The following is a 57671-nucleotide window of genomic DNA, read 5'->3' on the forward strand; positions in this document are numbered from 1 at the left end:
CGTGGACGAGCTCGACCGCACGCCCGATCTCGAAGAGGCGGTCTTCCGCATCTTCCTCGCGATGCAGCGCCCCACCGACACCGTCAAGGTGATCACCACCGTGCTGCGCAAGTGGCTGACCGAACCCGCCCCGGCGTCGGCCGACGGCAACGTCGAATCGGCCGGCCGTGCCCTCGAACGTCTCGTCGACGCCACGCAGGCGCGGTTCCCCGCCGTCGCCGACCTGGCACGCGGCGTCCTGTTCACCTGGTACGGACAGCCGCGTCTGCTTCGCGACCGCGAGAACGTGTACGCGAAGGTTCGCGCCGACCTTGCACATCTCGACGCGAATCCGGCCGCATCCGACCGGGCAGAGCGCATCTCGGAGATGGTCCGCAGCACCGTTCCGCTGGTCAGCATCCTGTCCGAGCGTCTGGAGCACGACGACCTCGACGACACGGTGATGCTGGAGGTCCTCACGCGGCGCTACTACGGCAACAAGGGCCTCACCGACGTGCGTTCGCACCGTGACGGAGGTTGCACCTTCGTCGTCGCCGAACGTGACGGATCGGCGCTCGCATCGATCGCGACGAGCTTCGAGAACCTGCCGACCGCACTCGCGGGCCTCGCCGACCTGTCGGCGCAGACTCCGTCGGTGGACGCCGACGTGTACGTCCGCTGGGAGAACCAGCCCGACGACTTCGACGGTCTCGCGACCGCGCTGTACGAGGTCATCAGCGCGCAGTTGCTGCCCGAGCGGGTTCGCCGCATCACCGCGACTGTCGCAGGCTCAGGCGGCGACACCATGCACCATCACTTCACGTTCCGCCCGGCGGCGACCGGCCTCGCCGAGGACCGCCTCATCCGCGGCCTCCACCCCCACATCGCACGGCGCATGCAGATGGAACGTCTCCGCAAGTTCGATCTGACCCGCATGTCGTCGTCGGACGACGAAGAGGTGTACCTGTTCCGCGCTGTGGCCAAGGCCAACCCGGCCGACGACCGGCTCATCGCGTTCGCTCAGATCCGCGACCTGACCGCGGTGACCGACGACGACGGACTGCTGACCCTGCCGACTGCGGAGACCACCTTCGCCACGTGTGTGGACACCATCCGCTCGGCGCAGGCCCAGCGTCCGCGCGGCAAGCGGTTCAACACCAACCGCATCGTCATGTACATCTGGCCGCCGTTGGACGTGTCGCGCGAGCAAGTCCGAAAGATCGTCGCGCACACCGTCCGCACGCAGTCCGTGGACGGTGCAGGCCTGGAAGAGGTGCTGCTGATCGCCCGGCAGCGCGATCGAGACACGCGTGAGCTGACGAAGGTCGCAATCCACGTGACGTTCGACGACAACGGCCGCCCGCTGGTCACCGTCGGCGACCCGAGCAACGATCCCGTCGAACCGATCGATGCGTACCGCCAGAAGGTCCTCAAGGCCACCAGCCGCGGCACCGCCTACCCGTACGAGCTCGTCGAACAGCTCGGCGACTTCACCGAGTACGACCTGAACGACGACGGTGCACTCGAGCCGGTCGATCGCGCGAAGGGCCGCAACACCGCGGCAGTCGTCGTCGGAACAGTCAGCACGCCGACGACGAAGTACCCGGAAGGGGTTCGTCGTGTCGTCATGCTCGGCGATCCGACGAAGGCGCTCGGCGCCCTCACCGAACCGGAGTGCCGCCGCTACATCGCAGCCCTCGATCTCGCCGAGGAGCAGCAGCTTCCCGTCGAGTGGTACGCGATCTCCTCCGGCGCCGCAGTCAAGATGGACTCGGGCACGGAGAATCTCGACTGGGTGGCGGCCGCACTCAAGCGGATCGTCGAGTTCACGCAGGACGGCGGCGAGATCAACATCGTCGTCAGCGGCATCAACGTCGGCGGTCAGGCCTACTGGAACGCCGAAGCGACGATGCTCATGCACACCAAGGGCATCCTGGTGATGACACCCGACTCGTCGATGGTGTTGACCGGCAAGCAGGCACTCGACTTCTCCGGCGGCGTGTCGGCGGAGGACAACTTCGGACTCGGCGGATACGACCGCATCATGGGGCCGAACGGCGAAGCCCAGTACTGGGCGCCCAACACGGCCGCTGCCATCGAGATCGTCATGAGCCACTACGACCACACCTACGTCGCGCCAGGTGAGGCCGGACCGCGCGGTGCGACGAGCTCAGACCCGATCGACCGGGACATCTCCGACTTCCCGCACGAGCTCGAGGGCAGCGACTTCGCGACGGTCGGCGAGATCTTCTCCGCGACCGCGAACCCGGACCGTAAGAAGCCGTTCGACATCCGATCCGTCATGCGCGCGGTCGTCGACCAGGACATGCCGGCGCTCGAACGGTGGGCGGGCATGGCCGACGCCGAGACCGTCGTTGTGCAGGACACTCATCTGGGCGGTCACGCGGTGACACTGATCGGCATCGAGTCGACGCCGATCAACCGCAGGGGTTTCCTCCCGACCGACGGCCCGGACACGTTCAGCGCAGGCACCCTGTTCCCGCAGTCGTCGAAGAAGGCCGCACGGGCCATCAACGCGGCGAGCGGCAACCGTCCGGTGGTCGTCCTGGCGAACCTGTCGGGCTTCGACGGCTCGCCCGAGTCGCTGCGCAAGCTCCAGCTCGAGTACGGCGCCGAGATCGGCCGCGCGATCATCAACTTCGACGGCCCGATCGCCTTCTGCGTGATCTCGCGCTATCACGGCGGTGCGTTCGTCGTGTTCTCCAAGGCGCTGAACCCGAACATGACTGTTCTGGCCGTCGACGGTTCGTTCGCGTCGGTGCTCGGCGGCGCGCCCGCTGCGGCGGTCGTGTTCTCCGGAGAGGTGGGTGTACGCACCGCGAACGATCCTCGCGTCGAGGCCCTCGCAGAACGTGTCACCGAGGCGACGGGCGCCGACCGCGCGACCCTGGCCGCCGAACTCGACGAGCTCCGCACCTCGGTGCGGGCCGAGAAGATCTCCGAGCTGGCGGCGGAGTTCGACGCCGTCCACGACATCAACCGCGCAGTCCGGGTCGGTTCAGTCGACGAGGTGATCGCTGCAGCGGAGTTGCGTCCGAAGCTGATCGGCGCAATCACGAAGTAGTCCGGAGCACTGCAGACCCGAGCGGCCCTCCACTGACCGGTGGAGGGCCGCTCGCCGCCTGTCAGGCCTGTGCGGACGCCCCTGGTGCGCCCCACGGCTGCAACGGGAGTCGTATCCCCTCGGTGTCGAATGCGCGCAGGATCCTGCTGCGCAGATGACGCTGCACCGACCACTGCGCTCCGGGTTCGGTCTTGACGGTGAGCCGCAGCTCGGCGTGGGACGGGGTGACCTCCTGAACGCCGAGCATCTCCGGCTCCCCGCGGACGTTCTTCACGACCGCCCCTTCGGCCGCGGCGTCGACGGCCGCCGCAAGCGCCACGTCTTGTGCACGATCGAGGTCGACGTCGGTCGCGACCGGCACCTCCACACGGGCGACGGCGAAGTCCTGGCTCATGTTTCCGACACGTTCGATCTCACCGTTGCGGATGTACCAGAGGGTTCCATCCATGTCCCGGACGGTGGTGATCCGCAACCCGACCGATTCGATCTCACCGACGACGTCGCCGAAGTCCGCGATGTCGCCCACCCCGTACTGATCCTCCATCATCATGAACACTCCCGACACGAAGTCGGCGACGAGGTGCTGGGCGCCGAAACCGATGGCGAGTCCGATGATCCCCGCCGACGCGATGAACGGGGCGATGTTCACATCGAGCTCCGACAGGATCGAGAGCGCCAACCACACCACCACGACCACCGAGACCGTCGACTTCAGCACCGACCCGATCGTCTTGGCGCGCTGCGCCCGTCGGGTGACCACTCTGGGCGCGGTTCTGTTGGTCTTGTCCCGCAGGGCCTTGATCATCCCCGAACGCTCGTCAGGCGTGGTGCGCGATCTGGGCCGTGTGGCTCGATCGATCACCCGGAAGAGCAGCCACCTGATCACCAGCGCGGCGACGACGTAGCAGGCGATCCGGACCGGCGTCTCGATCAACCCTGCGCGGTTCGCCTCTGTCCATTCGAATGCGATCACGTGAGTAGACATGGTCCCGACCGTACGGACGATGTCGCATCTCGACATCCTCCCTGGGTACGAGGAGCACAGCGGCGACGCTCCGTGTGATAGTAATGATTGTCATTTTCATTATAGAGGAGGAACCATGAAGGTCCGATCATCGCTGCGGTCACTGAAGAACCAACCCGGCGCACAGGTGGTGAAGCGACACGGACGCGTGTACGTCATCAACAAGCTGAATCCCAGGTTCAAGGCACGCCAAGGATGACCTTTCGTCCATGACGCCAGGGTTAAACCCACGTCATCCTTCGATGATGGATTCGCGATTGCACGTCGATAGACTGTGGCCGCAATCGGTTCGCTCGGCAGCGCTCACCATGGAGCCCCTGTGTCGCCGTCGAGCGTCGACGTGGTGCCGCCCCGGCGTCGTCACGAAGAGGGAATCCGGTGAGAAACCGGAGCTGTCCCGCAGCGGTATGTCGGAACGACCGCCGTCACACGCACTGGACCCGTGAACATCCGGGTCTGGGAAGCGACGGCCAGTAGGTGCGCCCACGCGCCCGCCGACGAGCCCGAAGACCTGCCGGTTGTACTGGGCGCGCCGCGCCCGGTGGCTGTCCGCCTCGTGGATTGGGCGATGACACCGAGTGCACGGTCGTCGTTCGACGGACCGTCCATTCGTGACATCTCCCGCAGGGCGACGGCCGTCCGCACCGCATGCAGGAGATACAACAGTCATGTCCCTCGACACGACACATCCGACAACATCACCCTTCACCGCGACCGTGCCGGGCACGGCCCGGATCGGCGCGAATCGCGAGCTCAAGCGCGCAATCGAAGCCTACTGGGCCGGTCGATCCGACCGTGCCGCCCTCGAATCGGTCGCCGCCGTACTCCGCCGCGACGGATGGCGCCAACTCTTGACCGCCGGACTCGACTCGATCCCGGTCAACACGTTCTCGTACTACGACCAGATCCTCGACACCGCTGTACTCCTCGGAGCGCTTCCGACACGTGTCACATCGATCGACGACCCGCTCGAGGCGTACTTCGCGGCCGCGCGCGGTTCAGACGGCGCCGGGAGCGAAGCGAGCGGGCCTTGTTCACACGGCGTGGCGCCGCTGGAGATGACGAAGTGGTTCGACACGAATTACCACTACCTGGTGCCGGAGATCGGCGCCGACGTCACGTTCACCCTCGATCCGACCAAGATCCTCTCCGAACTGGCTGAAGCCCGGGCGCAAGGCGTCCCTGCCCGGCCGGTGGTGATCGGGCCGATCACGTTCCTCGGGCTGTCCAAGCCCACGACGGCGGACGATGCGAACCCGTTGGCGCGCATCGACGAGTTGATCCCGCTGTATGTCGACCTGCTCGAGCGTTTGGCTGCCGCGGGTGCGTCCTGGGTGCAGATCGACGAGCCGATCCTGGTGACCGACTCCCACGAGGGTCTCGCTGAACTGGCCGAACGCGTCTACGGCACACTGGCCGCGGCGACGGATCGCCCGTCGATCCTCGTGCAGACGTACTTCGGCGATGCGGGCGACGCCCTGGCCGCATTGGCGCGGACCGGTGTCGAAGGTGTCGGCGTCGATCTGGTGAGCGGGTCGGTCGAGACCGTGCTGGCCGCGGGTCTCGGCGACAAGCACGTCGTCGCGGGTGTGGTCGACGGCCGCAACGTGTGGCGTACCGACCTCGACGCGGCTCTGAGCCGCCTCGAGTCGATCCGCGGAGTCGTCGGGACGCTCGCGGTGTCCACGTCCTGTTCCACGCTGCACGTCCCCTACACTCTCCGCGGCGAGGACGGTCTCGACCCGGCGCTGCACGGCTGGCTGGCGTTCGCCGAGGAGAAGGTCGGCGAGGTCACCGCATTGGGGCGCGCCTACGCGCACGGCCGGGCATACCAGGCGGCCGAGTTCGACGCCGCACGTGCGGCGCTGGCGTCCCGATCCGATGATCCGCGTCTGCACGTGGACTCCGTCCGCGCCCGCCTGGCTGCTCTGACAAGCGCCGACTCGACCCGTACGGCCGCCGCCGATCGCCGCGTGATCCAAGACGCCGCGCTCGGCCTGCCGACTCTCGCGACCACCACGATCGGCTCGTATCCGCAGACCACTGACATCCGCAAGGCGCGTCAGGCGTTGCGCACCGGTGCGATCGACGAGGCCGGCTACATCGAGCGCATGCGCGCCGAGATCGCCGATGTCATCGCACTGCAGGAGCGGATCGGACTCGATGTGCTCGTGCACGGCGAGCCCGAGCGGAACGACATGGTCCAGTACTTCGCCGAGCAACTCGACGGGTTCTTCGCCACCGCGAACGGCTGGGTGCAGTCGTACGGCTCACGCTGTGTCCGTCCGCCGATCCTCTTCGGCGACGTGGTGCGCCCCGCCGCGATGACCGTCGACTGGATCTCGTACGCGCAGTCCCTCACCTCCAAGCCTGTCAAGGGCATGCTGACCGGCCCGGTCACCATCCTGGCGTGGTCGTTCGTCCGCGACGATCAGCCGCTCGCCGATTCGGCGAACCAGGTGGCGCTCGCCATCCGCGATGAGACCGTCGATCTCGAACGCTCGGGTGCGGCGATCATTCAGGTCGACGAACCGGCCCTCCGCGAACTGCTGCCGCTGCGTGCCGCCGACCGCGAGGCGTACCTCGACTGGGCGGTCACGTCGTTCCGTCTCTCGACGGGGGGCGTGACCGATGCGACGCAGATCCACACGCACCTGTGCTACTCGGAGTTCGGGGAAGTCATCGGCGCGATCGCCGGGTTGGACGCCGACGTCACCTCCATCGAGGCTGCCCGCTCGCACATGGAGGTGCTCGCCGACCTCAACGCGATCGGCTTCGCGACGCAGGTGGGGCCGGGCGTCTACGACATCCACTCACCGCGCGTGCCCGGAGTCGAAGAGATCACCGCTTCCCTGCGGGAGGCGTTGGACGCGGTCCCGGCCGACCGTCTCTGGGTGAATCCCGACTGTGGGCTCAAGACTCGCACCACGGCCGAGGTGACCGAAGCGCTGACCAACATGGTTCAGGCCGCGGCCGCCGTGCGCTGACCGGCCCACACGACGACTGTGGCCCGCGAGAATTCTCGCGGGCCACAGTCGTCGTCTGCCGCGGTCCGTTGGTGAGCCGGACCGCGGCGGACGGAGTTCAGCCGAGTTCCACCAGGAGGTCGCCTGGCGACACCTCGGTTGCGGTGGTGAACACGACTCGCCGAACGGTTCCCGCCGTCGGACTCGTGATAGACGCCTCCATCTTCATCGCCTCGATCGTCGCGACGACCGCCCCCGCGGCGACCGTGTCCCCCACGCCCACCGTCACCGACACGACACCGGCGAACGGTGCGCCGACATGGCTCGGATTGTTCTTATCCGCCTGTTCGGCGGCCGCGACGACCGCGTCCACACCGCGGTCCCGGACGAACACCGACCGCAGGTGGCCGTTGACGGTAAGCAGCACGGTACGGACGCCGGTGTCATCGGGCTCGCTGATCGCTTCCAGCGAGATCAGCAGGTCGACGCCCGGGCGCAACTTCACCCGATGCTCCAGACCGGGCTGCAGCCCGAAGAAGAACTGGTGCGCCGGAAGCTTGGACGTGTCGCCGAACTTCACCAGGTGGTCGAGGTAGTCGGCCGTAGGGCCGGCGAACAGCAAGCGGTTCAGCGCCTGCCTGCGGACGGTTCCGCCCGTGTTCAGCGCATCGAGATCGTCCACTGTCAGTTCGGTCACGACACTGCGGCGTTCGCGGCCTGCGAGGACCAGCGATCGCAGCGGCTCGGGCCAACCGGCGGCCGGCTCCCCCAGTTCCCCGTTGAGGAAGCCGATCACCGAGTCGGGGATGTCGTACGCCGCCGGGTTGGCCGCGAACTGCTCTGCGGTCACACCCTGTGCGACGAATGCGATCGCCAGATCGCCGACCACCTTCGACGACGGTGTCACCTTCACCGGACGCAACAGCAGATCGTTGGCCGCCGCATAGGCGTTCTCGACAGCTTCGAAGCGGTTGCCGACACCGATCGACGTCGCCTGCTGTCGCAGGTTCGACAGCTGCCCGCCCGGGATCTCGTGCGTGTACACCCGGCCCGTCGGCGCCGGGATGCCCGACTCGAACGGCGCATACTCGCGACGGACCGCCTCCCAGTACGGCTCCATCGAGCACACCGCACCAAGGTCGAGTCCCGTGTCGTACTCGGTGTGCGCGGCCGCCGCCACGATCGCCGACAGCGACGGCTGACTCGTCGTCCCCGCCAATGCGGCACTCGCACCGTCGACTGCATCAGCACCGGCTTCCCACGCCGCGAGATACGTCGCCAACTGGCCGCCAGGCGTGTCGTGGGTGTGCAGGTGGATCGGCAGATCGAAGTTCGATCGCAGCGCCGACACCAGGGTGCGAGCCGCGGCCGGACGGAGCAGACCGGCCATGTCCTTGATCGCGAGCACGTGCGCGCCGGCGTCGACGATGTGCTCCGCCAACCGCAGGTAGTAGTCGAGGGTGTAGACGTCCTCGGCGGGGTTCGCGAGGTCTCCGGTGTAACTCATCGCCACCTCGGCCACCGTGGTGCCGGTCTCCAGGACCGCGTCGATCGCCGGACGCATCGCGTCGACGCTGTTCAGGGCGTCGAAGATGCGGAAGATGTCGATGCCGGTATCGGCGGCCTCACGCACGAACGCCGTTGTCACATCCGTGGGGTACGGGGTGTAGCCGACGGTGTTCTTGCCGCGCAGCAGCATCTGCAGGCAGATGTTGGGTATCGCCTCCCGCAGGCGCGCCAGCCGATCCCACGGGTCCTCTTTCAGGAATCGCAGGGCCACGTCGTAGGTGGCGCCTCCCCAGCATTCCACCGACAGCAGCTCCGGTGTCGTCGCCGCGACGTACGGCCCGGCCACCGACAGTCCGCTGGTCCGGACGCGTGTCGCCAACAGAGACTGGTGAGCGTCGCGGAACGTGGTGTCGGTGACGGCCAGGGCCTTCTGCTCGCGGAGCGCGTGTGCGAATCCGGCGGGGCCCAGCCCGTCGAGCCGCTGTTTGGAACCGGCAGGCGGTGATGCGAGGACCGACCGGTCGAGCGCGGGCAGCTTGGTGTGCGGGTGGACGGGCGTCGGCAGTTCGCCGTACGGCTTGTGAACTGTCACATCCGCCAGATACGACAGCAGCTTGGTGCCCTTGTCGTCGTCGACGCGCGCGGTGAGCAGGTCGGGCCGGTCCTCGATGAACGCCGTCGTGATCCGGCCCGCACGGAAGTCCGGGTCGTCGAGCACCGCCTGCAGGAAACTGATGTTCGTGGTGACGCCGCGGATCCGGAACTCGGCGAGCGCACGACGTTCTCGTCGGACCGCGGTGTCGAAGTCCGCGCCGCGACAGGTCAGCTTCACCAACATCGAATCGAAGTGTCCGGTCACCTCGCTGCCGAGGGCCGCGGCGCCGTCGAGCCGGACGCCCGCGCCGCCCGGTGCACGGTACGCGGTGACCTTCCCGGTCGCCGGGCGGAAGCCCGCCGCCGGGTCCTCAGTGGTGATGCGACACTGCAGTGCGGCACCGCGGATCGCGATCGTGTCCTGGCGCAGACCCAGGTCGGCGAGGGACGCTCCCGCCGCCACCCGCAACTGCGCGGCGACGAGGTCGACGTCGGTGATCTCCTCGGTGACCGTGTGCTCCACTTGGATGCGCGGATTCATCTCGATGAAGAAGTGCTGACCGCGTTCGTCGACGAGGAACTCGACGGTGCCCGCACACGAGTAGCCGATCTGGCGCGCGAACGCGACGGCGTCCGCGCAGATCCGCTCACGCAGCGCCGGTTCGAGGTTCGGCGCCGGCGCGATCTCGACGACCTTCTGATGTCGGCGCTGCAGACTGCAGTCCCGTTCGTATAGATGGACGACGTCACCGTACGAGTCGGCCAGGATCTGCACCTCGATGTGGCGAGGATTCACGACCGCCTGTTCGAGGAACACCGTCGGATTTCCGAACGCGGCGGCCGCCTCACGCGACGCCGCCCCGATAGCCTCGGCGAGCTCTGCGATCTCGCCGACCCGACGCATGCCACGACCACCACCACCCGCGACGGCCTTCACGAACACCGGGAAGGTCATGTCGGTGGCAGCGGCGAGCAGGTCGTCGACATTCGACGACGGTGCGGATCCGGCCAGGACCGGCAGTCCCGCCGCGCGGGCCGCGGTCACCGCCTGCTGCTTGTCGCCGGTGAGGTGCAGGACATCGGCGCTGGGACCGACGAACGTGATGCCCTCCCGTGCACATGCCGCCGCGAGGTCCGGGTTCTCGGAGATGAACCCGTAGCCGGGGTACACCGCGTCGGCGCCGCATTCGCGCGCCACCCGCACGATCTCCTCGACGTTCAGATACGCCTGCACCGGATGGCCGGGCTCGCCGATCTGATACGCCTCGTCGGCTTTGCCGCGGTGGATGCAGTGCCTGTCCTCGGCGGGGTAAACGGCGACGGTGCTCGCACCGAGTTCGTACGCCGCTCGGAAGGCGCGGACCGCGATCTCACCGCGGTTCGCCACCAGGATCTTGTCGAACATGAAACTCTTCGCTGCCTCTCTCGAGCAGGTGGGCTGGACGCCGCTCTCAGGCGGGAAGCGGGCGCTGTTGCGGTCCCGAGTAGGCGGACAGCGGCCTGATCAGGGCGTTGGACGCGGCCTGCTCCATGATGTGAGCGGTCCACCCGGTGATGCGGCTCATGACGAAGATCGGCGTGAACGCACCGATGTCGAAGCCCATCAGGTGGTAGGCCGGGCCTGTCGGGAAGTCGAGATTGGGCCGGATGCCGGTGCGGCCGACCATCACCTGTTCGAGTTCCCGATAGATGCCGAGCCACTTGTGGTCGTCGAGATGATCGGACACCTCGACGAGCGCGTCGTACATCGTCGGGACGCGCGAGTCGCCGTTCTTGTAGACGCGGTGACCGAAACCCATCACCTTCTCCTTGGCGTCGAGCTTGGCGTTGAGCCAGTCGGCGGCGCGTTCGGGACGGTCGATGTCGATCATGTCGTACATGACGGCCTCGTTGGCGCCGCCGTGCAGCGATCCCTTGAGGGCGCCGATGGCCGCAGTGACGGCGCTGTACATGTCCGAACCTGTCGACGTGACGACGCGCGCGGCGAACGTCGACGCGTTGAAGCTGTGCTCCGCGTACAGCACCATCGACTTCTCGAACGCACGCACGATCACCGGGTCGGGCACCTCGCCGAAGCACATGTTCAGGAAGTTCTCGGCGTATCCGAGCCCGTGGTGCGGTGCGATCGGATCCAGACCGCGGCGTCGTCGCATGTCGGCGGCGACGATCGTCGGGAGAATCGCATACATGCGCTGCGCCTTCTCCATCAGGGCGTCCGCGCCGGTCGCGTCCTCATCCGGATCCTCGGTGCCGAGGTAACTGATCATCGTCCGGACTACGTCCATCGGATGGCAGGTGTCCGGTGTGCGAGCGAGCACCGCCTGGGCGGACCGGTCCAGTCGACGGGCCGCTCTCTCGCGCTGCACGAACTGCGCCAACTGTAGATCGGTGGGAAGTTCGCCGTACCAGAGCAGGTACGCGACCTGCTCGAACGAACAGTTCGCGGCCAGATCCTGCACCGCATAGCCCCGGTAGGTCAGCGAGTTGGTCTCGGGCACAACTTTCGACACCGCCGTCGTGTCTACGACGACGCCTGCCAAGCCCTTGTAGATGGTCGGCGTGCTCTCTGCGGCACTGCTGGTGGTGCTCATGATCGCTCCCCTGGGGTCGAATAGGTGAAGAGGTTGGTGTCGAACGCGTTGTAGTCGGAGTAGCGCAAGAAGTCGTAGAGCCGAGATCGGTGCTGCATCTTGTCGAGCAGCGCCGCCTGCGTACCCTCCTCAGCGATCGCGGCGAGACCCGCTTCGACTGCACCCATCGCGAGCCGGAGGGTGGTGACCGGATAGATCACCGCGTTGTAGCCGAGGTTGCGCAGGCGGTCGGTGGTCAACAGCTTCGACTTTCCGAACTCAGTCATGTTCGCGAGCAGCGGTGCGTCGACCGCAGCACGGAAGGCAGCGAACTCGCTCGCGTCGGCGAGCGCCTCGGTGAAGATCAGGTCGGCTCCGGCGTCGACGTAGGCCTTGGCTCGCTCGATCGCGGCGTCGAGCCCCTCCACTCCGCGAGCATCGGTCCGCGCGCAGACGATGAAGTTCGGGTCGCGGCGCGCTCCGACGGCCGCGGCGATCCGGCGGATCATCTCGTCGGCGGGGACGACCTCTTTGCCGTCGAGATGGCCGCAGCGTTTCGGGTTCACCTGGTCTTCGAGATGACAACCGGCCAGACCCGCGTCCTCGAGTACAGAGACTGTCCGCGCGGCGCTCATCGGCTCACCGAAGCCGGTGTCCGCGTCGATGAGGGTCGGCAGTTCGGTGGAGCGCGCGATGGCACTGCCTCGTGCCGCGACTTCGCTCAGTGTCGTCAGCCCGATGTCGGGCAGTCCGAGATCCGCGGACAGCGCGGCCCCCGAGACGTACACGCCTTCGAAACCCGCCTCGGCGACGATCTTCGCAACCAGTGGGCTGAAGGCGCCGGGCCAACGCTGCAGCTCGCCGGAGTCGAGTGCCGAGCGAAGACTCGCACGCTTCTCGGCGTCGGTGTTCCTCGACGTGAACAGGCCCGTCGCGTCGCTCATCAGAGGATTCCCTCGCCGGTCGCGGCGGCCGAGTCGAGCACACTGTCGAGAACTCGGACGTTCAGGCCGGCGAGGTCGCCTGCCGCGGCCTCAGCCACCGTGGTGGCGGCATCGACGAATCGAGCCTGTTCGGCGGGCTCGACCACCCCGTCCGCCATGCGGGCGAACTTGGCGAGGTACTGCTCGCGGGCGAACGGCCGGGCGCCGAGCGGATGAGCATCGGCCACAGCGAGTTCGTCCTCGATCACCTCGCCGCTCTTGAGAGTCACCACCGCCCGTGCACCGAACGCCTTCTCATTCGGATCGGCCGAATGGTAACGGCGCGTCCACTCGGGGTCCTCGACTGTGGAGATCTTCTGCCAGAGCTCAACGGTGTCGGGGCGGGCGGCGCGCTCGGGCGCGTAGGAGCGTTCGTGGTCCCAGTCGCCGTCCTGCAGTGCGACAGCGAAGATGTACATGACCGAGTGATCGAGCGTCTCGCGGCTGGCTGTCGGATCGAACTTCTGCGGATCGTTCGAGCCGGTGCCGATCACGTAATGCGTGTGGTGGCTGGTGTGCAGCACGATCGAGGCGATCTGGTCCAGGTCACCGATGCGGTCACGCATCCGTCGAGCCAGGTCGATCGGCGCCTGGCTCTGGTACTCGGCCGAGTGCTCCTTGGTGTAGCTGTCGAGGATCGCGCGCTTGCCCTCGCCCGCGGCGGGCAGCGGGATCGTGTACGAGGCGTCCGGACCGCCCAGCAGCCACGCGATCACGCCGTCCTCGCCCTCCCAGATCGGCGACGGCGCGCCCTCTCCGCGCATCGCGCGGTCGACCGCCTCGACGGCGATCTTGCCTGCGTGCGCCGGTGCGTACGCCTTCCAACTGGAGATCGCGCCCTTCCGCGACTGGCGAGTGGCGGTCGTCAGGTGCAGAGCCTGCCCGACGGCCTGATAGATGGTGTCGACGTCGAGTCCGAGCATGGTGCCGATGCCCGCGGCGGCCGACGGCCCGAGGTGGGCAACGTGGTCGATCTTGTGCTCGTGCAGGCACATTCCGCGGACGAGATCGATCTGGACCTCGTACGCGGTCGCGAGCCCGCGGATGAGGTCGGCTCCCGAGGCGCCGGTCCGCTGTGCGACGGCGACGAGCGGCGGGATGTTGTCGCCCGGATGCGAGTACTCAGCGGCCAGGAACGTGTCGTGGAAGTCGAGCTCTCGCACCGCCACACCATTCGCCCAGGCCGCCCACTCAGGCGCGAACTCACCGTCCACACCGAACACGGTCGAACCCCCGGCGAGCGGGCGGGCGAGCGCCTGGCGACGGGCGCTCGTGACCGGCCGGCGAGCCACCGACGCGGCACTCACCGCCGCGTTGTCGATGATGCGGTTGACGATCATCTCCGCCGTGTCTGCAGGTACATCGACGGGGTCTGCCGCGACCTGAGCGATCTTGTACGCAAGGTGCTCTTCGATGGGAAAGTCTTCGGCGCTGCGTCGGGTGCGAACTTCGTGATTGATCATGTTCGCACCGTACGCAGGCACAAATGCTTTGTGAAAGACCTGGCAGATGCGTATTTTTGCGTACTTCTCACGCACATTTTGCGTATCTTGCGGACGCTCGCCGCGGTAGAGTCCTGCGTATGGCGAAGACGTTTGCAGGGGCCCGACTCCGGCGCCTGCGCGCCGATCTGGGGATCAGTCAAGCCGCACTGGCCCGCAGGCTCGATCTGTCCACCACGTACGTGAACCAGCTGGAGAACGACCATCGTCCGATCACGGTTGCGGTCCTGCTGTCGTTGACAGCGACGTTCGACCTTCCCGCCGACTACTTCGCGGAGTCAGGAGACGCTCGGCTCATCGCGGACCTCACCGACGCGCTCATGTCTCAGGGCGAGGACGTCGATCGCGCCGAGATCACCGAGCTCGTGTCACGGATGCCCGCCGTCGGGCGAACCATGGTCGGGTTGCATCGCAGGCTCACGGCCGTCACTGCCGAGCTCGAGAACCATCGATCGCACGATTCGGCCGCTTCCGCGGATTCCCCGACGACTCCTTTCGAGCAAGTGCGCGACTACTTCTACGATCGCCGGAACTATGTCGCCGAACTCGACCTGGCCGCTGAGCACCTGTTCGTCGACGCCGGCCTGACGGTCGGCGGACTCGACCTTCAACTCGCGCGTCTACTCGACGAACGATTCGGGATCCGGGTGATCATCGGAGCCGCGTCCGACACGGCAACCGCCAAGCGCCGGTACGACCCCGGCTCCGCGACTCTGGTCCTCGCGCGCCGCCTCTCGGCCGGGCAGCGCGCATTTCAACTCGCGACTCAACTCGCCCTACAGACCCAGCGCATCGAGATCGACAGGCTGGTCGACAGCGCCCCAGGCGTCGTCGAGTCGTCCCGCGCCGTGCTCCGGGTCGGCCTCGCGAACTACTTCGCCGGAGCACTCGTCCTGCCCTACACCGAGTTCGCGGCCGCAGCTCGCGAACTGCGGTACGACGTCGCGCTTCTCGCTCGCCGTTTCGAGGTCGGCTTCGAGACCGTCTGCCACCGGCTGTCCACCCTGCAACGTCCCTCCGACAGAGGGGTGCCGTTCATCTTCGTCCGCGTCGACCGCGCCGGGAACATCTCGAAGAGGCAGTCGGCCACGGCCTTCCATTTCTCGCGTGTCGGAGGCAGTTGCCCGCTCTGGGTCGTGCATGACGCCTTCTCCGCACCCGGCCGGATCCACACCCAGGTGTCGGAGATGCCCGACGGCCGCAAGTACTTCTGGCTCGCACGAACCACCGACCAGACCGTCGACGGGCACCTCGCCACGCCCGGGGAGTTCGCCATCGGTCTCGGATGCGACCTGGCCCACGCCGACGAGCTCGTTTACGCCACCGGCGTCGACCTGTCCGAGCCGCGGACAGTGGTCCCGATCGGAGGAGGCTGCAAGGTGTGCGACCGTCCGGCGTGCACGCAGCGGGCCTTCCCCATGCTCGGCCAGCCCATCGCGGTGGACGAGACGATCAGCGATTCGATCCCTTACCGGTCGGCGCCGCTGTAGCCGTCGCGAACGGACGCGCACGCGAGTTGAATCGACGTGAGAAGTCGGTCGGCCGGATCGTCGAACCGCAGCCCGGACACCTGTTGCGCCCTGTCTATGCGATAGCGCAGCGTATTGGCGTGGATGCCGATGCGGGTGGCGGCATCACGCACGTTGCCGTGGGCGTCGAGGAATGCTCGGACGCTCTCGACCAACTGCGACGAGTGGTCGGCGTCGTAGCCGACGAGCGCGGTGATCCGCGGGTCGACGAGGTCGTCGCGCCTGGCGAGCACGTCGAGGATCTCACCGAGCAGAACGGCCGTCCGGGCCTGGGCGAGAGTTGTCACGCGAGCCGACTCCGGAGACCCCAGCGTGGCGGCGAGCACCCGGTCCACCTCGGCACGGCCGGACGCGACAGCAGCGAGCCCGTCCACCGGGAACACGACACCGGCCCGTAGCCGAGCACCGTCCAGCGCGGGGTCGCCGTCGAACCTGGTGACCAGCGTGCCCGCCCACCTGGTGACCGGCTCGACCGAGCTCGCGGGCACCAGGACATACGCGCGATCTGAGATGACGGTGGTCAACGCGGACGCGGCGAACGCACTCGCATGCAGTCGCAGGGCGCCCGATATCGCAGCCATCGCCGTCGCGTCGGCGCCGCCCAGTCCGATGACGACCGACTGCTCGTCGGTCGACCACCGAAGGTAGGCTCCGGCCGACGAGGCGTCGACCCCGCCGTGTTCGCCGAAGAGGCGTTGCAGCAGTTGCGCCTCCGCCGTCGGCGACTCCATCTCTCGGGTCAGGATGCGGGAGGCCACCGCCGCGGCGCCGGTCAGCACCTCACGCGCGTCGTCGGACAGCGGCTGCGCACCCTCCTGAACCCAGATGGATCCGAGATGCCGACCCGCGCCGCTGTGCACTCCGATCACCATCCGCCGTCGCATCGCCTCCTCCGGATGGTCCGGAACGTCGACGACCTCACCACCGCGACGGATCGCGTCGAACACGCCCCATTTGCGCAGCAGCGCGAGGTAGGTGGGCGGCCCCTCGCGCCCGAGGATCGTCTGAACCCGCAGATCGTCCGCCTCGCCGTTGGACGGCGAGTACGCGAGCACCCTGGCGCTGGTCGCGTCCTCGATCGACACCAAGCCGCCGGTTCCCTGCGCGACGAGCGCCACCAGACCCGCAAGATCGATGTCGGCGGGCTCCGTTCCGGCGATGTCTCGAGCCCGATCGAATGCACCGTGTGCCAGACCGAGGACACGGTCCCACCTCGCCCGCGCGTGAATGCCGACCACACCTACGCCGAACTCAGCGACGAGCCCGCGAGCCGAACCGGAGTCCACCGCCTTCGTGAGGATCGCAGCGGGCACGGTTCCAGCATCGGACGCCTCCCGCAGCCAGGCCTGAGTCGCGGTGATGTCCACACCGACGAGCAACACCACGTCAGCCGTCGGTTCGGCCGACAGATCGTCGACGTCGAGAATCGCCACACTCTCGATCGGAACCGACGAATCGACGAGGACGGACCAGTCGACCGCGGTGTCGAGTGCATCGATCACGTCATCCAGAGACAGTCGTGAGGGCATGCACTCAGCGTAGGACGATCGAACAAGAAATAGGTCATCAACTTGTGAACCCGCACGAGGACCAATGCCCTGTCGACGGCCTGTAATAAGCCCATGACCACTGCGCACGATTCCACACCTGCCACCACGACCGAGGGGCTGTCCGACCTCGCCGACCGGTCGCTGCAGCAGGTCGACACATGGCTGCGCGCCGCAGAGAAGGCGCAGACCAAGCCCCACGCCTCGGCTCAGCGACTGGCCGCAGTGCTCTCCGATCCCACAGGACTCGACTTCACCGTCGGATTCGTCGACCGGGTGATCGGCACGGAAGACACCAAAGCCGCAGGCGAAGCGCTCGCGGAGATCGTTGCCGACGCACCCGCCTCTCTCGGCGCGCTCGACAAGTTGCAGATCCGTTCCGGCGCGGCCCTGGCCCGCACCTTCCCGAACATCGTCATCCCCGCCGCGCGCGCACGGATGCGGACGATGGTGGGCCACATGATCGTCGACGCCCGTGAGAAGCCGTTCGCGAAGGCCGTCAAGACTCTGCGTTCCACCGGCCACCGACTGAACGTGAACCCGCTCGGTGAGGCCGTGCTCGGCGACGCCGAGGCCGACAATCACTTGGAGGACGCACGGACTCTCCTCCGCCGCGACGACGTCGACTACGTCTCCATCAAGGTGTCGTCGATCGCGTCGCAGATCTCGATGTGGGCGTTCGACGAGACCGTCGACTACGTTCTGAAGCGTCTGACTCCGATGTACTTGGAAGCTGCCTCGGCGCCCGCGGGAACGAAGTTCATCAATCTCGACATGGAGGAGTACCGCGATCTCGACCTGACGATCGAGGTGTTCACCCGGCTGCTGTCGATGCCCGAACTCCACGGGTACGAGGGCGGCATCGTCCTGCAGGCCTACCTCCCCGATGCTCTCGGCGCGATGCAGCGACTGTCGGCGTTCGCGACGCAGCGAGTCGCACAAGGCGGCGCGGGCATCAAGGTCCGGCTCGTGAAGGGCGCCAACCTGGCGATGGAAACGGTGCACGCCGAGTCGGCGGGCTGGCCGCAGGTGACGTGCGAGTCGAAGGAAGCCACCGACACCAACTACAAGCTGGTCCTGCACTGGCTTCTGCAGCGCGATCACATGCGCGGCCTCCGCGTCGGCGTCGCCGGACACAACCTCTTCGACATCGCCTTCGCTCACCTGCTGTCGACTTCGCGGGGCGTCGCCGATCGTGTCGAGTTCGAGATGCTGCAGGGCATGGCCACCGAGCAGGCCGAAGTGGTCAGCGCCGACGTCGGCCGACTGCTCCTTTACGTCCCGACGGTCAAGCCCGCCGAGTTCGACGTCGCGATCTCCTACCTCGTGCGCCGCCTCGAAGAGAACGCCGCGTCGGCCAACTTCATGTCCGGCATCTTCGACCTGAAGCCCGGCAGCGCGATCTACCGCCGCGAGGCCGACCGCTTCACCGGCGCCGTCGACGCCCTCGCACGCCGCATCGAGGCCGACGGCCACACCGCGCCGCTGCCCAACCACCGCCAGAACCGGACTCTCGAAGAGTCGGCCGCACCGCAGACGTTCGACGGCCTGCTCCCGCCGTTCGCCAACGAGCCCGACACCGACCCGTCGCTGCCGGCCAATCAGGCGTGGGCCCGCGATGCGATCAACCGCAGTGCTGAGCCGGGCTGGCTGGACGCTCAGGCGGTCCCCGCGACTCTCGCCGAGGGCGACGTCGACGCGCTCGTCGCGACGGCCCGTGAAGCCGCAGTGGCGTGGGCCGCACGACCGGCTGCGCAACGCGCCGCACTCCTCTACAAGACGGCTGACATCCTCGCCCGCAAGCGCGGTCATCTCGTGTCGATCGCCGCCGCGGAGGCCGGGAAGTCGGTCGCCCAGTCCGATCCGGAGATCTCCGAGGCCATCGACTTCGCGCGCTACTACGCCCACCAGGCGCTGGAACTCGGCGACGTGAAGAACGCGAGCTTCACCCCCGACCGGGTTGTTGTGGTCACTCCCCCGTGGAACTTCCCGATCGCCATCCCCGCAGGTGGAACGTTCGCCGCCCTCGCGGTCGGCGCCGCCGTGATCCACAAGCCCGCGGCACCGACTCCGCACTGCTCGATGGCCGTTCTGGAAGCCCTCTGGGAAGCCGGAGTCCCGCGCGAGGTGTGCCACGGCGTGTTCCCGGACGAGGGCCCGGCAGGCAAGAAGCTGATCAGTCACCCCGACGTTGACCGCGTGATCCTCACCGGAGCGTCCGACACCGCCGCACTGTTCCAGTCGTGGAGCCCAGACCTGAAGATCAACGCCGAGACCTCCGGCAAGAATGCACTGATCATCACCCCGTCGGCCGACCGCGACCTCGCGATCGCCGACCTCGCCCACAGCGCGTTCGGGCATGCGGGCCAGAAGTGCTCGGCCGCCTCGCTCGGCATCCTGGTCGGCAGCGTCTACGATTCCGAGCGCTTCCGTCGGCAGCTCGTCGACGCCGCGAAGTCGATGGTCGTCGACTGGCCGACCAACCTGTCCGCCACGGTCGGACCGCTGACCGAACTCCCCAGCGACAAGCTCACCCGTGCCCTGACCACTCTCGAACCCGGCGAGACGTGGCTGCTCAAGCCGCGACAGCTCGACGACACCGGTCGCCTCTGGTCGCCCGGCATCAAGGACGGCGTCGCCCCCGGGTCGTTCTTCCACCTCACCGAGTGCTTCGGCCCGGTGCTCGGCCTGATGCGCGCCGACACCCTCGACGACGCGATCAGTCTGCAGAACGCCACCGACTTCGGGCTCACCGCAGGTCTGCACTCGTTGGAGACTCGCGAGGTCCGCACCTGGCTCGACCGGGTCCAGGCGGGCAACGTGTACGTGAACCGCGGCATCACCGGAGCCATCGTCCGCCGCCAGTCGTTCGGCGGGTGGAAGCGTTCCTCCGTCGGACTCGGCTCCAAGGCAGGCGGCCCGAACTACCTGATGCTCCTCGGTTCGTGGGCCGACGCCCTGGACTCCACTGCGAGCTCCTGGCTGGACGAGGCCGTTGCCGACGACCGTGCCGCATGGGCGTCTGAGTTCGGCACCGGGCGCGACGAGACCGGCTTGACGGGCGAGGCCAACGTGTTCCGCTACCGTCCGTCCGACGTTGTGCTGCGGGTGGGCGCGGACGCGTCCCCCGCCGAGACCGCGCGTGTGCTGGCCGCGGCGACGCTCGCCGGAGCACGTGTCCGGATCAGCGCCTCGCCCGACATCGCCCCCGCGACGGCAGAGGTCCTCAGTCGCGCGTCGTCGACAGTTGGCACCGCAGACGACGCGGCTTTTGCGGCAACTGTCGCAGGCCTCGACGCTCCCCGAGTGCGCAGTGTGGGATCGGTCGCCGACTCGATCCGCGCGGCGGTCGCGGCGCGCCCCGACGTGGCGCTGCTCGACGACGCCGTGACCGCATCGGGTCGAGTGGAGCTCCGCTACTGGCTCGTGGAGCAGGCCGTCTCGATGACGTTGCACCGCTTCGGAAACCCGAATCGGGCCTTCAACGAGCTCGCCGCCGAACTTCGTCGATAGCTTCGTACATCAGAACAAATGTGGGGTCGCACTTTTGTGCGACCCCACATTTGTCTCCACACTCCGGCGATGCAGAATTTCCTGAGTCGATGATGTGAATCACATACGCTTTGCGTGAGTGATGTGCCAACGCACAGCAGTTCGAGCGTCGACCCCACAGACCCCCCGAGAGGCAAGCCTGATGTCCCTAGCGTCATCCATAGCGAGCGGCGACAAGACGTTCCAGTACGTCGCCGTCATCCTGTACTTCGCAGCCATGCTGGGCATCGGCTACTACGCGTACACGAAGACCAAGAACGACCTCGACGGCTACATGCTCGCCGACCGCGGCCTCAAGCCGTGGATCGCGGCCCTCTCGGCCGGCGCCTCCGACATGTCGGGGTGGCTGCTCATGGGCCTGCCGGGCGCGATGTACCTCTCCGGCCTGTCGGAAGCATGGATCATGATCGGCCTGCTGGTCGGCGCGTGGGCCAACTGGCGACTCACCGCTCCGCGTCTGCGCGCGTACACCGAAGTCGCGGGCGACGCGATCACCATCCCGAGCTTCTTCGAGACCCGCCTTCGCGACAACTCCCGAATCCTGCGCATCACCTGCGGCGTGATCATTCTGGTGTTCTTCACGTTCTACGTATCGAGCGGGATGGTCGCCTCCGGCAAGTTCTTCGACAGCGCGTTCGGCGTCAACTACACGGTCGGCATGCTCATCGTCGCGGGTATCACCATGCTGTACACGTTGTTCGGCGGATTCCTCGGAGCGTCGCTCACCGACGTGGCGCAGGGCGTCCTCGTCGTCATCGCACTGCTCGCAGTCCCGATCATCGGCATCATCAACCTCGGCGGCGTCGGAGCGACGGTCGACGGCGTCCGCTCGGTCGATCCCGATCATCTCAGCTTCTTCGCGGGCAGCTCCGCCATCGCCATCATCTCTGCGGCGGCCTGGGGCCTCGGCTACTTCGGTCAGCCGCACATCATCGTCCGATTCATGGCCCTGCGCACCCCCGGCGAGGCCGGCACCGCACGACGGATCGGTATCGCCTGGATGTTCGCGTGTGCACTCGGAGCGGTCGGGACGGCGCTCGTCGGCATCGCGTACTTTGCGAAGCATCCGGCCGACAAGCCCGCCGACGCCGAAACGGTGTTCCTCGCACTCTCCCAGATCCTGTTCCACCCGTTCATCGCGGGCCTGGTTCTGGCTGCGGTCCTGGCTGCGATCATGTCGACGATCTCGTCGCAGCTGATCGTCTGTTCGTCGGCACTGGTGGAAGACCTGTACAAGCTCGTCTCCGAGAAGACCGGTCGTGGGACAGGCCTCAGCGACATGACGTATGTGCGCCTCGGCCGACTCGGTGTGCTCGGAATCGCGGTGATCGCCGCACTCCTCGCGCTGTCGCCGTCCAACAGCATTCTCGATCTGGTCGCATTCGCCTGGGCGGGCTTCGGCTCGGCGTTCGGACCGGCCATCGTCCTGTCCCTGTACTGGCGTCGCCTCACCACGTGGGGAGCCCTCGCCGGCATCGTCGTCGGCGCGGTCGTCGCCTATGCCTGGGACAAGCTCGCCAGCGCGGACGTCTACGAGATCATTCCCGGCGTGATCGCGGGCTTCATCGCCGCCATCGTGGTCAGCCTGATCACGTACAAGCCCAACCCTGAGATCGACGCCGAGTTCGACGCCGCGAAGGCGCTTGCCGCCTCACGTGCGCCATTCGAGGAGTTCAAGGGCGACAGCGACGTGAAGGGCGTTAGCGCTTAGCGGCGCGGGCAGGAGCGCGTCGGCGCGCGCGAGTCGTCGCACCACCGTGTTGCGGTGCGTGTACAGCCGCGCCGCCGCTTCCGCCGCATTGCATCCAGACGCGAACCACGTCCTGACACACGTCAGGACGTGGTCGTCTGCATTCGCCAAGTCGCCGAGGGTGTTGGTGATGAACTCGTCGGCGGCCGACTGGTCGTCGCCGAGGAGAGCCACGATCCGCAAGTCGTCGTAGTGCGCGACGCGGCGGGACGAACCGACACGCGCGATCACCCGCCTCACCGACAACGCCTCGAAATGACTGCGCCGGAACCCGTCGAGATCGATACCCGTGGACCCTATCGCCACTCGCACGCCCGGATGACCGGTGACGGCAGCGCCCATCCGCAGGTCGCTCGTCGGCAGCCACACCCATAGTTCCGACGCCCCGGAAACGACGGTGAGGCGTCGGCTCACGCCGCTCGCCTCCATGATCGAATCGCACGCAGCCTCCAGTTCGTCGGGCGCAGTGCCTGGATCTCCGGTGAGGACGAGTGCCGTGTGCGGACCGTCGAGGCGATAGCGGAGTTGTGTTTCGGCGCGTTCGCGGCTGATCGGAGCGCCTTCGAGGACGAGTGCAACGGCCACCCGCCGCTGAGCGTGAGTGTCACCGGCGAGTTCAGCCCGTGCGGCGTCGATCAGTTCGGCCAACTGCTGGACGGTGTCGTCGACGAACACCGCAATGGATTCCGAGGTGACCTGCAACAGTTCTCGAAGTTCCGCGGGATCCTCGGTGAGGACAAAACAGATCTCCATCCAGAGCCGCCACGCGACGTTCTGCGCCGTCCGAAACGAGTCCAGTGCGCCCGCGTCCAACCCACGACGCGCAAGGTCACGGATGTACGTCTCGGTCTCATCGGTGACGTTCACCGGCACCCGCGCTCCGGGCTCAGCGGAGTTGGCCGTCGCCCAATGGCGGAGGTTTCCCTCATTGATGCGCAGGGCCACTTCGAGCAACGCGGGATCGTCGGCTATCACGTCCATTCCCGCACCACCGACCACTGCTGTATCGACCTGAGCGAGCCAGTCCGGTGGCGCCTCCAGCACCACCTGCACACCGGCGCGGATCAGGGCTGCGACTTCAGGGGAGACACCCACGTGGTCGATTATGCACCAGACTCGGTCGATTCCTGGTCTAGATCACCACTTGCAACAATTCAGGATTACAACGATCATTGTTAACAACGCCCAGTAGTCACAACCGAACGGACCAGGCACATGCCCACTGACTCCATCCTCACCGACGCACCGCTCGACGTGCTCGTGCTCGGCGCAGGCATCTCCGGCATCGGCGCCGGCCACTACCTGCGCACCGAGCATCCGTCGAAGTCGTTCGCGATGCTCGAGTCGCGCGACGCGGTCGGCGGCACGTGGGACCTGTTCCGCTACCCCGGCATCCGCTCCGACTCCGACCTCAACACCTTCGGGTACGAGTTCAAGCCGTGGCAGGATCCGCAGTCGATCGCCGATGCGCCTCGCATCCTCGACTACCTGCGCGAGGCGATCGCCGACGACCACCTCGACGACGCGATCGTGTTCAACCGTCGTGCCATCGCCATGAACTGGTCCGAGGCCGATCAGCTGTGGAACGTGACCGTTCGTCGCAACGACTCGACCGACGACGACACGTTCAACGTCCAGGCCCGGTGGGTGTTCGCAGGCACCGGCTATTACAACTACGACGAGGGCTTCACCCCCGAGTTCCCGGGCAGCGAGACGTTCGCCGGTCAGATCATCCACCCGCAGCATTGGCCCGAAGACCTGGATTACAAGGGCAAGAAGGTCATCGTGATCGGGTCCGGCGCCACCGCCGTGACTCTGGTTCCGTCCATGCAGGCCGACGCCGCGCACGTCACGATGCTGCAGCGCACACCCACGTACGTGATCCCGTTGCCCCGCGAGGACGCGGTCTCGAACGCCCTCAAGAAGGTCCTCGGCGCAGACCGCGGCTACGCATTGAGCCGGCAGAAGAACATCGTTCAGCAGAAGGTGGTCTACAACCTCTGCCAGCGGTACCCGCGGCCTGCACGCGCGATCATCCGCGCCACCAACAAGGCGCTTCTGCCCCGCGATTTCGACATCGACACCCACTTCAACCCGCCGTACAACCCGTGGGACCAGCGGCTCTGCGTGGTGCCCGACGGTGACCTGTTCAAGGCGATCAAGAAGGGCAGTGCGTCGATCGAGACCGGTCGGATCGCGACTTTCACCGAGAAGGGCATCCGCCTGGAGGACGGCCGAGAACTCGAAGCCGACATCATCGTCACCGCCACCGGCCTCAACCTGCAGTTGTTCGGCGGCATGGAAGTGAGCCTGGACGGAGAGGCCGTCGATCTGTCGCAGACCACCGCGTACCGCGGCATGATGCTGTCGGGTCTCCCGAACTTCGCCATGGCGATCGGCTACACCAACTCGTCGTGGACCCTCAAGATCGGGCTGCTGTGCGAGTACTTCTGCCGCGTTCTGACCTACCAGGACGCCAACGGATACACGTCGGTCCGCGCCGTGGAGCCCGAGGGCCTGGAGAAGCGTCCGCTCCTCGACTTCGGGGCAGGTTATGTGAAGCGTGCGCTCGATCGTCTTCCCAAGCAGGGCACGCAGAGCCCGTGGACGATGACGATGGCGGTCTCCTCCGACGTGAAGCAGCTCCGCAAGGGCGAGATCGTCGACGAGTTCCTCGACTACCGCAAGGCTCCGGTCACCGCAGGCGTCTGATCCGACTCGGTACGAACAAGAACAAAGGCGGTGCACCCGTGGAGGTGCACCGCCTTTGTCGTCGCTATGCGATCAGTACAGCGAGGAGGAGATCTGCGGCCAGGAGTAGTGCAGTTCGCGCTCCCAGTAGCCCCACGAGTGAGTGCCGGTGGGACGCAGCTTGATGGTCGCGGGGATCTTGAGCTGGGCGAGACGCTGCGCCATCTGCTGAGTGCAGACGTTGGTCACCGCTTCGATGCCGCCACCCAGGATCACGCGATCGGCGAGATTGACGCTGTCCGTCGCGGTGCTGCCCGCCTCGACCGACTCGTCCTGGCCCGGAAGGCCGCTGTTGGACGACAGATACACCCTGGTGCCGCGCAGCTTCGCCGCGTTGATGTACGGGTCGTTGGCCTTCCAACCTGCGCCCTTGTACGGACCCCACATGTTCGTGGTGTCGGCACCGCCACGGCTCTCGACGACGGTCCGGATGTACTGCTGCCCCGCCGGGTCACTCGTCCGTGCGCAACCGCTGTACGACGCCGCCGTCGTGTACAGACCAGGCGCGGCGATCGCGAGGTTGAGCACCGAGGTCCCCGCCATCGAGATGCCCGCGATCGCGTTCTTGCCGGTGGTCTTGAGCTCATCATTCAGAACGGGCGGGAGTTCCTTGGTCAGGAACGTCTCCCACTTCTGAATGCCGAGCTTCGGGTCGGCCTTCTGCCAGTCGGTGTAGTACGAGAACGCGCCCTTGAGCGGTGTCACCACGTTCACGTGCTTGTTCGCGAAGAAGCCCGTGTAGTCGGTGCGATTGGCCCAGCTCGCCGAGTCCTCGCCGCCGCCCGCACCGTTGAGCAGGTAGAACACCGGTGCAGGCGTGGAGTTCGCCGGGACGAGGACGTCGAGCGGGATGTCTTTCTGCATCGACGCCGAGTAGACGGTGACGAGCAGGCGGGACGGCTTGTCCAGGTCGCCGTTGTGGTAGGCGACCGGAACCGAGCTGACCACGTGTGACTCGCCTGACGACGGGTCGGCCTGTGCGATCGCGGCCGGTGCGGTGGTTCCCACCGCGGCGGCCACAGCGGCCGTGATCAGGCATCGTGCGGTTCTCGTGAACTTCATGGTGCGTCTTTCTTAGGAGCCGAAGATGTCCGACAGGCTGCCTGCCGAGCTGCCGTTGCCGCCGGGGGCGGTCGTCGTGGGCTTCGTCGTGGTCGGCGTGGTGGGGTCGGTGGTGTCGGTCGGATCCACCGGAACATCCTTGGCGGTGACCGTGACGTTCTTCGTGGTCGACTGCGCACCGATGGTCGCCTTCAATGCCACTGCACCCGGTGCGGACGGGGTCCACTGGCAGGTCGCCTTGTGATCGGCGCCGAGCGTCAGGTTCTGGCAGATCGCAGTGCCGTTCGCGGTCAGGGCAACGCTCGCACCGACAGCGGCATCCGACTCAACTGTCACCGTGACGGCGTCGCCGACCTTCGGAGCGGCACTGAGAGTGACGATCGGGGCGCCGGGCTCCGGATCGGGGTCCTTGGGCGAGACGGTTCCACCGATGGACGACGACGACCCTGCGAGGGTCGCGGTGCCGGAGTACACGGCCTTCAGCGAGTAGGCGCCCTCGTTGGACGGGGTCCAGGAGACCGTCGCCTTGCCTGCGACGACGTTCGCGGTGCCGAGCGACACGTTGTGGTTGAAGAACTCGACAGTGCCGTCTGCGACCGTCGCGGTGCTCGTGATCTTCGCGGTGACCGTTGACGGGTCACCGACCTTCGGAGCAGGGCTCACCGAGACAGCTGTGGTGGTGGCGTCCTTCTGCGGCGGGGTCTGGACCTTGATGTTCGGCCCCTTGTCCTGGTACGTCCCGCTGCCGAGTGAACCGCCGTAGTGCATGGTGCCGACAGCGAGGTTCACTCCGGTCGGGCAGTTCTCGCCCACCTTGTACTTGAGCGAGATAGTCCGCTTCGCCCCCCATCCCGCACCGACTCCCGGAACGCGCCACGAGGTCAAATTAGGCGATTCGAGACGGACGAAGCCGAGCTGACCAGCTGCCGCGGTGGACACCTGCACGTTCGTGGTGGCTGAATCCTCCCACTTCGCACTGCCCTGAACGTAGTCCAGACAACCGTCTTCGAGGTCCTTGAAGTTATACACGTCCTCGAACGACCACTTGCGCTGGAATGTGGTCGACACGGTGATCGTGTCACCGATGGCGGGATTCACATCGCTCACGGTGCGCGAGAAGGCCGTGTTGCCGTCGGACCATTCAATGGTCGCGGGTGCCGCCGCTGCGACACCGGGAGTCGACGCGATAAGGCCTGCGACGACCAACAGTCCGGTTCCGGTCGCCGCTGCGACGCGGCCCAATGATCTAGTCATGTCTGCTGTCTCTTCCGTGTCTCAGCCGAACAGGCTGCCGAGGCTGCCCGTGTCGAGGCTGCCGTTTCCGCTGTTTGGGTTCGTGGTTGTCGGAGTGGTTGTTCCGGTCGGCTCTTCGGTGACCGGAGGCTTCGCGACGGTGATCGTCGGTCCCTTGTCCTCGTACGTGCCCGAACCGAGGGACCCTCCGTAGTGCATCGATGTCGGCATCGCGACACCAGTTCCACAAGATTCGCGCACGTAGAACTGCATCGAGACCGATTTCTTTCCTCCGAAGCCTGAGCCGAGGCCCTTGACGACCCACGACGTGATGCTCGGCGCGTTCACTTTGACGTATGCCTGCGGGTCTGCGGGGGTTCCCGAGCTGATCTCGACTTTGTCGGCAGGAGACGGTGATCCTCCCCAGCCTGCGCTGCCCTCGATGTATCGGAGGCAGGCCGGAACGAGTTCTTTGACGCTGTAGATGTACTCGTCGGCCCACTTGCGCTGGAACTGTGTGGTGATGGTGATCGTGTCGCCGATCTCGGGCGTGGTGTCGCTGACCAGCTGGTTGAATCGAGAGTTTCCGTCCTCCCAGTAGGTGAGGCCCTCGTCTGCCGAGGCCGATCCGCTTGACAGTGCAACGCCGGTCGCGGCGATCGCGCAGGCGCTGAGTCCCGCCACGATCCGTCCGAACATGCTTGTAGTCATGAGGTGTTTTCTCCTGAGGAAGTTGTCGTCGATGAATGACTAGGAGGAGCCGAACAGGCTGCCGATGTCGAGGCTGCCGTTGCTGCCTCCAGGCTCCGTCGGCTCCTCGACCGTGCCTTCTGCGATCGTGATGACCGGACCCTTCTCCTTGTACGTACCGCTGCCGAGAGAGCCGCCGTAGTGCATCGTGGTCGACAGGACGTCGCCGGCCTTACACGCGTTGGTGACGCGGAAGTCCGTCGTGAGCTTCACCTTGGCGCCCCACCCACTGCCGAGACCCGTGACCTTCCAGGCGGTGATGCTGGGCGCTTCGACACGCATCCATGATTCGTCCGCTCCCGGTTCCGAGGTGGTGACCTTGGACGTCACCAGCTTGCCCGCCCACGTCGTGGTCCCCGGCACGGACTCGATGCACGAACCAACGAGTTCCTTCACGTTGTAGATGTACTCATCGGCCCACTTGCGCTGGAACGACGTAGTCACCGTGAACGTCTCGCCGACCTTGGGGTTGTCGTTGCTGACCGTCTGTTCGAAGCGGGAGTTTCCGTCCTCCCAGTAGGTCATGGTGTCGATCGCGGCGCCGGCGGTGCCGGGCACTGCGACGATGCTCGAGAGCGCGACAGCGCTCGCGCCGACGACAAGCGCGGCGGTTCTCTTCATGGACATGCGTCAACCTGTGTTTCTGTTAATCGGGGCGCGCTGGGAGGGAGCGCAGGAACGGGGATGGTCAGTGCGACGTGAACGGTGACTTAGGATCCGCTCAAACCGCCGAGGCTTCCGGTGTAGAGACTTCCCGAGTCGAGCCCGGGCAAAGCACCGAGACTGCCTGCCGGGCTGTCGTTGATGTGGACTTTCTGGGTGATGGTGACCGGGGAGTCCGTGCCGACAACAGCCTTGACGGTGTAGTCGCCCTTCTTCTTCGGCACCCACGTGCAGGTGACGCGGCGATTGCCGTCGAGTTTGAGGTTTCCGCACCCGTCGACGGTCTTGCCGTCGATGGTGAGGACGACCGGCGCACCGGGAACGCCTTCGGGGTGACTGACCGTCAGGAACACGTCGTTCGCAGCGAGGGCGTCCGTGGGGTTGATCGTGATCGACGGACGGCCCGCGACGACATTCAGCATGGGACCGACGAACGGTCGGGTGTTTCCGCTCTCGAACGCCCAGGTGGTGCTCCATTCGAGACCACCGGAATTGAGCGGGCCGAGTTCGCAGCTGCTGCCGACGAGGTAGTCCTGCGTCCAGATCAGCGGGTCGGCCTGCCAGGAGTTCGCGCCGGGGGCGTCGATCATCGCCCATCCCGCACCCGAGGAGAACTCGCTGGGCGCCTTCGTCCCTTCGCCCTCGGGATCATTCGTGTAGGTCTTGCCGTTCACCTTCCACGTGGAGGTGTTCGGCACTGCTTCGAGGCACGTCGGATGCGTGTCCTTGATGGAGTAGACGAGCCATGCCATCTTGCGGCTCAATTTGTTCGTGATGGTGACCACGTCACCGCGGGCGACTGTGCCACCGACGAGTGACGGGCCGCTCACCGAACGCTGGAACGAAGCCGCGTCAGATTCGCCGTTGATCGGTCCGACCACGTCGGCGGCGCTGATGCCGGGGGCACCCGTCATGACGAGCGCGGCGGCCGCCGCGGTGGTCAGCACCGCAGCGGCCGTCCGGCGTGCGAGAGAGGTCACGGGGAGGTTCACGTGCACGAGCTCCTGTTGATCGATCGAACGAGAGATTCATGTCACCGTACGGTCACGAACGTGAATTCCGTCATTCAGATCGGGAAGCTGGCACGATTTTGCGCGACCCCGATCAGCGCTGGAGCAATCCCTTGGCTACATGGGTGACCTGAATCTCGTTCGATCCTGCATAGATCATCAGCGACTTTGCATCGCGGGCGAGTTGCTCCACCCGATACTCAGCCATGTACCCGTTTCCTCCAAACAGCTGAACCGCTTCCATGGCAACTTCTGTCGCCGCACGCGAGGAGTACAGCTTCATCGCAGACGCCTGCGCGAGAGTCGGCGGCTTACCCGCTTGAGCAGCCTCAATAGCGACGAACAGCATGTTCTGGACATTCAGGCGCGCCACTTCCATCTCGGCGAGCTTGAGCTGGATCAACTGGAACTTGGCGATCTCCTGACCCCAGAGGGTGCGGGTCCGGGCGTAGTCGATCGACAGACGCTGAGCCTCGTTGATGATGCCCAGCGAGAGAGCGGCGATGCCGATCCGCTCGGCGGTGAAGCCCGCCTTGGCATTGTCGCCGCCACTGCGGTCGCCGGTCTCCTCGGTTTCGCCCAGCAAACGGTCGCGCGACACACGCACGTCGTCGAAGAACAGCTCGCCGGTGGGCGAGCTCATCATGCCCATCTTCTTGAAGGGCTTGCCGAGCGTGAGGCCTTCCATTCCGGCGTCGAGCACAAATGTCAGCACCTTGCGGTCACGCATCGGCGTGCCGTCGCCCTCGTCGAGCTTGGCGAAGACGACGATCGTGTCCGCGTACGGACCGTTGGTGATGAAGGTCTTGTTGCCTTTGAGGATGTAGTCGTCGCCGTCTCTGCGGACAGTGGTCTTCATGCCGCCGAGCGCATCCGACCCGCTGTCGGGTTCGGTGATGGCCCAGGCGCCGACCTTCTCCATCGTGACCAGCTCGGGCAGCCAACGCTTCTTCTGGGCGAGCGTTCCGCGGCTCCGGATGGTCGACACCGTCAGGCCCATCGACACGCCCATCGACGCGATGGTGCCGAGGGACACTCCGGCCATCTCCATGTTGAGGATCAGGAACATCGAATTGGCGAGCGTGCTGGAGCCGCCGCCCGCAGGCTTGGCCTCACCGGCTTCCTGCGCCGCGAGTTCTTTCTCCAGATTCTCGGCGTTCATCGAATCCATGCCGAAAGTCGACAGGAGCTTGCGGATGATGTCGTACGGCGGGAGTTTCCCGCTCTCGAGATCGTCGACGTACGGACGCACTTCTTTGTCGATGAACCCTCGGACGGCGTCTTGCACCATCCGGTCTTCGTCGGACCACTCGAACATGGAACCTCCAAGGAATTGAAACGTGTTCTACTTCGATCATGACCCTAGCGCCCCGACCGTGGACGCCACACCCTACGGCCGCATTCATCGTCCCGACTCCCTGACACCGGACGCTCTCGACGCTCGAACGTGGATGGGCGACGAGTCCCCCTCGGACGATCCCGATGGGGCGACACGCATCTGGGACGCTGCGCGCCACTGGTACGCCGTCGGCACACAGCCCGCTGTGCAGATATGCGTCCGACACCGCGGACGCATAGTGCTCGATCGTGCGATCGGGCACGGTCGCACTCCCCTCGAGCAGGTCACGGGATCGACACCGTTCTGCTTGTACTCGGCGTCGAAGGTGATCGCAGCCGTGGCGGTGTGGCGGCTGATCGACCAGGGCCTGCTGCGGCTCGACGACCGCGTCGCCGACCTGATCCCCGGGTACGGGACGCGGGGCAAGTCGTCGACGACGGTTGATCACGTCCTGACACACCGCGCGGGCGTGCCGTTCGCCTTCGCCGGGCTGGACGACCCCCTGCGCGCGGATGATCGCGACTACGTGCGGCGGAGCCTGAATCGCCTCTGGGCCGTCCATCCACCCGGGATGCTGCACATCTACCACGCGTTGACTTGGGGCCCGCTGGTCCGCGAGATCGTCGAGGCCGCCGCGGGCCGCGGCATCCGCGACTATGTGGCCGACGAGGTGACCGGCCCACTCGGACTGCGGTGGACCAACTTCGGAGTACATGCCGACGAACTCGTCGAGGTGGCGCACAGCCATGTGACCGGCCCCCGCGTTCGGGTGCCGATCGACACGGCGTTCGTGCTGTCCACCGGACACACCTTGGCCGCCACCATCACGGCATCCAATTCCCCCGATTTTCTGACCAGCGCCGTTCCGTCGTCGAATGGCGTGTCAACAGCGCGGGAGCTCTCCCGATTCGCCGAGATGCTGCTGCGCGGCGGCGAGGGTGTACTGCGGCCGGAGACCGTGGCGCGCGCCCGCCGACAGCGAAGGGTCCTGCGGCCCGACGTTGCGACATCCGGTTCGCCACTGCGGTGGGGCACGGGGTTCATGCTCGGGTCGCACTACTTCGGCCCGTTCGGCCGTCGCGCACCCGAAGCGTTCGGACACACCGGCCTCACGCACGTCGCAATGTGGGCCGACCCGAAACGCGAACTGTCCGTGGCCGTCATCGGCAGCGGCAAGACGCTCTCCGACGACGGCGGCCGCTACCGTGCCCTGATCAACACGATCGCCGCGTCCTTCCCCGCTGACTGAGGACAGGAATTGTCGTACGTGTGTGCGATGCTCGCGGCATGAATCGAGGTGACGAGATACTGGTGGTGCCGAAGGACTGCGTCCTCTGGTCTCATCACCAGCCGTATGCGGAAGCTGTGTTGGAAGACTACACGACGGTTGATCTCGACCAATGGAACAATCGACTGGCGAGGCTCCGCATCCCCGCCCGCGTGTACGCGACCGATGCCGACGGCGCACAGATCGAGTCCGGCGTCGGACACATCCGGCGCGGAGACCTCGAGGCCACGAGCACCCGGCTCGATCTCGGTCCCGAACCGACACTCAACCGTCTGTACCTGTGCGCTGCGTGGCTTCGGTCGCACGACGGTCGCGGAGGCCTCCGGCGGTTTCCCGACGTCCGCGATCCACACGACACGTCACGTCCGTTCGACATGATCGCCCGAGCACTCGACGCCTGTGAGCGAGTCCCGACGCTCGTCGAGACGGGCGCATTCCGCAACTGGTCGGGGTGGCCTGTCGCACCGGGTGTAGGCCACTCGCTGATGTCCCTGTACGGATGGGCGATCCACGGTCCGGGGCCGGACCGCCCACAGTTGCTCGACACCTATTCGGCGGCGAGCCTGGTCCGCTATGGCTGGATGGTCGGCGCGGGCGCCTCGCAGTTCTCGGTGCGCAGCTACGCGAGATACTCGAACCTCATTCACCGCTGGGCCGGGCAGGCGGGGACCAAACCCGAGATCGTCGAGCTGTGGCTCAATCGCGACTGGCAGCGACGTCTCGGTCGGACAGCTCTGCGGGGCGAACCGTCGTTGTGGTGAACGCCGACCCCGGCCGGATCGACACCTCGAAGTACGCACCGGGCGACACAGCCGCGAGCGCCTGCGCGACAGGCGACGCCACCACGACAAGCCCGTCGAACCCCTCTGTCGCGGAGACTACTCGGTCGACGAACTCGGTGATCGTCTCCCCACCGTGAGGGCGCGCGTCGGGGTCGGTGAACCACGCTTCCAGTTCGTCGGCAGGAACGTCCTGCGGTTCCACGCCGAGCCACCGTGCGATGTCCACGGTCGCCAACGACGGGTCCGGCTCGACGTTGATTCCCAGGATCCTGGCGGTCTCGCGAACCGACGTCTCCGGTCCCACACGCACTCCCCGGGGAACCACGATGTCGAGGCTCTCGATGTCACGTCGGCCTCGCTCGTCGAGCGGGTCGGTCTCGCCGCCGAACCGAACGGCACGATTGGGTGCGGTCCGGCCGGCGACGATCACGGTGAGCGGCATCAGGCCTGCACTGACTCCAAACGCTGCGCGGAGGCGGCCGTGCGGCGCATCATCAGCCCGATGAGACCCACGAACACCACTGTCAGCACCGCCCAGAGCAGAACCTGGTTGGCGATGGCGTACACGCGATAGTCCGCGATCACTTGGCCGGGGAATCCCGGTGCCACGATTCGATCGCCGTCCATGACGGGTCCGGGGACCTCGTGGAAGCTCGGCAGCAGAGCGCTGGTGACCGTCACGCCGATCAGGTAGGCGACCGCCGCCGACACTCCGGCCTGCAGCCCACCGATCCTGTCCGACAGCCACACCGCGAGCACGACCGCTGCGACGGCCAGCACGATCGAGATCAGCGTCAATGTCAGATATGAGCTGGACCGTGCCCCGATGGTGTCCTCCTCCCCGACCGCAGGCGGATTGGGCGGGTACACGAAGAACGGCACGCCGATGACGGCGACGAACGCGACGCCACCGAGTGACGCTGCGAGGGTGCGCGGGTCGGCCTCCGGCCTGCGTCGGCCGATGATCGCCCACGCCACCGTGAATGCGACAGCGAACAGCGCGCCGATCGCTACCGCGAAGACGACCGTGCCGACTCCGGCTCCGATGTTCTCCTGCACGGAGCGACTGAACAGTTCGTGACCGTGGTCGTGCGCTCCGCCTGCGAGTTCGGATTCCGCGTGGGATCGAATGTCCTCGTAGTCGATGGCCTCGGCTACCCGCGGTTCGATGAAGATCCGCGCAAAGATGAAGCTGACGATTCCGGCGACCAGACCGCTGAGCAGTCCGGCGCCGATGAAAGTGCGTTCCATTTTCTCTTGTTCTCCCGGTCCGTTGATCAGTGGCAGGGGAAGCCGAGGAAATGACGCGCGTCGTGCACGAACTCGTGGACGTGGGTGTCGCTGCCGAAGACGGAGACGGCGCCCTGGTCGTAGCCGAGGAAGTAGTACGCGAGAGATGCGACCAGCACCGTTGCGGTGAGGGTGAGTGCCGCCGAAGCCGCGGAGAGGTCCGGGAGCGCGAGAGCTCGCGGTGCCGTCTGTGCCGATGAAACGGTCATGGGAATCTATTCCTGTCCTGCGGATTTCGCGTCCGCCCAATGGATATGCACACCCGGGGCGACATCTGACTCGCCAGCCCCTCACGGGTCCGACTCACAGTGGCGCGACCGTTTCGGATTCTCACCGAATTCCCGCACCGGGATTTCGGCAGCGTACCGCGCCTCGGACGCGGAGTTGTCGGTGGCATGGGATTCAATGGAGTCGTGGCCACACGCGCAGCCGTTCTTCAGCGCATGCAGCCGGCGACCCGAGAGTGGTTCACCGGTGCTTTCGCCGCGCCGACGCCCGTTCAGCTCGGAGCATGGGACTCCATCTCGAAAGGCGATGACACGCTGGTCATCGCACCGACCGGCTCCGGCAAGACCCTCGCCGCGTTCCTGTGGGCCATCGACTCCCTCACACAGAACTCCGGATCTCCACGATCGGGAGTGAGCGTCTTGTACATCTCGCCGTTGAAGGCCCTCGGCGTGGACGTCGAACGCAACCTCGCCGCACCTCTGACCGGTATCGCGCACACCGCGGCACGCATGGGTGTCGAGCCGCCGCACGTCACGGTCGGCGTCCGGTCCGGCGACACGTCGACTGCCGATCGACGGGCCCTGCAACGCACGCCTCCAGACATCTTGATCACCACACCCGAGTCGCTGTACCTGATGTTGACCTCATCGGCGCGCGAGACGCTGACGTCGGTGCAGACGGTGATCATCGACGAAGTGCACGCCGTCGCGTCCACCAAACGCGGTACCCACCTCGCATTGTCGTTGGAACGACTCGACGACCTGCTCTCCTCGCGCGCACAGCGGATCGGGCTGTCGGCCACCGTCCGCCCAGAGGAGCGTGTCGCCGAGTTCCTGTCCGGGTCGGCACCATGCACAATCGTCAAACCGCCCGCCGCGAAGACGTTCGACCTGCGCGTCGAGGTCCCCGTCGACGACATGGCGAACATCCCGGCACCGCCGTCGGCCGGTGACCTCGACGGTCTGGACGATGCGTTCTCCCCCACCGCCGGGTCGCTGTGGCCGTTCATCGAGGAGTCGATCGTCGACGAGATCGAACGCAACCGGTCGACGATCGTGTTCGCGAACTCCAGGCGCCTGGCCGAACGACTCACTGCTCGCCTCAATGAGATCGCCGCGGCGAGAGCAGGCGACCCGGTGGATCTCGATGCGGCGAACCCCCAGGTCCCGGGCGGTATGCCGTCGATGGTGTCGACGTCTGGATCCACCCGCGGCGCGTCCCCGGTACTCGCTCGGGCACACCACGGCTCGGTCAGCAAGGACCAACGTGCGGCCATCGAGGACGACCTCAAGTCGGGCCGCCTCCGCTGTGTCGTGGCGACCAGCTCCCTGGAGTTGGGCATCGACATGGGTGCTGTCGACCTGGTGGTCCAGGTGGAGGCGCCGCCGTCGGTCGCGTCCGGGCTGCAGCGCATCGGCCGCGCAGGTCACCAGGTCGGCGAGATCAGCAAGGGTGTGCTGTACCCCAAGCACCGGACCGACCTGATCCACTGCACGGTCACCGTGGACAGGATGGGCCGCGGACAGATCGAGTCGCTCGCGGTGCCGACGAACCCGCTCGACATCCTCGCGCAGCAGACGATCGCCGCGACCGCCGCGGGCGACGTGAGCGTCGACGACTGGTTCACGACCGTCCGCCGTGCGATGCCGTACAAGAGCCTCACCCGCGACGTGTTCGACGCGGTCCTCGACCTCATCTCGGGTCGCTACCCGTCAGACGAGTTCGCCGAACTCCGTCCACGGGTCGACTACGACCGATCCACCGGCGTCCTCACCGCCCGCCGGGGCACCCTCCGCCTCGCCGTCACCTCCGGCGGAACCATCCCCGACCGCGGCCTCTTCGGGGTGTTCCTCACCGGCTCGTCCGACAACGGACAGCTGCGCCGAGTCGGCGAGCTCGACGAGGAGATGGTCTACGAGTCGCGGGTCGGCGACGTGTTCGCACTCGGCGCCTCGAGTTGGCGGATCGAGGAGATCACCCACGACCGAGTCCTCGTCTCCCCGGCGTTCGGCCAGCCGGGGCGACTCCCGTTCTGGATCGGCGACGCGCAGGGCCGTCCCGCCGAACTCGGCGAGGCGATCGGCAAGTTCGTCGGACAGGTGTCCGACGACGCCAAACTGTCGGCACAAGCGGACCGGCTAGGGCTGACGGCGCGTGCCCGCGACAACCTGTCGGCACTGCTCACCGAACAGAAGCAGGCCACCGGGGCGTTGCCCACTGACCGCACGCTGATCGTCGAACGCTTTCGAGACGAACTCGGCGATTGGCGGCTGGTCCTGCACTCGCCCTACGGGCTGCGTGTCCATGCGCCGTGGGCGTCTGCGATCGCCTCCCAGTTGTCGGCGAGGCTCGGGCTGGACGGCGCGACCACGGCGACCGACGACGGGGTCATCGTCCGGCTCCCCGACACCGACGATGCACCGCCCGGCGCCGAGGTGTTCACCGTCGATCCCGCAACTGTCGAGGATCAGGTGACGAGGGCACTCGCCGACTCGTCGATGTTCGCGTCGAGATTCCGTGAGTGCGCGGCGCGAGCGCTCCTGCTGCCTCGCCGTGATCCCGGCCGACGGGCTCCGCTGTGGCAGCAGCGCCAGCGGAGCGCACAGTTGCTGTCGGTGGCGTCGCAGTTCCCTGACTTCCCGATCATCTTGGAGACGGTCCGCGAATGCCTCGCCGACGTGTACGACCTCCCTGCCCTGATCGCGCTGCTCACCCGCATCTCATCCCGCAAGGTCCGGGTCGCCGAGGTCGAGACGGCGTCGCCGTCCCCGTTCGCGGCGTCGATGCTCCTCGGCTACGTCGGCGCGTTCATGTATGACGACGACGCACCGCTCGCCGAACGCCGCGCCACAGCGCTCTCGCTCGACACCGCGCTCCTCGCTCAGTTGCTGGGCCGGGTGGATCTGCGCGAACTGCTCGATCCCGCGGTCATCGCCGACGTGGTCGCACGTCTGCAGCGGACCGCTCCGCAACGTCGGGCGCGCGATGCGGAGGACGTCGGAGACATGGTGCGGTGGCTGGGTCCCCTCACATCCGAGGAGATCGCCGCACGGTGCCTCGACGATGTCGACTCCGACGCCGCGCTGACAGTTCTCCTGTCAAGCGGCCGCGTGATCGCGATCCGGCACCGCGGCGTCGACCTGTATGCCGCGGTCGAGGACGCTGCTCGCCTCCGCGACGGCCTGGGCGTTCCGCTGCCCCTCGGTGTTCCCGCCGACTTCCTCGCCGCAGTGCCCGACCCGATCGGCGACCTCGTTCATCGCTTCGCTCGAACGCATGGCCCCTTCACGGCCGACGACGCGGTCGCGGCTCTCGGCATGGCGCCTGCCGTCGTCGCCTCGGCACTCGAGACACTCGCGGCGCGGCACACCGTGGTCGAAGGCGAGTTCGTGCCCCTCGACGGGCCGCACCGATCCCAGTGGTGTCATTCCGACGTGCTCGGCCAACTGCGGCGAGGCTCCCTCGCAGCGGGCCGCGCCGATGTCGAGCCCGTTCCCACCCAGGTGTACGCGCGTTTCCTCCTCGACTGGCAGCACGTGGCGCCCCAGACTCGACTGCGGGGCGTCGCCGGAGTCGCGGAGGTCGTCGAGCAACTCGCAGGCCACCCCGTTCCGGCGTCCGCCTGGGAGACGCTCGTCCTGCCCGCACGCGTCATCGACTACGCGCCGTCGATGCTCGACGAGCTTCTCGCCTCGGGCGAGGTCTGCTGGTCGGGACACGGTTCGATCAGCGGTTCAGACGGATGGGTGGCGCTGCACCTCGCCGATGCCGCTCCCCTGACTCTGCGCGAACCCGACGATGTCGAACTCACGACCGTTCACGAATCGGTATTGGCCTCCCTCGACGGAGGCGGAGCCCTACGCGCCTCAGCTCTGGTCGAAGCGACGGGCGCCGACGAAGCGTCGGTGACGGCCGCCGTGTGGGACCTCGTGTGGTCGGGACGTCTCACCAACGACTCGTTCAGTGTTGTGCGCGCCGCACTGACACCTGCCCGATCGGCGTCCGCGCCCGCGCATCGCACACGCGGCCGCGCTCCTCGACTGCGGACGGCGCGCCTGTCGTCGCGTTACCTCGCAGGTGTGGACGGTCCGAGCCGCACGTCGCCGCTCCTGCAAGGCCGATGGTCCGTGCTGCAGCGACCCGACGTCGACTCGACCGCTGGAGCGGCCGCGACCTGCGAGATCCTTCTGGATCGGTACGGGGTGGTCACCAAGGGGTCAGTCACGGTGAGCGACGTCGACGGCGGATTCTCGCGGGTCTACAAAGCCCTCACCGTGTTCGAGGACGGCGGCCAAGTTCGCCGCGGATACTACGTCGACGGGCTCGGCGGCGCCCAGTTCGCGGCGGGTGCGACAGTCGATCGTCTCCGCGACGAGTTGCGGGTGCCACGCGAACGGGAGGCGGAGGCAGTCCTGCTCGCCGCGACCGACCCCGCGAACCCGTACGGCGCCGCCCTCGACTGGCCTGAGTCGGCTGACGGGCACCGCCCCGGACGCAAGGCCGGCGCCGTTGTCGTCCTGGTGTCCGGTGCATTGACCGTGTTCATCGAGCGTGGCGGGAAGACCGTCCTGACCTTCACCGACAACGTCGACGCCCTCGCGGCCGCAGCGGTGGCGGTCGCCGACGCGGTCCGCGCGGGCCGTGTCCCCCGCATCCACGTCGATCAAGTCGACCAGACGCCGGTGTCGACCACTGCATTCGGCCGTGAACTGGTGAACGCCGGATTCTCGTCGACCCCACGTGGTCTCCGCATGAACTACGACCCGAGGATGGGCTGATTCACCAGTGCCCGAAGGCGACACCATTTACGCGCTGGCGCGCCGCCTCCATGAGGTGCTGGCGGACGCGACCCTCACACACACCGACTTCCGGGTTCCTCGCTGGGCCCTCACCGACCTGTCCGGGGGTCGCATCACTGCGGTTCGGTCGGTCGGCAAACACCTCTTCATGGATGTCGAGCGACATGACGGCAGCGCCGTCTCGATCCATTCTCACTTGAAGATGGAGGGCGCGTGGGACGTCCACCGGCTGGGAACACGGTGGCGCAGACCAGGCCATTCGGCGCGCGTGGTGCTGCGCGCAGGCGACACTGAGGCCGTCGGCTTCAACCTCGGAGTGCTCGAGGTGGTCGCCGACCCGGCTGCGGCGGTCGCCCATCTCGGGCCGGATCTGCTCGGCGACGATTGGGATCCGGATCTGGCGGTGACGAACCTCGCCGCCGATCCCGACACACTCGTCGGCGCCGCCTTGCTCGACCAGCGTCTCCTGGCCGGTGTCGGCAACGTCTTCCGCAGCGAGATCTGCTTCCTTCTACGGGTGTCGCCGTACACCCGGACCGGCGACGTGGACCTTCCCGCTGTAGTGCAGACTGCCCGCAGGCTGCTGTGGGACAACCGGGTGCGCAGCGTTCGATGCACGACCGGCGTGCTGATCCGCGGCAAGGAACTGTGGGTGTACGGACGCGATCGGAAGCCGTGCCGGCGTTGTGGGGAGACGATCGTCCGCTCCGACCTCGACGGCCGCGTCGTGTACATGTGTCCTCGGTGTCAGGCAGGAGCCGCCGCCGGCGGGTGAACTGCGGCCGACATCCCATCCAGCGGGCCGTCCCACCCCGCGCGAGCCCGCGGCGTCCTACGTTCGGCGGAACCTGCCATCGGAGAATTGAGAGAAGGACCTGCCCGTGGACATCGCCGAACGCATCGACGCACTCGAACAGATCGAGGAGATCAAGACGCTCAAGTACCGATACTGGAGGGCCTGCGACGCCAAGGATCCGCAAGGCTTCCGGGACGCGTTCATATCGTCCGGCGCACGCATCGACTACGGCAGGCTCGGTTCGTTCGACGACGTCGAGCCCATGGCGCAGATCTTCGAGCAGGTCGCGCTCCACACGGTGGACGGCAAACACGTCATCTTCGACATGCATCACGGCATGCATCCCGACATCACGCTCACCGGACAGCACACCGCGACCGGCAGGTGGACATTGCGGTTCCGCCAGGTCAATCTCCTGGAGAACACCGAGACCGTCTCCACCGGCGAGTACCGAGACGAGTACGTCATCGAAGACGGTCGGTGGAAGACGTCGACGTGCTCCTTCACTGAGACCTGGTCGATGACGCGTCCCCTCGATCCGGCGGCCACGGTGTCCGAGGGAACGTTCGGGAGCATCGGATGAAGTTCGGAGTGTCGCTGTTCACCTGCGATCGAGGCATCACTCCGGCGGCGGCGGCTCGGTCCGCGGAGGCACACGGCTTCGACCACATCTACGTCCCCGAGCACACGCACATTCCCGTCGTCAGGAGTTCCAACCACCCGGCGACCGGCGACGAGACTCTGCCCGACGACCGGTATCTCAGAACACTCGATCCGTGGGTCAGTCTCGCGTCGGCCGCGTCGGTCACCGAGCGGATCGGTTTGGGCACCTCCGTCGCACTTCCGCTGGAACATGATCCGATCGCGCTTGCGAAGACGATCGCAACTCTCGATCACCTGTCGGGCGGTCGGGTCACGTTCGGCGTCGGGTTCGGATGGAACCTCGAGGAACTCGCAGATCACGGCGTTCCGCCCGCGAAACGACGGACTGCGCTCAAGGACTACCTCGCCGCCATGCAGGCGCTGTGGACGTCCGGCGAGGCCGAGCACGACGGGCCGTTCGTGTCCTTCGGACCCAGCTGGGCCTGGCCGAAACCAGTGCAGCAGCCTCGACCCGAGATCCTCCTCGGTGCAGGCGGAACGGAGAAGAACTTCGAGTGGATCGTCGCTGCAGGCGACGGTTGGATCACCACTCCGATCGAGGAGGCAGTCGAAGGCGGCATCGAACGCCTGACAACGCTGTGGGAGCAGGCCGGCCGCGACGGGTCGCCGCGGGTGGTCGTGCTGGGAGACACTCCGGATCCCGGCGCCCTCGCGAGGTGGCGAGACGTCGGCGTATCCGAAGTGATCTTCTCACTTCCCGACGACACGGCAGACGCGGTCGAGACCTTCATCGCCGAGTTGGCGACCGCCGTCGCGCCGTTCCGGTAGATCCCGGCGTCAACGTCGGCGACGTTTCCCGGTCTGGAACCGAGGAACGTCGCCAACGTGGCGAGATGAGTCTTCCGCCCCGCGCACACGTGACCATCGCCCCTCGCCTCGGCGTTCATCCGGTCCAAGAATGGAGGCATGAGCAACGATCCGGTGACCGTGATGACCGACGACCAAGCGTGGGAGATGCTCACCGGCACCGTCTTCGGTCGGGTGGCGGTGTCCGTGGATGACCGTCCCGACATCTTCCCGGTGAACGTCCACGTCGACGCCGCGGCGGGGACGATCCTCCTGCGAACTGCGGAGGGCACCAAACTGTCGATGATGGCGGTCAACAGCCACGTCGTCTTCGAGACAGACGCTTTCACCAGCAGGGTCGGCTGGAGTGTCGTCGCCCGAGGACGTGCCCGCGTCCTCGTCACAACCGACGAGGTCCTGCGCGCCGATCAGACCCCACTGCGCCCATGGATCCCGACGTTGAAGACGCAGTACGTCGAGATCACCGTTGACCGTGTCGCCGGGCGACGTTTCACGATCGGGCCGGAGCCTCAGCGAATCATCTCCTGACGATCTGGCGAGGGTGAGGTCATCTGGGAAGCATGGTTTCGCGTGCGAATCCGATGACCTCACCCGCGTCGATGTGCACGGACTGCGCCGCGGTGACCGCGTTGGCTTCCAGGTACGCCGACACGATTCTCTCGCCCGCTGCATACCCGGCGCCGGTGGGAACGCCGACCGGCGCAGTCCCGAAGAGGCTCGCGGTAGCGTCCCCGTGAATCCACGCGGTGAAGTTCTGCATCCCCGTCACGTCGAGCCCTGACGCGACCTTCGCGACGACGGCGTAGTCGTCGCGCGTCGATTGGGAGACAAAGTGGGTGTATCCCAGATCGCCGCACAGTTCGACGGCGAAGTGGTCGGCAAGCCCCTCGGCCACGACCTGCTCACCGACGGTTACGGTCTGCGGATCCCACACGATTCCGCCTGGGGCGTATCGGACGTTGTGGTGGAGTTCGTGCACTGCGATCGCTTCCAGGCGGTCCAGGACGACGTCGGTCGGCCAGACCGTGATCACGATGAAGCCGCTGATCCCGCCGAAGGCCGAAAGACCTCTCACCTCATCCATGAAGTGTGCATTCGTCGGGTCACCGACGACGAGGAGGACAGTCAGATCAGGCACCACGACGCCGGGAACAGCGGCTGCGATCGTGTCTGCCCCACGTCTCAGCGCCTCACTCAGCCGGTTCCATGCGTCGTGCTCGGCCAGTCGGTCGACTGCCCCGCGGACGACATCGGTCGCACCGACAACCGGAAATCCGAAGTTCTGCCGGTGCACCTGCTCCAGGTCGAGTTGGCCGGGAACGAACCGATACATGTCACGCATTGGTGACCACATCGCACGGACACCGTCAGCCCGTGAGCCCTCTTCCCCATCGAGTATCGCCGTCATCGCCGCCGCGCTGTCAATCACTGAGATCGTCATGCCGCCGACGGTAGAGCCTGACGTCAGGTGAGACTCAAGCTCGTGGGTCCAGGGCCAACACACCTACTCCGGAACGGGAACAGGCTCGAGGATCTCTCGTCGTGCCTCGGGCGCAGCGGCGCGCAGGGCGTCCGCGGAGGAGTCGTCGGGCTGTCGCTGCGACGCGATCTCTGCCTCCACTCGCGCCGTGTAGTTCTCGACCTCCCACGCTGTGGTCGCTTCGTCCCAGCCCAGGATCGGGGCCATCAGTTCAGCCACTTCGCGAGCGCAGTCCACTCCGCGATGGCTGTACTCGATCGCGATCCGCGTGCGACGAGCGAGTACGTCCTCGAGGTGCAGGGCGCCCTCGGTCGCAACGGCGTACACCACCTCGGCGCGCAGGTACTGCGGCGCGGCGTCGAGTGGCTTGAGCAGCGACGGGTCGGCCTCCGCGTCGTACAGCACGTCGTCGAGCAGTGAACCGTAGCGGTTCAGGAGCCGGCGGATGCGATACGGATGCAGTCCGAATCGCTGCCCCAGGTGCTCACACTGGTTGATGAGCGCGAAGTAGCCGTCGGCGCCGACGAGCGGCACCCGCTCGGTGATCGACGGCGCCACCCGTGACGGCAGGTAGTCGGTGCACGCGTCGACGGCGTCGGCGCCCATCACGCGGTACGTCGTGTATTTGCCGCCCGCGATCGACACCAGCCCCGGCGCGACGACGGCCACCGCGTGCTCGCGCGAGAGTGTCGAAGTGCCTTCGTCTTCACCGGCGAGAAGGGGCCGGAGTCCTGCGTACACGCCTTCGATGTCGTCGTACGTCAGCTTGGTGACCAGTTCGGTATTGACTCGATCGAGGATGTAATCGATGTCCTTGCGCGTCGCAGCGGGGTGCGCGAGGTCGAGGTTCCAGTCGGTGTCGGTGGTGCCGATGATCCAGTGGGTCTCCCACGGGATCACGAACAGCACCGAACTCGCGGTCCGCAGGATGATCGCCGTCTCGCTGACGATCCGGTCGCGGGGCACCACGATGTGCACGCCTTTGGAGGCGCGGACAGTGAAGTGGCCACGCTGTTTCGACAGCGCCTGGACCTCATCGGTCCACACACCGGCCGCGTTGATCACACAGTGGGCACGGACTTCCGTGGTCTCGCCGGTCTCGCTGTCGCGAAGCTTGACGCCCTTGATTCGGTCGGCCTCGGTGAGGAATCCGATCGCCTGAGTCGAGGTGCGGACCACCGCACCGTAGTTCGATGCCGTGCGGGCGAGGGTGAGGCTGTGGCGCGCGTCGTCGACAACGGTGTCGTAGTACCGGATCCCACCGATCAGCGAGCTGCGCTTGAGTCCGGGCGCCACCCGCAGCGCACCGGACCGCGAGACGTGCTTCTGGCCGGGGACCGACTTCGCGCCGCCCATCCTGTCGTACAGGAAAAGGCCTGCCGCCATGTAGGGCCGCTCCCAGAAACGTCGGGTGAGCGGCGCGAGGAACGGCAGCGGTTTCACCAGGTGAGGCGCGAGGAGACGCAGCGACAGTTCGCGTTCGCGCAGCGCTTCTTTGACGAGCCCGAACTCGAACTGCTCCAGGTAGCGCAGACCGCCGTGGAACATCTTGGACGAACGGCTCGATGTACCGGACGCGATGTCGCGCGCCTCGACGAGCGCGACCCGCAGGCCACGAGTCGCAGCGTCCAGCGCCGCACCGACTCCGACGACACCTCCGCCGATGACGACGATGTCGAACTGTTCGGTGCCGAGTCGTCGCCATGCCTCATCGCGGTAAGCGGGGCTCAGGTCGGCGGGCCGGTCGGGGTTGAACTCGCTGTCCATGGGCATCGAGCCTACCGGAGAGTAACCGGATGTGACGTGACACACTGTCCAACGTGAGTTCTCCCGGACAGTACGTCGTCTCGATCGATCAGGGCACCACCTCCACGCGCGCGATGGTCTTCGACCGCGCCGGGACAGTGGTCGCGAGTGAACAACTCGAACACGAGCAGATCTTCCCCCGCGCAGGCTGGGTGGAGCACGACGCGGTCGAGATCTGGCGCAACACCCGACGGGTCGCCGCCGCCGCTCTCGCCGCTGTGGAGATCCTGCCCGGAAACATCGTGGCCTGCGGCATCACCAACCAGCGCGAGACGACAGTCGTGTGGGACCGGGCGACCGGCGAGCCCGTCTACAACGCCATCGTCTGGCAGGACACGCGCACCGATGCGATCTGCCAGGAACTCGCCGAAGACGGTGGCGTCGACCGCTACCGCAAGCGGACCGGGCTCCCCCTCGCCGCGTACTTCGCGGGCCCCAAGGTGCGGTGGATCCTCGACAACGTCGACGGCGCCCGCGAACGCGCCGAACGAGGCGAGCTGGCCTTCGGCACGATCGATTCGTGGCTCGCGTGGAACATGACCGGCGGTCCGAACGGCGGACTGCACGTCACCGACGTGACGAACGCGTCGCGCACCTTGCTGATGGACCTGAGCACCCTGCAGTGGGATCCGGAGATCTGCGCCGAGATCGGCGTACCCATGTCGATGCTGCCGGAGATCCGCAGCAGCTCTGGCGTTATCGCCCCGCTGCGCAAGGAAGGCGCACTGCCCGGCGTTCCGCTCGCAGGCATCCTCGGCGACCAGCAGGCGGCCATGTTCGGTCAGGCGTGCCTCGAGCCCGGAGAGGCGAAGAACACGTACGGCACCGGCAACTTCCTGCTGCTCAACACCGGCACCGAGCCCGTCTACTCCGAGCACGGCCTGCTGACCACGGTCTGCTACCGGCTCGATGGAGAAGACGCACGCTACGCGCTCGAAGGTTCCATCGCGGTGACCGGATCGCTCGTCCAGTGGCTGCGCGACAATCTCGGTCTCATCTCCGATGCTCGCGAAGTCGAGACGCTCGCCAAGCAGGCCGACGACAACGGCGGCGTCTACTTCGTCCCGGCGTTCTCCGGTCTCTTCGCACCGCGCTGGCGTGCCGACGCGCGCGGCGTCATCGTTGGACTGACCCGATTCGCGAACCGAAATCACATCGCCCGCGCAGTGCTCGAGGCCACCGCATACCAGACCCGCGAAGTGATCGAGGCGATGGAAGCCGACTCCGGGGTCACCCTCCACACGCTGAAAGTGGACGGCGGAATGGTCCTGAACGAACTGCTGATGCAGTTCCAGTCCGACATCCTGTCGGTACCCGTCGTCCGACCCGTCGTGAACGAGACGACCGCTCTGGGCGCCGCGTACGCGGCGGGCCTTGCCGTCGGCTATTGGGAGAGCACCGACGACATCCGCGCGAACTGGGCGCAGGGCGGACGTTGGGATCCGTCGATGCCCGACGCCGACCGCGCTGCGCTCTTCGCAGGCTGGAACAAGGCCGTCGAGCACAGCTTCGACCTGGCCTGACTCAGATTTCGACCACATCGAGCCGCAGAACCTCTTGACATACAACCGAATGGTTGTATGTTTGAGACATGACCGAGGACGACGAGGACAGGGCGGACGCCATGTTCCACGCGCTCTCCGACAGGACGAGGCGGGACATTCTCCGCCGTGTCCTCGCCGGGGAGCACTCGGTCAGCGCACTGGCGGAGAAGTACACGATGAGCTTCGCCGCCGTGCAGAAACACGTCGCCGTTCTCGAGAAGGCCGGACTGCTGACCAAGCGGCGCGACGGCCGGCAGCAGTTGGCCTCGGGCGACGTGAACGCCGTCCGCTCGGTGACGTCGATGCTCGCCGACATCGAGCAGATCTGGCGCGGACGGATCGCCCGCATCGATGAGCTCCTCGCCGCCGACCCACCCGAATCCCACTGACTCACCACCCATCACACAAGGAGACGAAGCCATGCCTGTCATCTCAGCAACCCCCGACCTCGACAACCTCACCCTCACGATCACCGCGGAGTTCGCGGCACCCGTCGACCGGGTATGGCAGGTGTACGCCGACCCGCGTCAGCTCGAGCAGATCTGGGGTCCGCCCACGTACCCCGCCACGTTCGTCGACTTCGACTTCGCGCCCGGCGGCCAGGCCCGCTACTACATGACCTCGCCCGAAGGCGAGAAGTTCGGCGGCTGGTGGAAGTTCACCGCCATCGACGCGACGACCTCGTTCTCGTTCACCGACGGATTCGCCGACGGCGACCTCAACCCGGTCGACGGGATGCCGGTGTCGACGAACGTCTACGAGTTCTCACCGACCGAGACGGGCACACGGGCGGTGTACACGTCGACCTACGCGTCCGCCGAAGACCTCCAGAAGGTCCTCGAGATGGGTGTTGTGGAAGGCGCGTCGATGGCGATCAACCAGATCGACGCACTGCTCGCCGCCTGACGTTCGTCACACCACGAGTGGACGGCCGGATCGCACCCATGCGGTGATCCCGCCGTTCACTCGTTTCGCGGACCGGCCCAGACCGACGAGCACGGCGACAGCGTCTGCCGAGGCCAGGCAGTACGGCCCCGAGCAGTAGGCGACGACGTCCGCAGATTCGGGAAGCTCCGCAATCCTGCGGTCCAGATCTGCGACCGGAATCGACACGGCGCCCTCGACGTGGCCTCGGGCGTAGTCGTCCGCGGACCTCACGTCGACGAGCACAACGTCGTCCTCACGGAGCCTGCGGTCGAGTTCGGCGACGTCGACACTCTCCATCGGCGGGCGTCGCCGGTACAGATCGGCCAGTTCGTCTCGCAGTTCCGCGAGTGAACCCGCCGCGTAGTCGGCGAACGCGCCGAGGAAGGCCGACGTCGCGCTGTCAGCGATCCGATAGTGGATGTGGACACCCTCACGCCGTGACTGGACCAACTGCGCCGCACGGAGCTGCTGCAGCTGTGCCGACGTGTTCTTGACGGGGAGTCCGGTGGCGTCGGCGAGCTCTTCGACGGTGTGCTCCCCCGTCTCGAGCCGATCCAGCAAGCGCAGTCGCAACGGGTTCGACAGCGCCTTGCCGATACGTGACAGCTGACTGTAGATCTCGTCGTCGCCACTCACGACGACGCCTCCACCGGTTCGCGTCGCCACGCTCTCGCAGCAGAGAACTCGGCGAACGCGACTACGACGCCGAGCACTGCGAGAACCGCGAAGCCGAAGCTCAGCAGGCGCGCCGAGTCGACGATGTCGGGTCCGCCGAGGGAGACGAGCACACCTGCGAGCGCCGACCCGAAAGCGTTGGCGATGAGCTGGCTCGTGTTGAGACCGGCAGAGGCCTGTGCAGCCTCCGCGTCGTCGGTGCTCACCCGCATTCCGGCGGTGAACCAGTGCGCCATGGCCATGCCGATGCCACACCCCGCGAACAACAGCGTGACGTACCACCCGACGACCACCCAGCCGCCCGGATCCGCCACCTGCAGCAGCCCGTAGGCCAGCAGACCGACACCGAGGACGATCGGCCCCGCGACCCGCACCGCCCGCCGCATCCGATCGGTCTCGGCACCACTGCTCCAGATGGATGCGATGGTCCAACCCCAGGAGATCGCCGCGCCGAGGAAGCCCGCCGCAAGAGGCGACAGGCCGCCGATCCGCTGACCGAACAGCGGAATGAACGTCTCCACGGTCGACACCGCGGCGAGCACCACAATGGCGAGGTAGATCCAGCGCAGCGGCGAGCGCCCCCGGTACGTCATCTCAGGCAGTACTCGACTGGTCGCGCCACGCTCGTACAGGATGAACGCGGCCGCCGCGATCGCCGCGACGCCGAGAAGCGCGACAGTGGCGGCGCCGTCCACGATCGACGCGATGCTGACTGCAGCGGCCGTCGAGGTCAACAGGGCGAGCGAGATCCACGGCACCGGGTCGGACGACACACCCGCCCCCGCGCCCGACGGAAGAGCGCGGAACGTGAGGGCGACCAGACCGAGGGCGATCGCCGCGAGAAGGCCGAAGGCTCCACGCCAGAGCCCGATCTGCGCGAAGAATCCGCCGACGATCGGACCGACGACATTGCCGACGCCCCACATCGCCGACATCAAGGCGATCGCTCGCTGCCAGAGGTTCGGCGGCAGAACCGTTCTGACGACGGCGAATCCGAGGCCTGCGAGGAGCCCGGCCGCGAGCCCCTGCAGTCCTCGCCCGACGAGCATGACGACCATGGTCGGCGCACCGCCGGCGATCGCGGTGCCGACTGCAAAGGCGATGAATCCGGTCGAGTACGACCATCGCGCCCCGAACCGCGCGAGGAGGCGACTGACCAGCATCGACGAGATGACGGACGCCACCAGGAACACCGTCATCGTCCACGAGTACAGCTCTTCGCCGCCGATGTCGGCGATCGCGTTCGGCAGCAGACTCGTCGTCAGATACACGTTGATCGCGTACAAGGCCACGCCACCGGCCATCACGATCACCGACGCACGATGATCGCGCCCCATCAACTCACGCCAAGCACCCATATTCCAAAGATTATTAGAGTATGTGCTCGTGGTCCAGTCAGTCGAGGTCGTCGTGCCGAACGAGCTGACGCGCGGCCTCGGCGACGGAACCCGACAGCGACGGGTACACCGAGAACGTGCTCGCGACCTCGGACACCTGCAGCTTGTTCTCCACTGCCAAGGCGATCGGCAGGATCAGTTCTGAGGCGTTCGGCGCGACGACGACGCCACCGATCACCACACCGGTCGCGGGGCGGCAGAAGATCTTGATGAAGCCACGACGCAGCCCGGACATCTTGGCCCGGGGATTGGTCTTGAGCGGCAGCATCACGGTGCGGGCCGGGTACTCCCCCGCGTCGATCGCCTTCTGCGACACTCCGACGTTGGCGATCTCCGGACGCGTGAAGATCGCGGACGCGACGGTCTTGAGCCGCAGCGGGCTGACACCCTCGCCGAGCGAGTGGTACATCGCGATGCGGCCCTGCATGGCGGCGACGGATGCGAGGGGCAGCAGGCCCGTGCAGTCGCCTGCCGCGTAGATGCCGGGCACCGAGGTGCGCGACACGCGGTCGACGGTGATGTAGCCACCACGGTCCACCGCGACGCCCGCATCCTCGAGCCCGAGGCCCTCCGTGTTCGGAACCGAGCCGACAGTCATCAGGACGTGCGTTCCGACGACGGTCTTGCCGTCCGCGAGGTGAACTGTCGCAGTGGTCTCGTCGCGCGTCACCTCATCGGCACGAGCGTGCTTGATGAGTGTGACTCCACGCTCGGAGAAGGCGTCCTCGAGAACGAGTGCAGCGTCCTCGTCCTCGTGCGGGAGCACACGGTCGCGGCTCGACACGAGGGTCACCTTGACTCCGAGCTCGGTGTAGGCGTGGGCGAACTCGGCTCCGGTGACACCCGAGCCCACGATGATCAGGTGCTCTGGCAGTTCGGTCAGGTCGTACAGCTGTCGCCAGTTGAGGATGCGCTCGCCGTCGGGCACCGCAGTCGGAAGCACACGCGGTGATGCGCCGGTCGAGATGAGGACGACGTCGCCTTCGAACTCCTGCTCCGTGCCGTCCTTGAGAGTGGCTACGACGGTGTGCGCACCGATACCCGGCTTGGTGTCTGCGAGTCGTGCACGCCCCGACACGATCTTGACGCCCTCGGAGGTGAGGCGCGCACGGATGTCGGCCGACTGCGCGAACGCGAGGTCCTTCACGCGCTGGTGGATGCGCGGAAGGTCGATCTGTGAGGCGTCCACCTGCACGCGGACGCCGAGGTCCTGTGCGCGTCGGACGTCGGTGCGAATGCCGGTCGATGCGATGAACGTCTTGGACGGAACGCAGTCCCACAGGACGCAGGCGCCGCCGGGTCCGTCGGAATCGATCATCGTGATGTCGGCGCCGTACGCTGCGCCGGCCAGTGCCGCCTCGTACCCGGCCGGGCCTCCACCGATGATGACGATTCTGGACACAGTGGCACGCTCCTGTACGAAGTGGGACGGATTGACTACTCAAACTTAGCCGGGTCGCGGTTCCGCCGCATCGCGGAAGCGAATAGGCTGGCCGCGTGCCCATCTACGCCGCGTACGCCTCGAACATGGATCCTGCGCAGATGCTGCAGCGAGCTCCCCACTCGCCGATGTCGTCGACCGGCTGGTTGTGCGGCTGGCGGCTGACGTTCGCGGGCGACGACATCGGCTGGGAGGGATCCCTCGCGACCGTCACCGAAGACCGCGACGACCCGGACGCTCGAGTGTTCGTGGTGCTGTACGACGTTCCCGATGAGGACGAGAAGAATCTCGACCAGTGGGAGGGCACCGAGCTCGGTGTCCACCGCAAGATCCGGGCGCGCGTCGACACCGCTGACGGGCCCGTGCTGGCGTGGCTGTACGTGATCGACGGCTACGAGGGCGGCCTTCCGTCGGCCCGGTACCTCGGTGTGATGGCGGACGCCGCCGAAGTCGCAGGCGCACCCGCCGACTACGTCCAACGCCTCCGCCTGCACGAAGCGCGCAACGTCGGCCCCGGCCCCGCCGCGCCCCTCGACGACGACTGACCAGTCACTCCACTTCCCCTGCACGCGCGATCCTCCTGCTCGTTGAGCGAGCGAAGCGAGTCGAAGCGTCGCGACAGACACGCTGACGATCACACGAGATAGCTCATGGTGACGGCACACTTCGACTCGCTGCGCGGGTCTTGAGCGAGCTTGCGAGTCGAAGGCGCTCAACGGGCAGGAAGTCGCGTCGCTTGCCAAACTGCGGCGCAGAGGCGCTGGAGTCGGGGAACTGGAGTCGTTCGCGCGAGTCGGTCAAGGTCAAGCGCCGAGAATGACTCCGGCGAGGGTCGCGATCCCGACGCCGAGTGCGCGTTCGTCGATGTCGAAGTTCGGTTGGTGAAGGTCGCACATCGGTCCGGTGCCGCTCCACACGCCGAGTCGAGCCATAGCGCCGGGCACCTTCTCCAAGTACCAGGCGAAGTCCTCCCCGCCGGGCGACTGCGGTGTGTCGACCTCCGCATCGGGACCGATTCCGGCAACGGCGTGACGCAGCATCTGGACCGAGTCGACGTCGTTCACCACCGGCGGCACACCGCGGAAGTATGTGATGTCGCACGCGACGCCGAGCGGTGCCGCGATCTCGCCGATCACGCTGCGGACCAGCGGTTCGAGCAGCTGCCACGTCTCGTGATCACCGGTCCGGACGGTGCCGCGCATGCGACCCTCTTGCGGGATCGCATTCGGAGCGTTGCCGGAGTGGACGGCGCCCCAGGCCATGACGGTCCCCGACCGCGGGTCGACGCGGCGCGACAGGATGCCGGGCAGCCCGGTGATGATCGCGCCCATCGCGTACACGAGGTCGCTGGTGAGGTGCGGGCGTGAGCTGTGACCGCCGGGCCCGTGCAGATGCACTTCCACTCGGTCGGCCGCAGACGTGAGCGGCCCGGGTCGCAGGCCCACGGTGCCCACCTTGAGATGGGGGTCGCAATGCAACGCGAAGATCCGACTCAGCCCGTCGGTCACCCCGGCGTCGATCGCGTCGAGCGCTCCTCCGGGCATCACCTCTTCGGCGGCCTGGAACAGCAGGCGCACACCGACTTTGAGGTCGCCCGCCTTGTGGATCTCGTTCAGCAGCATGCCGACGCCCATCAGGATCGCGGCGTGCGCGTCGTGTCCGCACGAGTGCGAGACGCCCTCGTTGCGCGACGCGAACGGCAGGCCGGTCTGCTCGGGGACGGGCAGCCCGTCGAGGTCGGCGCGCAGACCGATGCGCGGTGCGTCGACCGGTCCGAGATCGCACACCACACCGGTGCCTTTGGGCAGCACGGTCGGGGCGAGACCGGCCTCGGTCAGGACACGTACGACGGTCGCGGTCGTCTTCGTCTCGGCCATCGACAGCTCGGGCGACGCGTGGATCTCACGCCGCAGGGCGATCGCCTGGTCGAGGTTGGCGGCGAGCCAGTCCTCGATGACCGGATTCATCAGAGGAGAGTCGCCGGGGTCGGCGTGTTCAGATCATCGAGCAGCGGCAGACGCAGGCCGCGCTTGATGACGGCCTGGTTGTCGCCGACGAGCGCGGTCCGCGTGCGGGCCACCTCGCGAGCACGTTCGAGAAGCGCGTCGGCACCGACGGCCTCGTCGACGATCCCGGCGGCGACAGCGTCGTCGCCGCCGTACCGACGACTGGTCAGCATCGCCTCGGTGGCGGTCGCATCCGGCATGCGGGTGCGCACCAGCGCGGCCATACCGCGAGTGAAAGGCATGTTGAGCGCAGCCTCGGGCAGCGACCAGAACCCACGATCGTTGCGCATGATTCGGTGGTCCGCACACAGCGCGAGCATCGCGCCCGCACCGAACGCGTGGCCGTTGATCGCGACGATCACCGGCGCGGGAACGGTCAAGACCTTGGCGTACAACGCGTGGACGGTGTCGAGGTACGCGGGAAGCTTGTCACCGTTGGCGAACACGTAGTCGGTGTCGAGGCCGTTGGAGAAGAACTTTCCGGTCGCCGAGATGATCAGCGGCTTCCGCGCGGCGACCGCCTCGTCGATCAGAGCGGTCACCGACGGCATCCACTCGACGCCGAATCGGTTCTCCGGATTGGTCTCGTCCAATTCGACGCCTTCGGCGCCCAGATAGAGCTCGGCTGCGTCATCGGTCACGTTCAAGTACGGCATAGCTGAGAACCATATCGTAGGGCTGAGAACCGTATCTTAGGCTTGTCCCATGGATCCGACCGTCGACCCCGATGCCGCCGCGATCGCCGCGGCAGCCACCATCGCCGCCGAGACCGACTGCACCCGACACGACGTGGCGGTGGTGCTCGGGTCCGGATGGGCGCCGGCCGCCGACGCGATAGGGACGCCGGTCACCGAGATCCCGATGGTCCGCGTACCCGGCTTCACACCACCGTCTGCACAGGGTCACGCAGGTGTCATCCGGTCGGTACAACTCGAAGGCGTCCGGGTGCTCGTCCTCCTGGGGCGCACACACGCGTACGAGGGCCACGACCTGGCCCGGGTCGTCCATCCAGTCCGAACCGCTGCCGCGGCGGGTGCCCACACCGTCGTCCTGACGAATGCTGCGGGCGGCATCGCTCCGGGGCTGTCCGTCGGTCAGCCAGTGCTCATCTCCGACCACCTCAATCTGACCGGTCGCTCACCGCTGCGCGGCGCGCACTTCGTGAACATGGTCGACGCGTACCGGCCGTCGCTGCGCGAGATCGCTCGGCGAGTGGATCCCGACCTCGTCGACGGCGTGTACGCGGGGCTGCCCGGCCCGCAGTACGAGACGCCCGCCGAGATCCGCATGCTGGCGACGATGGGCGCCGACCTCGTCGGCATGTCGACGGTCCACGAGACGATCGCCGCCCGTGCCGCGGGCGTCGACGTCCTGGGTCTGTCGCTGGTGACAAATCTCGCCGCGGGCATCACCGGTGAGGCGCTCGATCACGCCGAGGTGCTCGCCGTGGGCCGGGAGTCGGCCACGCGGATGGGCGCACTGCTCCGCTCGGTGATCTCCGAGATCGCCTGATGCTGTCGTTCGGGACCGCCGGTCTGCGCGGTCCGGTGCGCGACGGTCCCGACGGCATGAATGTGGAGAACGTCGTGCGTGCGACCGCCGGCCTCGCCGCATGGCTCGTCGACAATGGCGACGCCGGACGGACCGTTGTGGTCGGCCGCGATGCCCGCCACGGGTCCGAGGCGTTCGCCGACTCCGCGCGCGAGGTGTTCGCGGGTGCCGGGTTCGATGTCGTCGGCCTGCCCGAGCCCGGCCCGACGCCCCTCGTCGCGTTCGCCTGCCGTGCGTTGGACGCAGCGGCGGGCGTCATGATCACCGCGTCGCACAATCCGCCCGCCGACAACGGCTACAAGGTGTACCTCGATGGAGGTGCACAGCTCATCAGCCCGGACGACCGGGACATCGAAGCCGCGATCGGCGCGGTCGATCCCTCATCCGTCCGGCGCACGACGCCGGTCGACGATGGCCGCGGCGGCCGGATCCGCGACGACTATCTAGCACGGCTCGCCGCCCGATTCCCTCGCTCTGACGGTCCGCCGGTGCGAATCGCGCTCACCGCGATGCACGGAGTCGGCGGCGCGCTTGCCGTCGAGGCACTTGCCCACGCCGGCTTCACCGACGTCCATACGGTGCCCGAGCAGTTCGCCCCCGACCCGGACTTCCCCACCGTCGCGTTCCCCAATCCGGAGGAACCCGGAGCGACCGACCTCCTGCTCGCCACCGGCCGCCGCGTGGACGCCGATCTCCTCATCGCCCTCGATCCGGATGCGGACCGGTGCGCGGTCGGGGTCCGAGACGGCGACAGTTGGCGCATGCTGACCGGCGACGAGACCGGCGCCCTGCTCGGCGATGCGATCATGCAGGCTGCCCCCTCGGGTTCGGTGGTCGCCAGTTCGATCGTGTCGGGAACGCTGATGCACACGATCGCCGTGTCGCGAGGCTTTGACGCGCGCCGCACCCTCACCGGGTTCAAATGGCTGGTCCGCGCCGGTGAACCACTCGTCTACGCGTACGAGGAAGCGCTCGGGCACTGCGTGGATCCCGACGCCGTCCGAGACAAGGACGGCGTCGGGGCGACAGTCGCGTGCGCGTTGATCGCCCGAGCCTGGCAGGATCGCGGCGGATTGTCGGCGGCACTGGACACCCTGATGGCCCGACACGGGGTCCACGTGACCAGCCAACAGTCGGTTCGCTTCGACGACGCCGCCGAGGGTGCGGCACTACTGCGTCGGTTACGTGAACGACCCCCGACCGCAGTCGGCGGCTTCACGATGACGGTCGCCGACTACGCCGACCGAACTGACGGACTGCGGACGGACGGCCTTGAACTGGTCGGGAGCGACGACGCAGGCGGAACGCTGCGCGTGATGGTGCGCCCGAGCGGCACCGAACCCAAGATCAAGTTCTACGGCCAGGTGACCCGGCCTGCCGACATCGATACCGTGAGGGCAGTCCGCGACCGCGCGGCCGCCACCTTGCAACGCGCAGTCGACAGTGTGCTGGACGCGTCACGCACCGAGGAGTCGAACCGATGACCTACCCGCCGAACGGGCAGTTCCCGAACCAGTATCCGACGAATCCGCCCGAGCCTCCTCGGTCGCAGTGGTCGTCCCCCGCTGTGGTGGCCGCGGTGATCGCCGGCGTCGTGGTCCTGGCAGGCGGTGTCATCGCCGCGGTGTACTTCGCCAAGAGCGACAACTCCGATACCGCGGGACCCACATCCTCCTCGACCGTCCAGCAGGGGCCCGTATCGCAGTCGACGGTGACGGTCACCGGGACGCCGGACGTGACGACCACCTACACGCCGTCGCCGGCCACCACCACACAGACCCACGACGCACCCACCGTGATCGGCGCCGACCGGCAGGGATTCACATCGATCAGCGCGGCACGATGCAACGCCGACGACGACGCCGTGTTCGTCGGCTACACCGCACGCTCGCACGTCGTGATCTGCCAGGTCGGTTCGGACACCTCACGCCTGTACTACAAGGGCTACGCGGAAGGCGACTCGATCGAGGTCGGGTATCCGAGCCGGTCGGGCGACACCTTCGACGCGCAGAACGGCAGCACCGTCTACCGTGTGTCGCCGTCCGCGTTGACAATCCTCGTACCCGGCGACAGTCCCACCGTCGAGCCCATGATCAGTTCCTGGGTGAACTGACCCTCCGCACCCGCCACGCAGCGACGGTGGCCACCGCCATCACCGCGGCGACCGGCCACAGCGCCGACACGCCCCACGCGACGTAGAGCAGCGCACCGAGCAGCGAGCCCGCGGCCAACGCCGACCACATGCCGAGATAGCGGACCCACCTCCACCGGGGACCGCCGAGCAACGCCGCACCGACCTGTTGGGCCGCTTTGACAAGCGTCCCGGTCATGTACGTCAGCCCGATCGACACTTCGCCGTCCCGCAGGAACGTCGCGTTCATGACGCCCATCGCGACTGCGACCCCGAGGATCGGCGGGACTGCCGACGACATGACACTCAGCGCGGCCGAAGCGGCCACCAACAGAGTCGACGCCGCCAGGACGGTGACGCGGCCGTCGCGCACTCGGGAGAGCAGTGCGCCGATGACGCCGCCGACGAAGAACAGCACGATCAGACCGACCGCACGCCCGGCATCGGCCCAGCGCAGGTCGACGGCTTCCGCCGACATGCGCGTGGTGTTGCCGCTCATGAACGAGACGAAGTACCCGCCGAGGTGCAAGAATCCGATCGCGTCGAGGCTTCCCGCTACGGCGGCCAGCACGAGTGCCAGGGCCACCTCGCGGCCACGTGCAGACTGCACCGAGTCAGCGGGGGCCGAACTGGCGGTCGCCTGCGTCGCCGAGTCCCGGCAC

At 67.0% G+C, this 57671-nt stretch carries 46 protein-coding genes and 2 riboswitches (2 of these 48 cut by a window edge); of the genes, 21 read left to right on the plus strand and 25 right to left on the minus strand.

Going from position 1 to position 57671, the window contains the following annotated elements; translation table 11 throughout:
* Nucleotides 1–3064: the 3' portion of an ATP-binding protein gene (locus tag WFK36_RS15005; protein WP_336792648.1), read on the plus strand. 2396 nt of this gene lie to the left of the window's left edge; 3064 of the gene's 5460 nt are visible here — the last part of the coding sequence; its start codon lies beyond the left edge, outside the window; the stop codon is at nt 3062–3064.
* Between the two features lie 61 nt (nt 3065–3125).
* Here WFK36_RS15005 and WFK36_RS15010 read toward each other — a convergent pair whose 3' ends face one another.
* A complete protein-coding gene (locus WFK36_RS15010; protein ID WP_336792650.1) occupies nt 3126–4049 on the minus strand; it encodes a mechanosensitive ion channel family protein in 924 nt (307 codons plus the stop codon).
* A 115-nt stretch (nt 4050–4164) separates the two neighbouring features.
* Here WFK36_RS15010 and ykgO point away from each other — a divergent pair, with 115 nt between their 5' ends.
* Together ykgO and metE are read left to right on the plus strand one after the other, a co-directional pair.
* Entirely contained in the window at nt 4165–4287 is a 123-nt protein-coding gene (gene ykgO, locus WFK36_RS15015; protein WP_040520188.1) for a type B 50S ribosomal protein L36, read from the plus strand.
* 136 nt (nt 4288–4423) lie between these two features.
* A riboswitch (cobalamin riboswitch) is annotated at nt 4424–4619 on the plus strand.
* 137 nt (nt 4620–4756) lie between these two features.
* Nucleotides 4757–7075: a 5-methyltetrahydropteroyltriglutamate--homocysteine S-methyltransferase gene (metE, locus tag WFK36_RS15020; RefSeq protein WP_336792651.1), complete on the plus strand. Its 2319-nt coding sequence runs from the start codon at nt 4757–4759 to the stop codon at nt 7073–7075.
* Nucleotides 7076–7172: 97 nt separating this feature from the next.
* On the opposite strand, the gene WFK36_RS15025 is transcribed toward metE, so the two are convergent.
* The 4 genes from WFK36_RS15025 to prpD are packed head-to-tail and all read right to left on the minus strand — an operon-like array spanning nt 7173 to nt 14173.
* A complete protein-coding gene (locus tag WFK36_RS15025; RefSeq protein WP_336792652.1) occupies nt 7173–10562 on the minus strand; it encodes a pyruvate carboxylase in 3390 nt (1129 codons plus the stop codon).
* A 46-nt stretch (nt 10563–10608) separates the two neighbouring features.
* A complete protein-coding gene (locus WFK36_RS15030) occupies nt 10609–11748 on the minus strand; it encodes a bifunctional 2-methylcitrate synthase/citrate synthase (RefSeq protein ID WP_419717499.1) in 1140 nt (379 codons plus the stop codon).
* Entirely contained in the window at nt 11745–12671 is a 927-nt protein-coding gene (gene prpB / locus WFK36_RS15035) for a methylisocitrate lyase (protein WP_336792653.1), read from the minus strand. The genes WFK36_RS15030 and prpB overlap by 4 nt, the downstream gene beginning before the upstream one ends.
* On the minus strand, nt 12671–14173 hold the full coding sequence (gene prpD, locus WFK36_RS15040) for a 2-methylcitrate dehydratase PrpD (protein ID WP_336792654.1): 1503 nt from the start codon (nt 14171–14173) through the stop codon (nt 12671–12673). Before prpD ends, prpB begins: the two co-directional genes overlap by 1 nt.
* A gap of 119 nt (nt 14174–14292) precedes the next feature.
* On the opposite strand from prpD, the gene WFK36_RS15045 reads away from it, so the two are divergent.
* The gene (locus tag WFK36_RS15045; RefSeq protein WP_336792655.1) at nt 14293–15702 is read left to right on the plus strand and encodes a short-chain fatty acyl-CoA regulator family protein; all 1410 of its coding nucleotides are present in this window, start codon (nt 14293–14295) and stop codon (nt 15700–15702) included.
* On the opposite strand, the gene WFK36_RS15050 is transcribed toward WFK36_RS15045, so the two are convergent.
* Entirely contained in the window at nt 15681–17270 is a 1590-nt protein-coding gene (locus WFK36_RS15050; RefSeq protein WP_336792656.1) for a PucR family transcriptional regulator, read from the minus strand. The two genes, WFK36_RS15045 and WFK36_RS15050, sit on opposite strands and share 22 nt — an antisense overlap.
* Nucleotides 17271–17363: 93 nt before the next feature.
* Here WFK36_RS15050 and WFK36_RS15055 point away from each other — a divergent pair, with 93 nt between their 5' ends.
* Together WFK36_RS15055 and putP are read left to right on the plus strand one after the other, a co-directional pair.
* Nucleotides 17364–20801, plus strand: coding sequence for a proline dehydrogenase family protein (locus tag WFK36_RS15055; protein ID WP_336792658.1), 3438 nt, complete (start codon nt 17364–17366; stop codon nt 20799–20801).
* A 181-nt stretch (nt 20802–20982) separates the two neighbouring features.
* Nucleotides 20983–22551 carry a sodium/proline symporter PutP gene (gene putP / locus WFK36_RS15060; protein ID WP_336792659.1) on the plus strand — a complete coding sequence of 523 codons (1569 nt, stop codon included), beginning with the start codon at nt 20983–20985 and terminating at the stop codon, nt 22549–22551.
* Here putP and WFK36_RS15065 read toward each other — a convergent pair.
* Nucleotides 22492–23685, minus strand: a complete 1194-nt coding sequence (locus WFK36_RS15065; protein WP_205331252.1) for a PucR family transcriptional regulator — start codon at nt 23683–23685, stop codon at nt 22492–22494. The two genes, putP and WFK36_RS15065, sit on opposite strands and share 60 nt — an antisense overlap.
* A gap of 120 nt (nt 23686–23805) precedes the next feature.
* On the opposite strand from WFK36_RS15065, the gene WFK36_RS15070 reads away from it, so the two are divergent.
* Complete coding sequence (locus WFK36_RS15070) at nt 23806–25302, plus strand: flavin-containing monooxygenase (RefSeq protein WP_205331251.1); 1497 nt, start codon at nt 23806–23808, stop codon at nt 25300–25302.
* Nucleotides 25303–25374: 72 nt separating this feature from the next.
* Here the strand turns inward: WFK36_RS15070 and WFK36_RS15075 are convergent, their stop codons facing one another.
* The 6 genes from WFK36_RS15075 to WFK36_RS15100 form a co-directional block, all read right to left on the minus strand.
* Nucleotides 25375–26403, minus strand: a complete 1029-nt coding sequence (locus tag WFK36_RS15075; protein ID WP_336792662.1) for an alpha/beta hydrolase — start codon at nt 26401–26403, stop codon at nt 25375–25377.
* A 12-nt stretch (nt 26404–26415) separates the two neighbouring features.
* Nucleotides 26416–27657 (minus strand): Ig-like domain-containing protein, encoded by a 1242-nt coding sequence (locus tag WFK36_RS15080; RefSeq protein ID WP_008379844.1) that lies wholly within the window; start codon nt 27655–27657, stop codon nt 26416–26418.
* A gap of 21 nt (nt 27658–27678) precedes the next feature.
* Complete coding sequence (locus WFK36_RS15085; RefSeq protein WP_008379846.1) at nt 27679–28347, minus strand: hypothetical protein; 669 nt, start codon at nt 28345–28347, stop codon at nt 27679–27681.
* A gap of 39 nt (nt 28348–28386) precedes the next feature.
* The gene (locus WFK36_RS15090; RefSeq protein ID WP_040520192.1) at nt 28387–29013 is read right to left on the minus strand and encodes a hypothetical protein; all 627 of its coding nucleotides are present in this window, start codon (nt 29011–29013) and stop codon (nt 28387–28389) included.
* An 83-nt stretch (nt 29014–29096) separates the two neighbouring features.
* Nucleotides 29097–30029: a hypothetical protein gene (locus WFK36_RS15095; protein WP_336792664.1), complete on the minus strand. Its 933-nt coding sequence runs from the start codon at nt 30027–30029 to the stop codon at nt 29097–29099.
* Nucleotides 30030–30153: 124 nt separating this feature from the next.
* Entirely contained in the window at nt 30154–31377 is a 1224-nt protein-coding gene (locus tag WFK36_RS15100) for an acyl-CoA dehydrogenase family protein (RefSeq protein WP_008379850.1), read from the minus strand.
* Between the two features lie 133 nt (nt 31378–31510).
* Here WFK36_RS15100 and WFK36_RS15105 point away from each other — a divergent pair, with 133 nt between their 5' ends.
* Both WFK36_RS15105 and WFK36_RS15110 read left to right on the plus strand, forming a co-directional pair.
* Nucleotides 31511–32647: a serine hydrolase domain-containing protein gene (locus WFK36_RS15105; RefSeq protein WP_336793076.1), complete on the plus strand. Its 1137-nt coding sequence runs from the start codon at nt 31511–31513 to the stop codon at nt 32645–32647.
* 38 nt (nt 32648–32685) lie between these two features.
* The gene (locus WFK36_RS15110; protein ID WP_336792665.1) at nt 32686–33447 is read left to right on the plus strand and encodes an 8-oxoguanine DNA glycosylase OGG fold protein; all 762 of its coding nucleotides are present in this window, start codon (nt 32686–32688) and stop codon (nt 33445–33447) included.
* Here the strand turns inward: WFK36_RS15110 and WFK36_RS15115 are convergent.
* From WFK36_RS15115 to WFK36_RS15125, 3 genes are read right to left on the minus strand one after another with little or no spacing between them, the layout of a single operon-like run.
* Nucleotides 33383–33910: a histidine phosphatase family protein gene (locus WFK36_RS15115; RefSeq protein WP_336792666.1), complete on the minus strand. Its 528-nt coding sequence runs from the start codon at nt 33908–33910 to the stop codon at nt 33383–33385. The genes WFK36_RS15110 and WFK36_RS15115 overlap by 65 nt on opposite strands.
* On the minus strand, nt 33910–34719 hold the full coding sequence (locus tag WFK36_RS15120; RefSeq protein WP_336792668.1) for a CbtA family protein: 810 nt from the start codon (nt 34717–34719) through the stop codon (nt 33910–33912). The genes WFK36_RS15115 and WFK36_RS15120 overlap by 1 nt, the downstream gene beginning before the upstream one ends.
* 26 nt (nt 34720–34745) lie before the next feature.
* On the minus strand, nt 34746–34967 hold the full coding sequence (locus WFK36_RS15125) for a CbtB domain-containing protein (RefSeq protein WP_008379858.1): 222 nt from the start codon (nt 34965–34967) through the stop codon (nt 34746–34748).
* A 40-nt stretch (nt 34968–35007) separates the two neighbouring features.
* Nucleotides 35008–35148: riboswitch (cobalamin riboswitch) on the minus strand.
* 5 nt (nt 35149–35153) lie between these two features.
* Between WFK36_RS15125 and WFK36_RS15130 the strand changes: the two genes are divergently transcribed.
* The 5 genes from WFK36_RS15130 (at nt 35154) to WFK36_RS15150 (ending at nt 42579) form a co-directional block, all read left to right on the plus strand.
* On the plus strand, nt 35154–39764 hold the full coding sequence (locus WFK36_RS15130) for an ATP-dependent helicase (RefSeq protein ID WP_419717500.1): 4611 nt from the start codon (nt 35154–35156) through the stop codon (nt 39762–39764).
* A gap of 7 nt (nt 39765–39771) precedes the next feature.
* The gene (locus tag WFK36_RS15135; protein WP_336792669.1) at nt 39772–40560 is read left to right on the plus strand and encodes a DNA-formamidopyrimidine glycosylase family protein; all 789 of its coding nucleotides are present in this window, start codon (nt 39772–39774) and stop codon (nt 40558–40560) included.
* Between the two features lie 106 nt (nt 40561–40666).
* Nucleotides 40667–41164, plus strand: a complete 498-nt coding sequence (locus WFK36_RS15140; protein ID WP_336792670.1) for a nuclear transport factor 2 family protein — start codon at nt 40667–40669, stop codon at nt 41162–41164.
* A complete protein-coding gene (locus WFK36_RS15145) occupies nt 41161–42012 on the plus strand; it encodes an LLM class F420-dependent oxidoreductase (RefSeq protein WP_336792671.1) in 852 nt (283 codons plus the stop codon). The genes WFK36_RS15140 and WFK36_RS15145 overlap by 4 nt, the downstream gene beginning before the upstream one ends.
* A 138-nt stretch (nt 42013–42150) precedes the next feature.
* The gene (locus tag WFK36_RS15150) at nt 42151–42579 is read left to right on the plus strand and encodes a pyridoxamine 5'-phosphate oxidase family protein (RefSeq protein WP_336792672.1); all 429 of its coding nucleotides are present in this window, start codon (nt 42151–42153) and stop codon (nt 42577–42579) included.
* A gap of 19 nt (nt 42580–42598) precedes the next feature.
* On the opposite strand, the gene WFK36_RS15155 is transcribed toward WFK36_RS15150, so the two are convergent.
* Together WFK36_RS15155 and WFK36_RS15160 are read right to left on the minus strand one after the other, a co-directional pair.
* On the minus strand, nt 42599–43492 hold the full coding sequence (locus tag WFK36_RS15155; protein ID WP_336792673.1) for a DUF2268 domain-containing putative Zn-dependent protease: 894 nt from the start codon (nt 43490–43492) through the stop codon (nt 42599–42601).
* A gap of 63 nt (nt 43493–43555) precedes the next feature.
* The gene (locus WFK36_RS15160; RefSeq protein ID WP_336792675.1) at nt 43556–45298 is read right to left on the minus strand and encodes a glycerol-3-phosphate dehydrogenase/oxidase; all 1743 of its coding nucleotides are present in this window, start codon (nt 45296–45298) and stop codon (nt 43556–43558) included.
* 113 nt (nt 45299–45411) lie between these two features.
* On the opposite strand from WFK36_RS15160, the gene glpK reads away from it, so the two are divergent.
* The 3 genes from glpK (at nt 45412) to WFK36_RS15175 (ending at nt 47787) form a co-directional block, all read left to right on the plus strand.
* Nucleotides 45412–46860, plus strand: a complete 1449-nt coding sequence (gene glpK, locus WFK36_RS15165; protein WP_052005422.1) for a glycerol kinase GlpK — start codon at nt 45412–45414, stop codon at nt 46858–46860.
* Nucleotides 46861–46928: 68 nt separating this feature from the next.
* Nucleotides 46929–47270, plus strand: coding sequence for an ArsR/SmtB family transcription factor (locus tag WFK36_RS15170; protein WP_008379871.1), 342 nt, complete (start codon nt 46929–46931; stop codon nt 47268–47270).
* Between the two features lie 31 nt (nt 47271–47301).
* Nucleotides 47302–47787, plus strand: coding sequence for an SRPBCC family protein (locus WFK36_RS15175; RefSeq protein WP_008379872.1), 486 nt, complete (start codon nt 47302–47304; stop codon nt 47785–47787).
* A 6-nt stretch (nt 47788–47793) separates the two neighbouring features.
* On the opposite strand, the gene WFK36_RS15180 is transcribed toward WFK36_RS15175, so the two are convergent.
* From WFK36_RS15180 to WFK36_RS15190, 3 genes are read right to left on the minus strand one after another with little or no spacing between them, the layout of a single operon-like run.
* Complete coding sequence (locus tag WFK36_RS15180) at nt 47794–48444, minus strand: ArsR/SmtB family transcription factor (RefSeq protein WP_336792676.1); 651 nt, start codon at nt 48442–48444, stop codon at nt 47794–47796.
* Nucleotides 48441–49841: an MFS transporter gene (locus WFK36_RS15185; RefSeq protein ID WP_336792677.1), complete on the minus strand. Its 1401-nt coding sequence runs from the start codon at nt 49839–49841 to the stop codon at nt 48441–48443. The genes WFK36_RS15180 and WFK36_RS15185 overlap by 4 nt, the downstream gene beginning before the upstream one ends.
* Nucleotides 49842–49878: 37 nt before the next feature.
* Nucleotides 49879–51282 (minus strand): NAD(P)H-quinone dehydrogenase, encoded by a 1404-nt coding sequence (locus WFK36_RS15190; protein WP_336792678.1) that lies wholly within the window; start codon nt 51280–51282, stop codon nt 49879–49881.
* A gap of 95 nt (nt 51283–51377) precedes the next feature.
* On the opposite strand from WFK36_RS15190, the gene WFK36_RS15195 reads away from it, so the two are divergent.
* A complete protein-coding gene (locus tag WFK36_RS15195) occupies nt 51378–51866 on the plus strand; it encodes a gamma-glutamylcyclotransferase family protein (RefSeq protein WP_008379879.1) in 489 nt (162 codons plus the stop codon).
* Nucleotides 51867–52124: 258 nt separating this feature from the next.
* Here the strand turns inward: WFK36_RS15195 and WFK36_RS15200 are convergent, their stop codons facing one another.
* Nucleotides 52125–53288, minus strand: coding sequence for an amidohydrolase (locus tag WFK36_RS15200; protein ID WP_336792679.1), 1164 nt, complete (start codon nt 53286–53288; stop codon nt 52125–52127).
* Nucleotides 53288–53983 carry an enoyl-CoA hydratase/isomerase family protein gene (locus WFK36_RS15205; protein ID WP_008379883.1) on the minus strand — a complete coding sequence of 232 codons (696 nt, stop codon included), beginning with the start codon at nt 53981–53983 and terminating at the stop codon, nt 53288–53290. Before WFK36_RS15205 ends, WFK36_RS15200 begins: the two co-directional genes overlap by 1 nt.
* A 49-nt stretch (nt 53984–54032) precedes the next feature.
* Between WFK36_RS15205 and WFK36_RS15210 the strand changes: the two genes are divergently transcribed.
* From WFK36_RS15210 to WFK36_RS15220, 3 genes are read left to right on the plus strand one after another with little or no spacing between them, the layout of a single operon-like run.
* Nucleotides 54033–54839: a purine-nucleoside phosphorylase gene (locus WFK36_RS15210; RefSeq protein WP_336792681.1), complete on the plus strand. Its 807-nt coding sequence runs from the start codon at nt 54033–54035 to the stop codon at nt 54837–54839.
* Nucleotides 54839–56362 (plus strand): phospho-sugar mutase, encoded by a 1524-nt coding sequence (locus tag WFK36_RS15215; RefSeq protein ID WP_336792682.1) that lies wholly within the window; start codon nt 54839–54841, stop codon nt 56360–56362. The genes WFK36_RS15210 and WFK36_RS15215 overlap by 1 nt, the downstream gene beginning before the upstream one ends.
* The gene (locus tag WFK36_RS15220) at nt 56359–56991 is read left to right on the plus strand and encodes a hypothetical protein (protein ID WP_336792683.1); all 633 of its coding nucleotides are present in this window, start codon (nt 56359–56361) and stop codon (nt 56989–56991) included. The genes WFK36_RS15215 and WFK36_RS15220 overlap by 4 nt, the downstream gene beginning before the upstream one ends.
* Here WFK36_RS15220 and WFK36_RS15225 read toward each other — a convergent pair.
* Nucleotides 56972–57595 (minus strand): YoaK family protein, encoded by a 624-nt coding sequence (locus WFK36_RS15225; protein ID WP_336793079.1) that lies wholly within the window; start codon nt 57593–57595, stop codon nt 56972–56974. The two genes, WFK36_RS15220 and WFK36_RS15225, sit on opposite strands and share 20 nt — an antisense overlap.
* 28 nt (nt 57596–57623) lie before the next feature.
* Nucleotides 57624–57671 carry the 3' end of a uracil phosphoribosyltransferase gene (gene upp / locus WFK36_RS15230; RefSeq protein WP_008379890.1) on the minus strand. It continues 603 nt past the right edge of the window, so the window shows 48 of its 651 coding nt (coding positions 604–651); the start codon falls outside the window, past its right edge — the gene reads right to left on this strand; it ends in the stop codon at nt 57624–57626.

It is taken from the genome of Gordonia malaquae, assembly GCF_037148075.1.
GTDB lineage: Bacteria > Actinomycetota > Actinomycetes > Mycobacteriales > Mycobacteriaceae > Gordonia > Gordonia malaquae.

Coding starts and splice junctions, on each gene's coding strand:
- WFK36_RS15010 (WP_336792650.1), bottom strand. CDS start 4,049: ATGTCTACTCACGTGATCGCATTCGAATGGACAGAGGCGAACCGCGCA.
- ykgO (WP_040520188.1), top strand. CDS start 4,165: ATGAAGGTCCGATCATCGCTGCGGTCACTGAAGAACCAACCCGGCGCA.
- metE (WP_336792651.1), top strand. CDS start 4,757: ATGTCCCTCGACACGACACATCCGACAACATCACCCTTCACCGCGACC.
- WFK36_RS15025 (WP_336792652.1), bottom strand. CDS start 10,562: ATGTTCGACAAGATCCTGGTGGCGAACCGCGGTGAGATCGCGGTCCGC.
- WFK36_RS15030 (WP_419717499.1), bottom strand. CDS start 11,748: ATGAGCACCACCAGCAGTGCCGCAGAGAGCACGCCGACCATCTACAAG.
- prpB (WP_336792653.1), bottom strand. CDS start 12,671: ATGAGCGACGCGACGGGCCTGTTCACGTCGAGGAACACCGACGCCGAG.
- prpD (WP_336792654.1), bottom strand. CDS start 14,173: ATGATCAATCACGAAGTTCGCACCCGACGCAGCGCCGAAGACTTTCCC.
- WFK36_RS15045 (WP_336792655.1), top strand. CDS start 14,293: ATGGCGAAGACGTTTGCAGGGGCCCGACTCCGGCGCCTGCGCGCCGAT.
- WFK36_RS15050 (WP_336792656.1), bottom strand. CDS start 17,270: ATGCCCTCACGACTGTCTCTGGATGACGTGATCGATGCACTCGACACC.
- WFK36_RS15055 (WP_336792658.1), top strand. CDS start 17,364: ATGACCACTGCGCACGATTCCACACCTGCCACCACGACCGAGGGGCTG.
- putP (WP_336792659.1), top strand. CDS start 20,983: ATGTCCCTAGCGTCATCCATAGCGAGCGGCGACAAGACGTTCCAGTAC.
- WFK36_RS15070 (WP_205331251.1), top strand. CDS start 23,806: ATGCCCACTGACTCCATCCTCACCGACGCACCGCTCGACGTGCTCGTG.
- WFK36_RS15075 (WP_336792662.1), bottom strand. CDS start 26,403: ATGAAGTTCACGAGAACCGCACGATGCCTGATCACGGCCGCTGTGGCC.
- WFK36_RS15080 (WP_008379844.1), bottom strand. CDS start 27,657: ATGACTAGATCATTGGGCCGCGTCGCAGCGGCGACCGGAACCGGACTG.
- WFK36_RS15085 (WP_008379846.1), bottom strand. CDS start 28,347: ATGACTACAAGCATGTTCGGACGGATCGTGGCGGGACTCAGCGCCTGC.
- WFK36_RS15090 (WP_040520192.1), bottom strand. CDS start 29,013: ATGTCCATGAAGAGAACCGCCGCGCTTGTCGTCGGCGCGAGCGCTGTC.
- WFK36_RS15100 (WP_008379850.1), bottom strand. CDS start 31,377: ATGTTCGAGTGGTCCGACGAAGACCGGATGGTGCAAGACGCCGTCCGA.
- WFK36_RS15105 (WP_336793076.1), top strand. CDS start 31,511: ATGGGCGACGAGTCCCCCTCGGACGATCCCGATGGGGCGACACGCATC.
- WFK36_RS15110 (WP_336792665.1), top strand. CDS start 32,686: ATGAATCGAGGTGACGAGATACTGGTGGTGCCGAAGGACTGCGTCCTC.
- WFK36_RS15115 (WP_336792666.1), bottom strand. CDS start 33,910: ATGCCGCTCACCGTGATCGTCGCCGGCCGGACCGCACCCAATCGTGCC.
- WFK36_RS15120 (WP_336792668.1), bottom strand. CDS start 34,719: ATGGAACGCACTTTCATCGGCGCCGGACTGCTCAGCGGTCTGGTCGCC.
- WFK36_RS15125 (WP_008379858.1), bottom strand. CDS start 34,967: ATGACCGTTTCATCGGCACAGACGGCACCGCGAGCTCTCGCGCTCCCG.
- WFK36_RS15130 (WP_419717500.1), top strand. CDS start 35,154: ATGGGATTCAATGGAGTCGTGGCCACACGCGCAGCCGTTCTTCAGCGC.
- WFK36_RS15145 (WP_336792671.1), top strand. CDS start 41,161: ATGAAGTTCGGAGTGTCGCTGTTCACCTGCGATCGAGGCATCACTCCG.
- WFK36_RS15150 (WP_336792672.1), top strand. CDS start 42,151: ATGAGCAACGATCCGGTGACCGTGATGACCGACGACCAAGCGTGGGAG.
- WFK36_RS15155 (WP_336792673.1), bottom strand. CDS start 43,492: ATGACGATCTCAGTGATTGACAGCGCGGCGGCGATGACGGCGATACTC.
- WFK36_RS15160 (WP_336792675.1), bottom strand. CDS start 45,298: ATGGACAGCGAGTTCAACCCCGACCGGCCCGCCGACCTGAGCCCCGCT.
- glpK (WP_052005422.1), top strand. CDS start 45,412: ATGGTCTTCGACCGCGCCGGGACAGTGGTCGCGAGTGAACAACTCGAA.
- WFK36_RS15170 (WP_008379871.1), top strand. CDS start 46,929: ATGACCGAGGACGACGAGGACAGGGCGGACGCCATGTTCCACGCGCTC.
- WFK36_RS15175 (WP_008379872.1), top strand. CDS start 47,302: ATGCCTGTCATCTCAGCAACCCCCGACCTCGACAACCTCACCCTCACG.
- WFK36_RS15185 (WP_336792677.1), bottom strand. CDS start 49,841: ATGGGTGCTTGGCGTGAGTTGATGGGGCGCGATCATCGTGCGTCGGTG.
- WFK36_RS15200 (WP_336792679.1), bottom strand. CDS start 53,288: ATGAATCCGGTCATCGAGGACTGGCTCGCCGCCAACCTCGACCAGGCG.
- WFK36_RS15205 (WP_008379883.1), bottom strand. CDS start 53,983: ATGCCGTACTTGAACGTGACCGATGACGCAGCCGAGCTCTATCTGGGC.
- WFK36_RS15210 (WP_336792681.1), top strand. CDS start 54,033: ATGGATCCGACCGTCGACCCCGATGCCGCCGCGATCGCCGCGGCAGCC.
- WFK36_RS15215 (WP_336792682.1), top strand. CDS start 54,839: ATGCTGTCGTTCGGGACCGCCGGTCTGCGCGGTCCGGTGCGCGACGGT.
- WFK36_RS15220 (WP_336792683.1), top strand. CDS start 56,359: ATGACCTACCCGCCGAACGGGCAGTTCCCGAACCAGTATCCGACGAAT.